Origin of the sequence: Streptomyces sp. NPDC048392 (assembly GCF_043200575.1) — a bacterium.
Lineage (GTDB): Bacteria > Actinomycetota > Actinomycetes > Streptomycetales > Streptomycetaceae > Streptomyces.
On sequence record NZ_JBICYB010000009.1, the window covers coordinates 169,859 to 226,054 of the forward strand.

49 protein-coding genes and 1 pseudogene (2 of these 50 only partly in view) are annotated in these 56,196 nt (G+C 72.3%); 20 read left to right on the forward strand and 30 right to left on the reverse strand.

The window, feature by feature from the left end; all coding sequences use genetic code 11:
* From ACGFYH_RS15765 to ACGFYH_RS15775, 3 genes are all read left to right on the forward strand, one after another.
* Positions 1–308: the end of a VWA domain-containing protein gene (locus ACGFYH_RS15765; protein WP_393803684.1), read on the forward strand. Its footprint begins 1,279 nt before the window's first position; only the last 308 of its 1,587 coding nucleotides appear in the window; its start codon lies off the left edge, out of view; the stop codon is at positions 306–308.
* Between the two features lie 130 nt (positions 309–438).
* On the forward strand, positions 439–2,163 hold the full coding sequence (gene metG / locus ACGFYH_RS15770; protein WP_393803685.1) for a methionine--tRNA ligase: 1,725 nt from the start codon (positions 439–441) through the stop codon (positions 2,161–2,163).
* 349 nt (positions 2,164–2,512) lie between these two features.
* Entirely contained in the window at positions 2,513–2,878 is a 366-nt protein-coding gene (locus ACGFYH_RS15775; protein ID WP_393803686.1) for a PH domain-containing protein, read from the forward strand.
* 374 nt (positions 2,879–3,252) lie between these two features.
* Here ACGFYH_RS15775 and aspS read toward each other — a convergent pair whose 3' ends face one another.
* A complete protein-coding gene (gene aspS, locus ACGFYH_RS15780; RefSeq protein WP_393803687.1) occupies positions 3,253–5,016 on the reverse strand; it encodes an aspartate--tRNA ligase in 1,764 nt (587 codons plus the stop codon).
* A gap of 163 nt (positions 5,017–5,179) precedes the next feature.
* Between aspS and ACGFYH_RS15785 the strand changes: the two genes are divergently transcribed.
* Positions 5,180–7,339 carry a SpoIIE family protein phosphatase gene (locus ACGFYH_RS15785; protein WP_393803688.1) on the forward strand — a complete coding sequence of 720 codons (2,160 nt, stop codon included), beginning with the start codon at positions 5,180–5,182 and terminating at the stop codon, positions 7,337–7,339.
* Here ACGFYH_RS15785 and ACGFYH_RS15790 read toward each other — a convergent pair.
* The gene (locus tag ACGFYH_RS15790) at positions 7,276–8,355 is read right to left on the reverse strand and encodes an AI-2E family transporter (protein ID WP_393803689.1); all 1,080 of its coding nucleotides are present in this window, start codon (positions 8,353–8,355) and stop codon (positions 7,276–7,278) included. The genes ACGFYH_RS15785 and ACGFYH_RS15790 overlap by 64 nt on opposite strands.
* A gap of 135 nt (positions 8,356–8,490) precedes the next feature.
* Here ACGFYH_RS15790 and ACGFYH_RS15795 point away from each other — a divergent pair, with 135 nt between their 5' ends.
* Positions 8,491–8,925 (forward strand): ankyrin repeat domain-containing protein, encoded by a 435-nt coding sequence (locus ACGFYH_RS15795; protein ID WP_393803690.1) that lies wholly within the window; start codon positions 8,491–8,493, stop codon positions 8,923–8,925.
* A gap of 39 nt (positions 8,926–8,964) precedes the next feature.
* Here the strand turns inward: ACGFYH_RS15795 and ACGFYH_RS15800 are convergent, their stop codons facing one another.
* Positions 8,965–9,936, reverse strand: a complete 972-nt coding sequence (locus tag ACGFYH_RS15800; protein ID WP_393803691.1) for a pirin family protein — start codon at positions 9,934–9,936, stop codon at positions 8,965–8,967.
* 127 nt (positions 9,937–10,063) lie between these two features.
* Positions 10,064–10,531, reverse strand: coding sequence for an SseB family protein (locus tag ACGFYH_RS15805; protein ID WP_107477858.1), 468 nt, complete (start codon positions 10,529–10,531; stop codon positions 10,064–10,066).
* A 162-nt stretch (positions 10,532–10,693) separates the two neighbouring features.
* Between ACGFYH_RS15805 and ACGFYH_RS15810 the strand changes: the two genes are divergently transcribed.
* The 4 genes from ACGFYH_RS15810 to ACGFYH_RS15825 all read left to right on the forward strand — a co-directional run bounded on the left by ACGFYH_RS15810 (position 10,694) and on the right by ACGFYH_RS15825 (position 15,118).
* Positions 10,694–12,520 (forward strand): acyl-CoA dehydrogenase, encoded by a 1,827-nt coding sequence (locus tag ACGFYH_RS15810; RefSeq protein ID WP_393803692.1) that lies wholly within the window; start codon positions 10,694–10,696, stop codon positions 12,518–12,520.
* A gap of 333 nt (positions 12,521–12,853) precedes the next feature.
* Complete coding sequence (locus tag ACGFYH_RS15815) at positions 12,854–14,155, forward strand: M18 family aminopeptidase (RefSeq protein ID WP_393803693.1); 1,302 nt, start codon at positions 12,854–12,856, stop codon at positions 14,153–14,155.
* Between the two features lie 114 nt (positions 14,156–14,269).
* Entirely contained in the window at positions 14,270–14,518 is a 249-nt protein-coding gene (locus ACGFYH_RS15820; protein ID WP_393803694.1) for a DUF6458 family protein, read from the forward strand.
* 105 nt (positions 14,519–14,623) lie between these two features.
* Positions 14,624–15,118, forward strand: coding sequence for an LURP-one-related/scramblase family protein (locus ACGFYH_RS15825; RefSeq protein WP_393803695.1), 495 nt, complete (start codon positions 14,624–14,626; stop codon positions 15,116–15,118).
* A gap of 36 nt (positions 15,119–15,154) precedes the next feature.
* Here the strand turns inward: ACGFYH_RS15825 and ACGFYH_RS15830 are convergent, their stop codons facing one another.
* Together ACGFYH_RS15830 and ACGFYH_RS15835 are read right to left on the reverse strand one after the other, a co-directional pair.
* Positions 15,155–15,613 carry a DUF2867 domain-containing protein gene (locus tag ACGFYH_RS15830; protein WP_393803696.1) on the reverse strand — a complete coding sequence of 153 codons (459 nt, stop codon included), beginning with the start codon at positions 15,611–15,613 and terminating at the stop codon, positions 15,155–15,157.
* 54 nt (positions 15,614–15,667) lie between these two features.
* On the reverse strand, positions 15,668–16,465 hold the full coding sequence (locus ACGFYH_RS15835; protein WP_393803697.1) for a carbon-nitrogen family hydrolase: 798 nt from the start codon (positions 16,463–16,465) through the stop codon (positions 15,668–15,670).
* A gap of 181 nt (positions 16,466–16,646) precedes the next feature.
* Between ACGFYH_RS15835 and ACGFYH_RS15840 the strand changes: the two genes are divergently transcribed.
* The gene (locus ACGFYH_RS15840) at positions 16,647–17,471 is read left to right on the forward strand and encodes a maleylpyruvate isomerase family mycothiol-dependent enzyme (protein WP_393803698.1); all 825 of its coding nucleotides are present in this window, start codon (positions 16,647–16,649) and stop codon (positions 17,469–17,471) included.
* 186 nt (positions 17,472–17,657) lie between these two features.
* On the opposite strand, the gene ACGFYH_RS15845 is transcribed toward ACGFYH_RS15840, so the two are convergent.
* The gene (locus ACGFYH_RS15845) at positions 17,658–18,968 is read right to left on the reverse strand and encodes a nitrate/nitrite transporter (RefSeq protein ID WP_393803699.1); all 1,311 of its coding nucleotides are present in this window, start codon (positions 18,966–18,968) and stop codon (positions 17,658–17,660) included.
* Positions 18,965–19,615 carry a GntR family transcriptional regulator gene (locus ACGFYH_RS15850; protein ID WP_393803700.1) on the reverse strand — a complete coding sequence of 217 codons (651 nt, stop codon included), beginning with the start codon at positions 19,613–19,615 and terminating at the stop codon, positions 18,965–18,967. The genes ACGFYH_RS15845 and ACGFYH_RS15850 overlap by 4 nt, the downstream gene beginning before the upstream one ends.
* A 211-nt stretch (positions 19,616–19,826) precedes the next feature.
* On the opposite strand from ACGFYH_RS15850, the gene ACGFYH_RS15855 reads away from it, so the two are divergent.
* The gene (locus ACGFYH_RS15855) at positions 19,827–20,762 is read left to right on the forward strand and encodes a D-alanyl-D-alanine carboxypeptidase family protein (RefSeq protein WP_393803701.1); all 936 of its coding nucleotides are present in this window, start codon (positions 19,827–19,829) and stop codon (positions 20,760–20,762) included.
* 211 nt (positions 20,763–20,973) lie between these two features.
* Positions 20,974–21,930 (forward strand): Bro-N domain-containing protein, encoded by a 957-nt coding sequence (locus ACGFYH_RS15860; RefSeq protein ID WP_393803702.1) that lies wholly within the window; start codon positions 20,974–20,976, stop codon positions 21,928–21,930.
* Positions 21,931–22,008: 78 nt separating this feature from the next.
* On the opposite strand, the gene ACGFYH_RS15865 is transcribed toward ACGFYH_RS15860, so the two are convergent.
* From ACGFYH_RS15865 to pdhA (ACGFYH_RS15875), 3 genes are read right to left on the reverse strand one after another with little or no spacing between them, the layout of a single operon-like run.
* Positions 22,009–23,418 (reverse strand): dihydrolipoamide acetyltransferase family protein, encoded by a 1,410-nt coding sequence (locus ACGFYH_RS15865; protein WP_393803752.1) that lies wholly within the window; start codon positions 23,416–23,418, stop codon positions 22,009–22,011.
* A 19-nt stretch (positions 23,419–23,437) separates the two neighbouring features.
* A complete protein-coding gene (locus ACGFYH_RS15870; RefSeq protein ID WP_393803753.1) occupies positions 23,438–24,403 on the reverse strand; it encodes an alpha-ketoacid dehydrogenase subunit beta in 966 nt (321 codons plus the stop codon).
* 16 nt (positions 24,404–24,419) lie between these two features.
* Positions 24,420–25,667, reverse strand: a complete 1,248-nt coding sequence (pdhA, locus tag ACGFYH_RS15875; protein ID WP_393803703.1) for a pyruvate dehydrogenase (acetyl-transferring) E1 component subunit alpha — start codon at positions 25,665–25,667, stop codon at positions 24,420–24,422.
* A gap of 323 nt (positions 25,668–25,990) precedes the next feature.
* Between pdhA (ACGFYH_RS15875) and ACGFYH_RS15880 the strand changes: the two genes are divergently transcribed.
* Positions 25,991–26,647, forward strand: a complete 657-nt coding sequence (locus tag ACGFYH_RS15880; protein ID WP_393803704.1) for a response regulator — start codon at positions 25,991–25,993, stop codon at positions 26,645–26,647.
* Positions 26,648–26,965: 318 nt separating this feature from the next.
* Positions 26,966–27,373 carry a pyridoxamine 5'-phosphate oxidase family protein gene (locus tag ACGFYH_RS15885; protein WP_393803705.1) on the forward strand — a complete coding sequence of 136 codons (408 nt, stop codon included), beginning with the start codon at positions 26,966–26,968 and terminating at the stop codon, positions 27,371–27,373.
* 72 nt (positions 27,374–27,445) lie between these two features.
* On the opposite strand, the gene ACGFYH_RS15890 is transcribed toward ACGFYH_RS15885, so the two are convergent.
* On the reverse strand, positions 27,446–29,044 hold the full coding sequence (locus ACGFYH_RS15890; RefSeq protein ID WP_393803706.1) for a protein kinase: 1,599 nt from the start codon (positions 29,042–29,044) through the stop codon (positions 27,446–27,448).
* Between the two features lie 347 nt (positions 29,045–29,391).
* On the opposite strand from ACGFYH_RS15890, the gene ACGFYH_RS15895 reads away from it, so the two are divergent.
* On the forward strand, positions 29,392–31,050 hold the full coding sequence (locus ACGFYH_RS15895) for a protein kinase (RefSeq protein WP_393803707.1): 1,659 nt from the start codon (positions 29,392–29,394) through the stop codon (positions 31,048–31,050).
* Between the two features lie 104 nt (positions 31,051–31,154).
* Here ACGFYH_RS15895 and ACGFYH_RS15900 read toward each other — a convergent pair whose 3' ends face one another.
* Positions 31,155–31,691, reverse strand: a complete 537-nt coding sequence (locus ACGFYH_RS15900) for a bacterial proteasome activator family protein (protein WP_393803708.1) — start codon at positions 31,689–31,691, stop codon at positions 31,155–31,157.
* A gap of 209 nt (positions 31,692–31,900) precedes the next feature.
* Here ACGFYH_RS15900 and ACGFYH_RS15905 point away from each other — a divergent pair, with 209 nt between their 5' ends.
* Positions 31,901–32,791, forward strand: coding sequence for a hypothetical protein (locus tag ACGFYH_RS15905; RefSeq protein WP_393803709.1), 891 nt, complete (start codon positions 31,901–31,903; stop codon positions 32,789–32,791).
* A gap of 192 nt (positions 32,792–32,983) precedes the next feature.
* Here ACGFYH_RS15905 and ACGFYH_RS15910 read toward each other — a convergent pair whose 3' ends face one another.
* Positions 32,984–33,964 (reverse strand): NAD(P)H-quinone oxidoreductase, encoded by a 981-nt coding sequence (locus ACGFYH_RS15910; protein WP_393803710.1) that lies wholly within the window; start codon positions 33,962–33,964, stop codon positions 32,984–32,986.
* 186 nt (positions 33,965–34,150) lie between these two features.
* Here ACGFYH_RS15910 and ACGFYH_RS15915 point away from each other — a divergent pair.
* A pseudogene (locus ACGFYH_RS15915) lies at positions 34,151–34,303 on the forward strand (ATP-binding cassette domain-containing protein); the annotation flags it as partial.
* 160 nt (positions 34,304–34,463) lie between these two features.
* On the opposite strand, the gene ACGFYH_RS15920 reads toward ACGFYH_RS15915, so the two are convergent.
* From ACGFYH_RS15920 to pdhA (ACGFYH_RS15945), 6 genes are all read right to left on the reverse strand, one after another.
* A complete protein-coding gene (locus tag ACGFYH_RS15920; RefSeq protein ID WP_393803711.1) occupies positions 34,464–35,561 on the reverse strand; it encodes a potassium channel family protein in 1,098 nt (365 codons plus the stop codon).
* Positions 35,558–36,931, reverse strand: a complete 1,374-nt coding sequence (locus tag ACGFYH_RS15925) for a molybdopterin molybdotransferase MoeA (RefSeq protein ID WP_393803712.1) — start codon at positions 36,929–36,931, stop codon at positions 35,558–35,560. Before ACGFYH_RS15925 ends, ACGFYH_RS15920 begins: the two co-directional genes overlap by 4 nt.
* Entirely contained in the window at positions 36,931–38,061 is a 1,131-nt protein-coding gene (locus ACGFYH_RS15930) for an NTP transferase domain-containing protein (RefSeq protein WP_393803713.1), read from the reverse strand. Before ACGFYH_RS15930 ends, ACGFYH_RS15925 begins: the two co-directional genes overlap by 1 nt.
* 102 nt (positions 38,062–38,163) lie before the next feature.
* Complete coding sequence (locus ACGFYH_RS15935) at positions 38,164–39,549, reverse strand: dihydrolipoamide acetyltransferase family protein (protein WP_393803714.1); 1,386 nt, start codon at positions 39,547–39,549, stop codon at positions 38,164–38,166.
* Positions 39,549–40,553 (reverse strand): alpha-ketoacid dehydrogenase subunit beta, encoded by a 1,005-nt coding sequence (locus ACGFYH_RS15940; protein WP_393803715.1) that lies wholly within the window; start codon positions 40,551–40,553, stop codon positions 39,549–39,551. Before ACGFYH_RS15940 ends, ACGFYH_RS15935 begins: the two co-directional genes overlap by 1 nt.
* Positions 40,550–41,701: a pyruvate dehydrogenase (acetyl-transferring) E1 component subunit alpha gene (gene pdhA / locus ACGFYH_RS15945; RefSeq protein WP_393803716.1), complete on the reverse strand. Its 1,152-nt coding sequence runs from the start codon at positions 41,699–41,701 to the stop codon at positions 40,550–40,552. Before pdhA (ACGFYH_RS15945) ends, ACGFYH_RS15940 begins: the two co-directional genes overlap by 4 nt.
* 189 nt (positions 41,702–41,890) lie before the next feature.
* Between pdhA (ACGFYH_RS15945) and ACGFYH_RS15950 the strand changes: the two genes are divergently transcribed.
* The gene (locus ACGFYH_RS15950; RefSeq protein WP_393803754.1) at positions 41,891–42,391 is read left to right on the forward strand and encodes an Lrp/AsnC family transcriptional regulator; all 501 of its coding nucleotides are present in this window, start codon (positions 41,891–41,893) and stop codon (positions 42,389–42,391) included.
* Positions 42,392–42,467: 76 nt separating this feature from the next.
* Here ACGFYH_RS15950 and ACGFYH_RS15955 read toward each other — a convergent pair whose 3' ends face one another.
* Complete coding sequence (locus ACGFYH_RS15955) at positions 42,468–43,070, reverse strand: TetR/AcrR family transcriptional regulator (protein ID WP_393803717.1); 603 nt, start codon at positions 43,068–43,070, stop codon at positions 42,468–42,470.
* Positions 43,067–44,584 carry a 3-hydroxyacyl-CoA dehydrogenase gene (locus ACGFYH_RS15960; protein WP_393803718.1) on the reverse strand — a complete coding sequence of 506 codons (1,518 nt, stop codon included), beginning with the start codon at positions 44,582–44,584 and terminating at the stop codon, positions 43,067–43,069. Before ACGFYH_RS15960 ends, ACGFYH_RS15955 begins: the two co-directional genes overlap by 4 nt.
* A gap of 224 nt (positions 44,585–44,808) precedes the next feature.
* Between ACGFYH_RS15960 and paaN the strand changes: the two genes are divergently transcribed.
* The gene (gene paaN, locus ACGFYH_RS15965) at positions 44,809–46,500 is read left to right on the forward strand and encodes a phenylacetic acid degradation protein PaaN (protein WP_393803719.1); all 1,692 of its coding nucleotides are present in this window, start codon (positions 44,809–44,811) and stop codon (positions 46,498–46,500) included.
* Between the two features lie 45 nt (positions 46,501–46,545).
* On the opposite strand, the gene ACGFYH_RS15970 is transcribed toward paaN, so the two are convergent.
* The 8 genes from ACGFYH_RS15970 to ACGFYH_RS16005 all read right to left on the reverse strand — a co-directional run bounded on the left by ACGFYH_RS15970 (position 46,546) and on the right by ACGFYH_RS16005 (position 55,062).
* Entirely contained in the window at positions 46,546–47,343 is a 798-nt protein-coding gene (locus ACGFYH_RS15970; protein ID WP_393803720.1) for a TrmH family RNA methyltransferase, read from the reverse strand.
* Positions 47,340–48,620, reverse strand: a complete 1,281-nt coding sequence (locus ACGFYH_RS15975; protein ID WP_393803721.1) for an HTTM domain-containing protein — start codon at positions 48,618–48,620, stop codon at positions 47,340–47,342. The genes ACGFYH_RS15970 and ACGFYH_RS15975 overlap by 4 nt, the downstream gene beginning before the upstream one ends.
* Positions 48,617–49,339, reverse strand: coding sequence for a DUF5819 family protein (locus ACGFYH_RS15980; RefSeq protein ID WP_393803722.1), 723 nt, complete (start codon positions 49,337–49,339; stop codon positions 48,617–48,619). Before ACGFYH_RS15980 ends, ACGFYH_RS15975 begins: the two co-directional genes overlap by 4 nt.
* Positions 49,340–50,025: 686 nt before the next feature.
* Positions 50,026–50,373 (reverse strand): rhodanese-like domain-containing protein, encoded by a 348-nt coding sequence (locus ACGFYH_RS15985; RefSeq protein ID WP_393803723.1) that lies wholly within the window; start codon positions 50,371–50,373, stop codon positions 50,026–50,028.
* Positions 50,374–50,404: 31 nt separating this feature from the next.
* Positions 50,405–51,220, reverse strand: a complete 816-nt coding sequence (locus ACGFYH_RS15990) for a hypothetical protein (protein ID WP_393803724.1) — start codon at positions 51,218–51,220, stop codon at positions 50,405–50,407.
* A gap of 67 nt (positions 51,221–51,287) precedes the next feature.
* Positions 51,288–52,817 carry a DUF2252 domain-containing protein gene (locus ACGFYH_RS15995; protein ID WP_393803725.1) on the reverse strand — a complete coding sequence of 510 codons (1,530 nt, stop codon included), beginning with the start codon at positions 52,815–52,817 and terminating at the stop codon, positions 51,288–51,290.
* Positions 52,818–53,144: 327 nt separating this feature from the next.
* Complete coding sequence (locus ACGFYH_RS16000) at positions 53,145–54,077, reverse strand: NAD-dependent epimerase/dehydratase family protein (RefSeq protein WP_393803726.1); 933 nt, start codon at positions 54,075–54,077, stop codon at positions 53,145–53,147.
* Positions 54,078–54,105: 28 nt separating this feature from the next.
* Complete coding sequence (locus tag ACGFYH_RS16005) at positions 54,106–55,062, reverse strand: ScbA/BarX family gamma-butyrolactone biosynthesis protein (RefSeq protein WP_393803727.1); 957 nt, start codon at positions 55,060–55,062, stop codon at positions 54,106–54,108.
* Positions 55,063–55,528: 466 nt separating this feature from the next.
* Between ACGFYH_RS16005 and ACGFYH_RS16010 the strand changes: the two genes are divergently transcribed.
* Positions 55,529–56,196 carry the 5' portion of a response regulator transcription factor gene (locus ACGFYH_RS16010; protein WP_393803728.1) on the forward strand. Its footprint extends 130 nt past the window's final position, so only the first 668 of its 798 coding nucleotides appear in the window; its start codon is at positions 55,529–55,531; its stop codon lies beyond the right edge, outside the window.

Consider the following 56,196-nt stretch of genomic DNA (forward strand, 5'->3'; position numbering starts at 1 on the left):
CCGCCGTCGAGGCCGTCCTCGCCCACCACGGGAAGGAAGCCCCCGGCACCCCCGCCCTGGTGGTCTTCCAGACCGACGGCGCCCCCGACGCCAAGACCCCCGCCACCCAGTCCCTCACGGACGCCGCGGCGAACCACCCGAACGTCCACTTCTCCTTCGTCGCCTTCGGCGACCCGGAGAACAAGGCCTTCGACTACCTCCGCAAGCTCAAGACGGGCAACGCCTCCCACTTCCTCGCGGGCGAGACTCCCAAGGAACTCACCGACAAGGAGTTGTACGAGGGCATTCTGGCCGCCTGGCGCCCGTAGCCCCCCGTCCCGCCCCGCCGCAGACACCCGCGCCGCCCGCTTCTCACCCCGTAGAACGGGAAGCGGGCGGCGCACCCGTGTCGGCTACGATTTCAAGGTTCCGTACATATCAACCTGGGAGCAGCCTCCGATGGCTCGACACCTCATCACCAGCGCCCTTCCGTACATCAACGGGATCAAGCACCTGGGCAACATGGTGGGGTCCATGCTCCCGGCGGACGTCTACGCCCGCTACCTGCGCCAGCGCGGTCACGACGTCCTCTACATCTGCGCCACGGACGAGCACGGCACCCCCGCCGAGCTCGCAGCCAAGGAGCAGGGACTGCCGGTCGACGCGTTCTGTGCGCAGGCGCACGACGCGCAGAAGGCGGTCTACGACGGCTTCGCCCTCGCGTTCGACTACTTCGGCCGCAGCTCCTCGCAGCAGAACGTGGAGATCACCCAGCACTTCGCCCGCAGGCTCAACGAGAACGGGTTCATCGAAGAGCGCGCCATCCGCCAGGTGTACAGCCCCGCCGACGGCCGCTTCCTCCCGGACCGCTACGTGGAGGGCACCTGCCCCCACTGCGGCTACGACAAGGCCCGCGGCGACCAGTGCGAGAACTGCACCCGCGTCCTGGACCCGACCGACCTGATCGGCCCGCGCTCGGCGATCTCCGGCTCCACGGACCTGGAGGTCCGCGAGACCAAGCACCTCTTCCTCCTCCAGTCGAAGCTGCAGCACGAGGTCGAGGAGTGGGTGGCCCGGCACGAGGAGGAGTGGCCGCAGCTGGCCGCGTCCATCGCCCGCAAGTGGCTGACCGAGGGCCTGCACGACCGGGCGATCACCCGTGACCTGGACTGGGGCGTCCCGGTCCCGGCCGACACCTGGCCGGAGCTGGCGGCCGAGGGCAAGGTCTTCTACGTCTGGTTCGACGCCCCGATCGAGTACATCGGCGCGACCAAGGAGTGGGCGGATCAGGACCCGGACCACCGGGACTGGAAGTCCTGGTGGTACGAGGCCGACACCGGCGAGAACCCGGTCCGCTACACCGAGTTCATGGCCAAGGACAACGTCCCCTTCCACACCGTGATGTTCCCGGCCACGCAGCTGGGCGTCCGTGAGCCCTGGAAGAAGGTCGACTACGTCAAGGCGTTCAACTGGCTGACGTACTACGGCGGCAAGTTCTCCACGTCCCAGAAGCGCGGTGTCTTCACCGACCAGGCCCTGGACATCCTGCCGGCCGACTACTGGCGGTACTTCCTGATCGCCAACGCCCCGGAGTCGGACGACTCGTCCTTCACCTGGGAGCACTTCACCGCCACGGTGAACAAGGACCTGGCCGACACCCTCGGCAACTTCGTCAACCGCGTGCTGTCCTTCTCGAAGAAGCGCTTCGGCGAAGAGGTCCCGGCGGGCGGCGAGCCCGGCGAGGCGGAGTCCCGGCTCGGCGAGGAGACCGCGTCGCTCCTCGCGGAGTACGAGAACCAGATGGAGGCCCTCCAGTTCCGCAAGGCCGCCGCGGCGCTGCGCGCCCTGTGGTCGGCGGGCAACTCCTACCTGGAGGAGAAGGCCCCCTGGCTGGAGATCAAGACCGACAAGGACGCCGCCGCCCTCACCCTGCGCACGGCGATGAACCTGATCCACCTCTACGCGGTGGTCTCGGAACCGTTCATCCCGGCGTCCTCGGCCGCCATGCGCCAGGCGTTCTCCCTCGCGGACGACACGGCGAGCTGGGTCACCCCCGAGGAGGCCCGCGCCCTGACCACGGTCACGGCCGGCATCCCCTTCACCGTTCCGCCGGTCCTGTTCGCCAAGCTGACGGACGAGGACCTGGAGACGTACAAGGAACGTTTCGGCGGCGAGCCGCGGTAGCGCCGGACGGGCCCCGAACCCGCCCCCGCCGTGAAGGTAGCTCCCGGCGCGAGTCGGGGGAGCTTTCGCGTAGGCGTCGGCACCGCGCCGACTCGCGGTTGTCTTCGCAGAATCGTCGGCCGGAGTCGGCGATGGTGAGGATCCGCCCGCGAGCACGGCCGCGCGGCCATGCTGCGGGCCCGGGCCCGGTCGTGCTCCGTTGACATCGCCAAACGTTGCCGGAGGACGGCGGCTCCCGGACAGCGGTGACACGACCGGTACGTGATCCGGACGTTCGAACCGATGCGAACGAGCCACCCGGCGGGTAGTTTTCCCATAGATCACCACCACGTGGGGGGGGACCACTGTCATGGCACTGTTCGGCAACGCGCACAGCATCGACCCGGCCCAGGCGCAGCAGGAGTACGCGCGCCTGCTCGGCCACGGCGAGCAGATCCACGCGGCCTACCTGCTGATCCGCGACACCATCCTGTTCACCGACCGACGGCTGATCCTGATCGACAAGCAGGGCATCACCGGCAAGAAGACCGAGTACCACTCGGTCCCGTACCGCAGCATCACGCACTTCGCGGTGGAGACGGCCGGCCACTTCGACCTCGACGCCGAACTGAAGATCTGGCTCTCGGGCTCCCAGGCGCCCATCCAGAAGACCTTCACCAAGGGTGTCGACATCTACGAGGTCCAGGCGATCCTGACCCAGTTCGTGGCGCGGTAGCGCTACGGCGAATCGTCAGCTCCCGGACGCGTACGCCACGAAGCCCGCCCACGTCTTGGGCACCGACGCGAAACGCGGGCTTGCGTCGCGGTAGGCGTGATCGTGGACGTGGACCGTGCCAGAGGCGGTCGCCACCTCGGCGCAGGACCCGCCGTCGGTGCCCCTGCCACTGCTGCGGCTGCTCCCGGACCACCACCGGGGAGCAGGGCCTCCGACACCACCCGACGACTGGATCCGTCGGACCGGTGACCGTGGAGCGGGCGAACGAGTCGTCGACGAGGGCGACGCCCGTCGGCCGACGGCCACGAGAAGGGCAGGGGCCCGGCACCGGAGATCACTCCCGGCGCCGGGCCCCTGTGCGTACCGTCGGCGGACTACTTCGGCTGCGGTTTGCGCACCGTCAGGTGCAGCTCCCTCAGCCGGGTCTCGTCCAGCTCGGTGGGGGCGCCCATCATCAGGTCCTGGGCGTTGCCGTTGAGCGGGAAGGCGATCGTCTCGCGGATGTTGGGCTCGTCGGCCAGCAGCATGACGATGCGGTCGACGCCGGGGGCGATGCCGCCGTGCGGCGGGGCGCCGAAACGGAACGCGCGCAGCATGCCGGCGAACTCGCGCTCGACGGTCTCCGCGTCGTACCCCGCGATCTCGAAGGCCTTGAGCATGATCTCCGGCTCATGGTTCCGGATCGCGCCGGAGGACAGCTCGACGCCGTTGCAGACGATGTCGTACTGCCAGGCCAGAACGTCCAGCGGGTCCTGGTTCTCCAGGGCGTCCATACCGCCCTGCGGCATGGAGAAGGGGTTGTGGGAGAAGTCGATCTTCCCCGTCTCCTCGTCCTTCTCGTACATCGGGAAGTCGACGATCCAGCAGAACCGGAAGACGTCCTCCTCGAAGTGCCCGGCGCGCTTGGCGGCCTCGACCCGCACCGCGCCCATGATCTTCGAGACCTCGTCGGACTCGCCCGCACCGAAGAACACCGCGTGGCCGGGGGCCAGGGCGAGCCGCTTGGTCAGCTCCGCGACGTTCTCCTCGGTGAGGAACTTCGCGATCGGGCCGGTCAGCGCACCGTCCTCGCCGACGCGCACCCAGGCCAAACCCTTGGCGCCCTGCGAGACGGCGTAGTCGCCGAGCTGGTCGAAGAACTTGCGGGGCTGGCCCGAGACGTCCGGGACGGGCAGCGCGCGCACGTGCTTGCCGGCGAAGGCCTTGAACTCCGAGCCCTCGAAGATGTCGGTGATGTCGACGAGCTCCAGCTTGGCGCGCAGGTCCGGCTTGTCCGAGCCGTACTTCAGCATCGCCTCGCGGAACGGGATGCGCGGGAACGGCGACGTCACGTGCCGACCGTTGCCGAACTCCTCGAACAGCTCCGTCATCAGCCGCTCGACCGGCTGGAAGACGTCCTCCTGCTCGACGAAGCTCATCTCGACGTCGAGCTGGTAGAACTCGCCCGGCGAGCGGTCGGCGCGGGCGTCCTCGTCCCGGAAGCAGGGCGCGATCTGGAAGTACCGGTCGAAGCCGGAGATCATCAGCAGCTGCTTGAACTGCTGCGGCGCCTGGGGGAGCGCGTAGAAGCGGCCCGCGTGCAGGCGGGAGGGGACCACGAAGTCCCGTGCGCCCTCGGGGGAGGTGGCGGTGAGGATGGGCGTCGCCATCTCGTTGAAGCCGAGGGCGACCATCTTGCTGCGGATCGAGGAGATGACCGACGTACGCAGCATGATGTTGCGGTGCATCCGCTCGCGGCGCAGGTCCAGGAAGCGGTACTCCAGACGCCGCTCCTCGTTGACCCCGTCCTCGGTGTTGATGGTGAAGGGCAGCGGCTGGGCGGCGCCGAGCAGCTCGACCTCGCCGACCTCGACCTCGATCTCGCCGGTGGGCAGGTCGGGGTTGATGTTCTCGGTTCCCCGGGAGACGACCTCGCCGTCGACCCGGACGGTCGACTCCTTGGTCAGTCTGTCCAGTGCCTCGTAGGCCTCGGTGCCCGGACGGGCGACGAGCTGCGTGATGCCGTGGTGATCGCGCAGATCGATGAAGAGGATGCCGCCCAGGTCGCGCCGATTGTGCAGCCAGCCACTCAGTCGGACGTCGGTGCCGACGTCAGAGGAGCGGAGCTCGCCGCAGGTGTGGGACCTGTACCGATGCATCGTCGTTCATCCAGCCTTCGTGGATCGGGGATGGCGTTTCGCGTTTCACGTGAAACAACCCCAGCGTACCGGGCGCCCACAGCCGGCTTCCTCCCCGTTGACTCGCCGTGACCGCCGCGGCGACCGGTGGCCGCGTCCGATCACCTCTTCTTACAGTGGGGAGATGCGCACTGGTGAGCCCCTGCCCGAGGTGGGGGACGTCCTCGCCGCTCTCGCGACCGGACTGTGGCACTGGGACACCGCCGCGGGAGAGGTCACGGTGGACGCGGAGGCCGCCCGCCTGCTCGGGCTGCCCGCGGAACGGGTACGCCTCACGGAGGCGCAGGTACGGGCCCGGCTGCATCCGGTGGACTGGAACGAGATCACCGGGGTGGTCCAGCTCGCCGTCGCCGAGGGCACCCTCGCCGAGGTCCGGATCCGCATCATGGACGAGCAGGGCGGCATCGTCCGGGTGGTGCGCAGCCGTTCCAAGCCCTCGTTCGACCCCGTGCGCAAGGCGTACGAGCTGATCGGCACCCTCCAGGAGGTCACCGAGCCGAGGCCGGGCACGCCCGCCGGACGCAGCGCGGTCACCGGCGACTGGCGACGCTCGCGGGAGGCCTTCCTGCTGGACGCGGGCCGGGCCCTGGCCGAGGCGCGGTCCACCGAGGAGGTGCTGCGGGTCGCGGCGGGGCTGTCGATGCCGGGCTTCTCCCCGGACGGGCTCGCGGTGTTCGGGGTCTCGGGCGACCGGATCACCGTCATCGGTCACCATGGGCAGCCCCAGAACGACATGAACCCGTTCGTCGACATGCCGCTGGAGACGGACTATCCGGCGGCCGAGGTGGTGCGCACCGGCAGGGCCGTCTACCTCTCCTCCCGCGGGCAGTACCGGTCCCGCTACCCCCTCGCCTGGCCCCTCGCCGAGCGCTTCGGCCGCCAGTCCTGGGCGTTCCTGCCCCTGACCGTGGCGGGTCGCACCATGGGCGCCTGGATGGCGGCCTTCACCTACCCGGTCGCCTTCACGCCCGACGAGCGGTCCGTGCTCACCACCGTGGCGCGGATGCTGGCCCAGGCCCTGTCCCGGGCGGGCGCCGCCGAGACCCAGCGGGAGCTGACCGAGGGGCTGCAACGCTCCATGATGCCCGTACTCGGCCCGGAGATCCCGGGCATGGGCATCGCCGCCCGTTACGTCCCCACCGGCGGCGGCCTCCAGGTCGGCGGCGACTGGTACGACATGATCCCGCTGCCCGGGGACCGGTTCGCCCTGGTCATCGGTGACGTGCAGGGGCATGACGTGCGGGCGGCCGGACTGATGGGCCAGTTGCGCATCGCCCTGCGCGCCTACGCCTCGGAGGGTCACCGTCCCGACGCGGTGCTCTCCCGCGCCTCCCACTTCTTCCACGGCCTCACCCAGTCGAAGGACGACCCCGGCGACTTTCGCTTCGCGACCTGCTACTACGCCGAGGTCGACCCCGCCACCGGCACCGTGGAAAGCGCCCGCGCCGGGCATCTCGACCCGGTCGTGCGCATGGCGGACGGAACGGCGCTGATCCTCGCCACGGCGGGCGGGCTGCCGCTGGGCATCGACCCGGACTCCGACTACCCGACCACGCGGCTCGCCCTGGAGCCGGGGGACACCCTGATGCTGTGCACGGACGGCCTGGTCGAGACCGGCGGTCACGACCTGCAGACCGGCTGGCACCGCCTGCGCGTGATCCTGGAGGAGCACGAAGGCGGCCTGGAGGAGCTGGCCGACGCACTGGTCCAGGCCGTGCACGGGCCCTCCTCGCACCACACCACCGGACCACTCGCCGACCGGCGGGAGGACGACATCGCCCTGTTGCTGCTGTGCCGGCAGGGCGAGGGCTGCGGCTGCGGCGACAGCACCGCGGCCCGGGCGCCGGTGCGCCGCACGATGCTGACGGTCGCCCAGGCCGAGCCCGCGCGGATCGCCACCGCCCGGCAGCATCTGCGCGGCCTGCTGCACGACTGGCCGGGCGAGGAGCAGCGGGACGCGGCGGTGCTCCTGCTCTCCGAGATGCTGACGAACGTCCTGGTCCACACCGACACCGACGCGCTGCTCGTCGCCGAGGTCGCCGGGGAGCCGGGTCAGCGGCGGATCCGGGTGGAGGTCACCGACCACGGCGACGACCTGCCGCACAAGCGCCGGCCGGGGGAGATGGCGTCCTCCGGACGCGGGCTGATGCTGATCGAGCTGCTCGCGGACGCGTGGGGCGTCTCGCCGCGCGGCGAGGGCAAGAGCATCTGGTACGAGCTCTACGAGTCCGCGGCCCCGGAGCCGGACGACTCCGGCCCCCCGGACGCCTCCACTTCCGCGTAACGCCGCTGGAGTTCGTGCACGATGCCGAACGCGGCGGCCGTCAGGGGAACGGCGAGGAGCATCCCCAGGATGCCCGCCACCGACGCCCCCGCGGTGAGCGCCAGCAGCACGAGAGCCGGGTGCATCTGCACGGTCCGGCTCTGGATCATCGGCTGGAGCACGTGCCCCTCCAGCACCTGCACGAGCAGCACCACGCCGAGGGCCCACAGCGCGACGGCGAACCCCCGGTCGGCCAGCGCCACCAGCACGGCCACGGCACCGGAGATGAACGCGCCGAGGTACGGGATGTAGGCGCCGACGAAGACCAGGGCCCCGAGCCCGACCGCGCCGGGAACGCGCAGGACGAGCAGCCCGACGGTGATGCAGACCGCGTCGATGAGGGCGATCAGGGTGGTGCCCCGCATGAAGCCCTCGACGGCCCCGAACGCCCGCCGGGCCATGGCCTCGACCATGTCGGCGCCACCGGGCGGGGCGACGGCCCGCACCGTGCCGACGGCCCGGTCGGAGTCGCGCAGGAAGAAGAAGACGAGCAGCAGGGCGAGCACGGCCATGGCCAGCATCTCGCCGACGACGCTGATCCCGGTCACCACGCCCGAGGCAGCCGTACCGCCGAACTTGCCCAGCAGCTCGCGCGCGTTGGAGGCCAGGTCGTCCAGCGAGGTCCCGGCCGCGCCGAAGTGCTCGGTGATGCCCTTCGCCGCGTGCTGGAGCGAGGCGATGATCTGGTCGCCGGTCTCGATGAGGGCCGAGACCACGATGTACACCGCCCCGCCGACCACGGCCAGCACGGCGACGCAGGTCAGCCCGGCGGCCAGCGACCGCTGCACATGGGCCTTCACCAGCCGCCGGTGCAGCGGTCTGAGCAGGGCGGTGCCGAGCAGCGCGAGCAGCGCCGGCGTCACCGCGGTGCGCAACTCGACGCAGAGCCGGATCGCGACGTAGACGACACCGCTGGCGAGCAGGATGACGACACACCAGGCGGCGAACCGGCGCACCGGACCGGGAAGCAGCTGCACGCCCCCAGCCGATCACGCCCCGGGCGGCCTGTCCTGCGCGGTCGCCCGCCCGGGTGACCCGGTGCCAGGCCCGGCCGCGCGCGGCGGAGCACTCCCCCGGCGCGCACCGCTTCCCGTCCGTTAGCCTCCGCGTCCATGAAGCAACGGCAGCGGAAGAAGCTCTCCCGCCACCTCTTCGAGGGGATTCTGCGGGGCGACGCCATGCGTGTGCGGACGGTGCTGCGGTCCGGTGCCGACCCCGAGCGGTCCGACAGCGAGGGCACTCTCCCCCTGTACGAGGCATCCGTGAACGGAAGGACCGAGATCGTGCGTCTGCTGCTGGACGCGGGCGCCTCGCCCGACGCCGAGAGCAGCGGGATCGGAGCGGAGGGCACTCCCCTGTGCGCGGCGGCGTGCTGGGGGCACACGGAGACCGTGCGGGAGCTGTTGGCGCACGGTGCCGATCCGGGACTCCGGGAGGATCACGGCGCCGGCCGCTCCCCCCTGGAATGGGCGAGCGGCGGCCCCCACCCGGAGACCGCCGCCCTCCTGATCGCGGCGGGGGCGGCACCGCGGACGGCAGCCGGGTGACCACCGCCACGCGCCGACCGCCGTCGACGCCCGGAAGACCTACAGACCGCCCTCGGTCATCCCGTGCACCGCAGGGACCGTCCCCAACCGGCCCTTCTGGAAGTCCTCGAACGCCTGCTGCAGCTCGTCGCGGGTGTTCATGACGAACGGACCGTAGTGCGCCATGGGCTCACGGATCGGCCGGCCGCCCAGGAGCACGATCTCCAGGTCGGGCGTGTTGGAGTCCTGCCTCTCGTCGGCGCGGAAGGTGACGGACGAGCCCGCCCCGAACACGGCCGTCTGGCCGAGCCGGACCGGACGCCGGTCCACCCCGACGGCGCCGCGCCCGGCGAGCACGTACGCCAGGCCGTTGAAGTCCTCCCGCCAGGGCAGGGTGACCTCGGCGCCCGGCGCGAGCGTCGCGTGGACCATCGTGATCGGCGTGTGCGTGATGCCGGGACCCTCGTGACCGTCCAGCTCACCGGCGATGACGCGCAGCAGCGCACCACCGTCGGGGGAGGTGAGCAGCTGGACGCTGCCACTGCGGATGTCCTGGTAGCGCGGCGCCATCATCTTGTCCTTGGCCGGCAGGTTCACCCACAGCTGCAGACCGTGGAAGAGCCCGCCGGACATGACCAGCTGCTCCGGCGGCGCCTCGATGTGCAGCAGGCCCGAGCCCGCCGTCATCCACTGGGTGTCGCCGTTGGTGATGGTGCCGCCACCGCCGTTGGAGTCCTGGTGGTCGAAGATCCCGTCGACGATGTAGGTGACCGTCTCGAAGCCGCGGTGCGGGTGCCAGGGCGTGCCCTTGGGCTCGCCTGGTGCGTACTCCACCTCACCCATCTGGTCCATCATGATGAACGGGTCGAGATGGCGGTAGTTGATCCCGGCGAACGCGCGGCGCACCGGGAAGCCCTCGCCCTCGAAACCGCTGGGCGCGGTCGTGACGGTGAGCACGGGACGTGCGACGGCGTCGGCGGGCGCGGATACGCGGGGCAGCGTCAACGGGTTCTCGACGGTCACGGCAGGCATGTCGACCTCCTCGGGCGGCGTGCGCCCCACTTTAGTTGAGAATTGAACTTCTTGTCACCTCAAACCGGGAAAGCCCGGAGGGCATTCCCTCCGGGCTCGCGGTGACGACTGCGGACGGGCCGCACGTTCAGCCGTACATGCGGCGCATGGCGAAATCGACCATCTGTTCGACTGCCTTCGCGTCGAACACCATCCGGTGTTCGCCCTCCATGTCCAGGACGAAGCCGTAGCCGGTGGGCAGCAGGTCGATCACCTCCGCGCCGGTGATCACGAAGTACTTCGACTCCTTGCCCGCGTACCGGCGCAACTCCTTCAGGCCGGTGAACATCGGGATCACCGGCTGCTGGGTGTTGTGCAGCGCGAGGAAGCCGGGGTTGTCGCCGCGCGGGCAGTAGACCTTCGAGGTCGCGAAGATCTGCTGGAAGTCCTCGGCGGACATCTGGCCGGTGGTGAAGGCGCGTACCGCGTCCGCGAGCGAGGGCGGGGACGGCTCGGGGTACAGCGGCGGCTGCTGGCCGTACCCGCCGGACATCGGCTGCTGCGGCGGGGCGTACTGCTGCTGCTGTTGGCCCGCGGTCTGGTCGTAGCCGTACATGCGGCAAAGAGTAGCGAGTGACGGGTCACAGATGACCGGCTCGGGCTTGCTTCTTATTACCGACGGGTAGCATCATCGTAGTCACTGCTTGGTACGCGCAGTCGGTATGTGTACAGATGCGAGGATTCAGTGCCTCGCCCATCTCTCAACGGAGCCGTCGCCATGGGGCACTACAAGCCGAATCTCCGGGACATCGAGTTCAACCTCTTCGAGGTGCTCGGCCGTGACAAGGTGTACGGCACGGGCCCGTTCGCGGAGATGGACACGGACACCGCCAGGAGCGTGCTGGAGGAGCTGACCCGCCTCTCGGAGAACGAGCTGGCCGAGTCCTTCGTCGACGCCGACCGCAACCCGCCCGTCTTCGACCCGGAGACCAACACCGCGCCGGTCCCCGCGTCCTTCAAGAAGAGCTACCAGGCCTTCATGGACTCCGAGTACTGGCGGCTCGGCCTGCCCGAGGAGATCGGCGGCACCACCTCGCCGCGCTCCCTCATCTGGGCGTACGCGGAGCTGATCCTCGGCGCCAACCCGGCCGTGTGGATGTACTCCTCCGGCCCGGCGTTCGCGGGCATCCTCTTCGAGGAGGGCAACGAGGTCCAGAAGCACATCGCCTCGATCGCCGTCGAGAAGCAGTGGGGCTCCACCATGGTCCTCACCGAGCCGGACGCCGGCTCGGACGTCGGCGCCGGCCGCACCAGGGCCGTGCAGCAGGAGGACGGCTCCTGGCACATCGAGGGCGTGAAGCGCTTCATCACGTCCGGCGAGCACGACATGTCGGAGAACATCCTCCACTACGTCCTCGCCCGCCCCGAGGGCGCCGGACCCGGCACCAAGGGCCTGTCCCTGTTCCTCGTCCCGAAGTACGAGTTCGACTTCGAGACCGGCGAGCTGGGCGAGCGCAACGGCGTCTACGCCACCAACGTCGAGCACAAGATGGGCCTGAAGGCCTCCAACACCTGCGAGATGACCTTCGGCGACCGCCACCCCGCCAAGGGCTGGCTGATCGGCGACAAGCACGACGGCATCCGCCAGATGTTCCGCATCATCGAGTTCGCCCGCATGATGGTCGGCACGAAGGCGATCTCCACCCTCTCCACGGGCTACCTCAACGCCCTGGAGTACGCCAAGGAGCGCGTCCAGGGCCCCGACCTGGCGAACTTCATGGACAAGAGCGCGCCCAAGGTCACCATCACCCACCACCCCGACGTGCGCCGCGCGCTGATGACGCAGAAGGCGTACGCCGAGGGCATGCGCGCGCTGGTGATGTACACCGCCTCCGTCCAGGACGAGATCCAGGTCAAGGAGGCGAACGGCGAGGACGCCTCGACCGAGCACGCCCTCAACGACCTGCTCCTGCCGATCGTCAAGGGCTACGGCTCGGAGAAGGCCTACGAGCAGCTCGCCCAGTCCCTGCAGACCTTCGGCGGCTCCGGCTTCCTGCAGGAGTACCCGATCGAGCAGTACATCCGCGACGCCAAGATCGACACCCTGTACGAGGGCACCACGGCGATCCAGGGCCAGGACTACTTCTTCCGGAAGATCGTCCGCAACCAGGGCGCCGCGCTGAACTCGCTCGCCGAGGACATCAAGGAGTTCCTGGCGCTCGCCACCGGGGGCGAGGAGCTGTCCGGCGCCCGTGAGCACCTGGCCAAGGCCGCCGTCGAGCTGGAGGCCATCGTCGGCCTGATGCTCACCGACCTCGCGGCCACCGAGCAGGACGTCAAGAACATCTACAAGGTGGGCCTCAACACCACCCGCCTGCTGCTCGCCTCCGGCGACGTCATCGTCGGCTACCTGCTCCTCAAGGGCGCCGCGATCGCCGCCGAGAAGCTGCCGACGGCGTCCGCCAAGGACAAGGCGTTCTACACCGGCAAGATCGCGGCGGCGAAGTTCTTCGCGGCGGGCGTCCTGCCGGGCGTCACCCTGGCCCGCAAGGTCGCCCAGGGCGTCGAGCTGGACCTGATGGAGCTGGACGAGGCCGCGTTCTGATCCGGCCGGTCTCCGGTCCGCCCCGGCGGCGGCCCGTTCCCCCTCGTGGGGAGCGGGCCGCCGCCGTTCGCGCACCGGGGCCGGGGTGACCGCGCCGTCCCCGGCCGGTCTCCGCCCGGCGTGGCGCGCCGCCCGCGTCCAGCCCGCGCGAGCGCGGCGCCGCTGACGGGCGTCGTCCCGTCCCGAAACTGCCCCGGACCGTCCCGGGACGGCCCCACCCGGGCACCCCACGACGCCGGACCGCCGGGTCCGGCCGGGTCCGCGTCCGCGGTGCCGCGGTCCTTCACCGCACCGCGATCCGTCACGGACGCGAGGCCCCTTATGGTGGCTGCCATGAGCAGCAGCCCCTCCCGCCTCGACCGCGGGCACACCGACGATCTGATGTCCTTCCTGTCCACGAGCCCCACGCCGTACCACGCCGTGGCGAACGCCGCCGGGCGGCTGGAGAAGGCCGGCTTCCGGCAGGTCGCGGAGACGGACGCCTGGGAGGGCACGGCGGGCGGCAAGTACGTGCTGCGCGGCGGTGCGATCGTGGCCTGGTACGTCCCCGAGGGCGCCGCGGCCCACACCCCCTTCCGTATCGTCGGGGCGCACACCGACTCCCCCAACCTGCGCGTCAAGCCCCGCCCGGACACCGGGGCGCACGGCTGGCGCCAGGTCGCCGTGGAGGTCTACGGCGGCCCGCTGATGAACTCCTGGCTGGACCGCGACCTGGGCCTGGCCGGCCGCCTCACCCTGCGCGACGGCTCGACCCGCCTGGTCGACGTCGGCCGCCCGCTGCTGCGCGTCCCGCAACTCGCCATCCACATGGACCGCAACGTGTCCACTGAGGGCCTCAAGCTCGACAAGCAGCGCCACCTCCAGCCCGTGTGGGGCCTCGGCGACACCGTGCGCGACGGCGACCTGATCGCCTTCCTGGAGGAGGAGGCGGGTCTCGAGGCCGGCGAGGTCACCGGCTGGGACCTGATGACGCACTCCGTGGAGCCCCCGGCGTACCTGGGCCGCGACCGCGAGCTGGTGGCCGGACCGCGCATGGACAACCTCCTGTCCGTGCACGCCGGAACGGCCGCCCTGGCCGCCGTCGCGGCATCCGGCACGGACCTCCCGTACATTCCCGTCCTCGCCGCCTTCGACCACGAGGAGACCGGCTCCCAGTCGGACACCGGCGCCGACGGCCCGCTGCTCGGCAGCGTGCTGGAGCGCTCGGTCTTCGCCCGCGGCGGTTCCTACGAGGACCGGGCGCGCGCCTTCGCCGGCACGGTCTGCCTGTCCTCCGACACGGGCCACGCCGTCCACCCCAACTACGCGGAACGGCACGACCCCACGCACCACCCGCGCGTCAACGGCGGCCCCCTCCTCAAGGTCAACGTCAACAACCGCTACGCCACGGACGGTTCGGGCCGCGCGGTGTTCGCCGCCGCCTGCGACAAGGCGAACGTCCCGTTCCAGACGTTCGTCTCCAACAACTCCATGCCGTGCGGCACCACCATCGGCCCGATCACCGCGGCCCGGCACGGCATCAGCACCGTCGACATCGGCGTGGCCATCCTTTCGATGCACAGCGCCCGGGAGTTGTGCGGCGCCGACGACCCGCACCTGCTGGCCAACGCCCTGGTGGCGTTCCTCCAGCCGTAGGCCGGACCGCGGAACGCCGCCCCACGGCATGAGGGTTGAGGCCCGGGGTACCCGCACGGAACCGGATCGACCGGAATCCCGGAACCGACCGGATCTGACAGGGAGGCAACACTCATGGGCCTCGGCGGGTGCATCATCCTCATCGCCGCGGGAGCCATCCTCACGTTCGCGACCGACTGGGACATGCAGGGCGTCAACCTCGACCTGGTCGGTGTGATCTTGATGATCGTCGGTCTGATCGGTGTCGCGACGTTCAGCAGCATCGCCCGGCGCCGCCGCGTCGTGATGCCGCCGTCGACTCCGGTCATCGAGGAACGGCCCCACCACACGCAGGACGGGTACCACAACGGCTACGGCTCCTGAGCCCCGCCGCCCGGGCCAGGTGTCCGGCCCCGGGCGGGCGTGCCGCACTCGGCCTGTCGGCCTACCGGCCGCGTTCCGGGGCGCCCGGCGGGGAAGCGGTCAGGCATGAGATTCCTCGTGTACGACCGGCTCCTCGGTATCGGTGACGACTACTGGATCGAGGACGACAACGGCAACAAGGTCTTCCTCGTCGACGGCAAGGCGATGCGGCTGCGGGACACCTGGGAGCTGAAGGACACCCAGGGACATGTGCTCATCGACATCCACCAGAAGATGTTCGCCCTGCGCGACACGATGGTGATCGAGCGGGCAGGCGAGCCGCTGGCACGGATCAAGCGGAAACGTCTCTCCCTGCTGCGCAACCACTACCGGGTCACCCTGGCCGACGGCACCGAGCTGGATGTCAGCGGCAAGATCCTCGACCGGGAGTTCGCCGTCGAGTACGACGGCGAACTGCTGGCCGTCGTCTCCCGGCGGTGGCTGACCCTCCGGGACACCTACGGCGTGGACGTCGTACGGGACGACGCGGACCCGGCGCTGCTCATCGCGCTGACGGTGTGTGTGATCCACCTGGCGGAGAAGGAGCGGGAGGACGAGTGAGGAGCGGCGGCCCGGCGCCGCCGCGCGCCGTCCGCCTCACGCCGTGCGGCGGACGGCGCGGCCCAGGAGCAGCGGCACGGCCAGGTGGTGCACCGGCGCGGCCAGGGACCACAGCACCCGGCCGGACCGGCCGGTGTAGCGCACGTACGTCGCCCAGAGCAGCCGTGAGCCGTCGACGGTCACGACGTTGCGGACGGTCAGCGACGGGGCCCGGGCCTCCAGCGCGATCCTGCCGGGCCCGGTCTCGGTCATCCGCCACCCCGCCACGTGCCGCGCCGAGGACCGCGGTCCCAGCCGCAGACCGAGCACGCCGGTCCAGCCCGTCCTGATCAGCTCGCGCAGGACCGCCGGGACGTCCTCGTAGCTGGCCCGCACCCATTCCTCGGGTGTCAGCCGGGGCAGTCCGGCGGCCGGGAGCACGAACGCCGACGCGAAGTGGGTGCCGGCGGGATCCACCCGGACACGGCGGATGGCAGGGATACCGGTCGGTGCCATGCGCGGGATTCTAGGGCGCGGGACCGGCCGTCCTCCGTACGTGCGGCGCGGCCGCTAGCGCCGCGGCGTCTCCAGTCCCAGCACCCGGTCCTTGAGCGCCGGGAACTGCTCCCGGGTCCGCGCCACCTGCGCCGGGTCGAACTCCACCGTGAGGATCTCCTCGTCCGCGCCGGCCTCCGCGAGCACCTCGCCCCAGGGATCGACCACGATCGAGTGACCCGCCTGCGGAACTCCGGAGTGTGTCCCGGCCGTTCCGCAGGCGAGGACGAACGCCTGGTTCTCCACCGCCCGCGCCCGGGCCAGGAGCGTCCAGTGGGACCGGCGGCGCTCCGGCCAGCCCGCCGGGACGACGAGGATCTCGGCACCGCCGCCGACGAGAGAGCGGAAGAGTTCCGGGAAGCGGAGGTCGTAGCAGGTCGCCACGCCGAGGACGGTCTCCGGCAGACGGACCGTCACCGGCTCGCGCCCCGCGCCCATCAGCACGGCCTCGCCCTTGTCGAAGCCGAAGCGGTGGATCTTGCGGTAGGAGGCGGCCAGGCCGCCGGACGGGGAGAAGACGAGCGAGGTGTTGTACAGCTGTCCGTCCGGGGCGCGCTCGGGGACCGACCCCGCGTGCAGCCACACGCCCGCGTCGCTCGCCGCCTTGGCCATCGCCTCGTACGTCGGGCCCTCCAGCGGCTCGGCCTCCGCGCCGAACCGCTCGAAGGCGAACGCACCCGTGGTCCACAGCTCCGGCAGGACGACGAGGTCGGCGGCGCCACCCTGGTCCCGTACCGAAGATGCCACCCGCCGACGGCGCGCTTGAACCGATTCGTCCTCGTTCACGGCGATTTGGAGCAGAGAGGCGCGCACACTACCACCGTCCTGGCATTCGAGCCGTCCACACGGGCCTACGATCGTCACACGAAAGCACTGCCGGGGTGCCGCACAGCAGCGTAACTTAGCGTCTCAGACGCCCGCCGACCGCAGCCACCTCCCACTGGCACCGCCGCCAGAACCTGCCCGTGTACCGACCGCCGAGGGGTCCCGTTCCGTGAGTCTGCATCCCACTCTCCAGCCCTACGCCGACGCCTGGACTCACTCCATCGAGGCGATATCCGAGCTGGTCCAGCCGCTTGTGGAGGCAGAGTGGAACCGGCGCACCCCCTGCCCGGGCTGGTCGGTGCGCGACATCGTGTCGCACGTCATGGGCCTGGACTCCGAGATGCTCGGCGACCCGCGCCCCATCCACACCCTCCCGCGTGACCTCTTCCACGTCACCAACGACCACCAGCGGTACATGGAGATGCAGGTCGACGTCCGCCGCCACCACACGGCGCCGGAGATGACGTCCGAGCTGGAGTACATGATCATCCGGCGCAACCGCCAGCTGCGGAACGACTCGCGGGACCCCGGCACGAAGGTGCGCGGCCCGCTCGGCACCGAGCTGACCCTGGCCGACTCCATGCGCCGGCACGCCTTCGACGTGTGGGCGCACGAACAGGACCTGCGCACGGCCCTCGGCCGCCCCGGCAACCTCGACTCCCCCGGCGCGTACGTCGCGCGTGACGTGCTGCTCGACGAGCTGCCCGCCGTCGTCGCCGAGCGGGCTGACGCGCCGCGCAGCTCGGCCGTCGTCTTCGACGTCCACGGCCCGGTCGAGTTCCTGCGCACCATCCGCGTCGACATCCAGGGCCGCGGCACCCTGGAGTCGTCCCCCGCCCTCGGCCCCGCCGCCACCCTCACCCTCGACTGGGAGACGTACGTCCGCCTGGCCTGCGGACGCGTGACCCCGCAAGCGGCGGCGGACCGCATCAAGACGGAGGGCGACCAGGATCTGACGGAGGCGATCCTGCGGCACTTCACGGTCACCCCCTAGCTGCGGGCGGTCGTGCCTCCCCCAGTGCCTGAGCGGCCCTGGAGGCACCCCTCACAGGGCGACGACGGGGCTCCCGCTCGGGTGAAGCGGAGCGTGGGGGAGGGAGGGCGCGGGGAGCACGCCCATCCCGGGAGGCACCCCGCCACGCCGGGCGGGGCACCCCGCCCCGCCCGGTGCGCCGGGCGTCTACACCGGCACGTGCACCGTCTCCACCCGGCTCGCGACCAGCCGCTCCCGCTCCTTGCGAGCCGCCCGCTTCCGCAAGCGCAGGATCTGCGTCACCCCGAGCGCCTGGAGCACGAACACCGACGAGAAGGCGACCCCGTAGTCGTCCCCCGTCGCGTCCAGCAGCACCCCCACCGCGAACAACGTGGTCATCGATGCCACGAAGCCCCCCATGTTCGTGATCCCGGACGCCGTCCCCTGCCGCTCCGGCGGATTCGCCGGCCGCGCGAAGTCGAAGCCGATCATCGAAGCCGGCCCGCAGGCGCCGAGCACCGCGCACAGCACGACCAGCAGCCACATCGGCGCGTGCTCGGCCGGGTAGGCCAGCGTCGCCGCCCACAGGGCCGCCGTCGCGCCCACGGTGCCGAGCGCCAGCGGCAGCCGCGCCGCGTGGTGCCGGGCGATGATCTGGCCGTACACCAGGCCGACCGTCATGTTGGACAGCACGACGAGGGTGAGCAGCGTGCCGGCCGTGGCCCGGGACAGCCCCTGCGCCTCGACCAGGAACGGCATCCCCCACAGCAGCAGGAACACCATCGCCGGGAACTGGGTGGTGAAGTGCACCCACAGCCCGAGCCGCGTCCCCGGCTCCCGCCAGGACATGGCGATCTGCCGCCGTACGTACGCGGCCCCCTGGTGCGGCGACGGCGCCGGCTCGTGTCCCTCGGGGTGATCCTCCAGGAAGAGCAGCAGCAGGACGAATACGACCGCACCCGCCAGCGCGCTGCCCGCGAACGCCGCCGTCCAGCCGACGCCGTGCAGCAGCCGGGCCAGGACGAGGGTGGAGACCAGGTTGCCCGCCATGCCGACCAGGCCGGCGAGCTGGGCGACCATCGGCCCGCGCCGGGCCGGGAACCACCGGGTGCCCAGCCGCAGCACGCTGATGAACGTCATCGCGTCGCCGCAGCCCAGCAGCGCCCGCGAGGCCAGCGCCATGCCGTACGACGGGGAGAGGGCGAAGCCCAGCTGCCCCGCCGTGAACAGCACGACGCCGATGCCCAGCACCCGCTTGGTGCCCAGCCGGTCGACCAGCAGGCCCACGGGTATCTGCATACCGGCGTAGACCAGCAGCTGGAGGATGGAGAAGGTGGACAGGGCGGAGGCGTTGACGTGGAAGCGGTCGGCGGCGTCGAGGCCGGCGACCCCCAGGGACGTACGGAAGATGACGGCGACGAAGTAGACGGACACGCCGATGCCCCACACGGCGATCGCGCGCCGGCCGCCCGGCGGATCACCGGGCAGGGCGCGGCCGGCCGAGGTGGCCGTACTCATCGGACCTCCCCCCGGGCCAGGTGCGAGAACCAGCCCACGTGCCGGCCCACCACGCCGACGGCCGCCTCCGCGTCGCCGGAGCGCAGCGCGTCCAGCATCTCCTCGTGCTCGGCGAGGGTCTTGGCGATCCGGTCGGGGTGGGAGTGCATGACCGCGACGCCCATGCGCAGCTGGCGGTCGCGGAGCTGGTCGTAGAGGCGGGAGAGGATCTCGTTGCCGCCGCTGCGCACGATCTCGGCGTGGAAGCAGCGGTCGGTGACGGAGGCGGCGGCGAAGTCCCCGGCGGCTGCCTGCTCCTTCTGCCGGGCGAGCAGCGCGGTGAGCCGGTCCACGAGCCCGGGCGGGGCGGGTACGGCCTTGCGCGCGGCGTGCTCCTCGACCAGCAGCCGGGTCTCCACCACGTCCGCGATCTCCTGCGCGGAGACGGGCAGCACCAGCGCGCCCTTCTTCGGGTAGAGGCGGATCAGCCCCTCGGCCTCCAGCCGCAGCAGCGCCTCGCGCACCGGCGTGCGGGAGACGCCCACGGCCTCGGCCAGCTCGCCCTCGGTGAGCAGCGTCCCGCCTTCGTAACGGCGCTCGAGGACGCCTTGCTTGACATGGGTGTAGACGCGGTCCGCCGCGGGGCGCCGCTTCACTGCCGTGGTCATGCGGACAGGATAGATACAACAGGAACGCAAGAAGGGCCCGGTCCAGCATCCGGACGTCCGGTCACTCGTCAGGGGGATCCTTCGGTCTTCTTCCGCCCCGCCGCGCAACCATCCGCACCCTTCGGGTGTCGCACTGACGCGGACGGAGCTCTGCCGACCACAAGCCGACCGCATTCCAGGGGAATTGACCATAATCGGGGTAACAGTCTCAATGAACACCATCACGGGCGTCCGCCTTCGCCGAGCCCTCTCCGCCGCCGTGACCGGCGGCGCGGTACTCGCCACCGGAGCCCTCGCCGCCGCGCCCGCGCGGGCCGCCGCACCCGAGCGCGCCGTCACCGCCCCCGTGCGGGCCGCCGCCGCGCCCTCGATCGCCGCCAAGGGCGGCTTCGTGATGAACGACGCGAACGGCAGGTCGCTCTACACCAAGGCCGCGGACACCAAGCGCTCCACCGGCTCCACCACCAAGATCATGACCGCCAGGGTCGTCCTCTCGCAGCCGAAGCTGAACCTGGACGCCAAGGTCACGATCCAGATGGCGTACAGCGACTACATCGTCTCCAGGAACGCCTCCTCCGCCCGCCTGATCGTCGGCGACAAGGTGACGGTCCGGCAGCTGCTGTACGGGCTGATGCTGCCGTCCGGCTGCGACGCCGCGTACGCGCTGGCCGACACGTTCGGATCGGGCAGGACGCGGGCGGCGCGGGTGACGTCGTTCATCGGCAGGATGAACTCCACCGCCAGGAGCCTCGGCCTGAAGAACACGCACTTCGACTCGTTCGACGGCATCGGCAAGGGCAAGAACTACTCCACGCCGCGCGATCTGACGAAACTCGCGAGCAGCGCGATGAGGAACTCCACCTTCCGCACGATCGTCAAGACCAGGAAGTACACGGCCAGGACGAAGACCAAGAAGGGCGGCACCCGCACGATGGCGCCCTGGACCAACACCAACACGCTGCTCGGCAGTTACGCCGGTGCGACCGGGGTGAAGACCGGATCGGGGCCGGAGGCCAAGTACTGCCTGGTCTTCGCCGCGACCCGCAAGGGGAAGACCGTCATCGGCACCGTGCTGGCCTCCTCGTCGTCGACGCAGCGCGCCAAGGACGCCACGAAGCTCATGAACTACGGCTTCGGAAGGATCTGACCCACCCGCACGCACGCGAAGGGGCTCACCGTTGACGGTGGGCCCCTTCGCGCGGACCCCGGGGAATCCGCCCGCTTCCGTCCGCCATACACGCAATCCGTCGGTAGGCGCAGCGGTTCCCGATCATCTTCGCTCACGCTCGTGAACATCGCCGAACCGGCTGGCATATGCCCTGGTCCTAGCCCTACGTTCCGCGGCGGAGGTGGTTCACATGCACGAACCCAGCAAACGGCAGAACTCCGCCGAACGCCACGAGGCGATCGACGTCAACGACTTCGTCTACGCGGCCACCGGCGCCCGGGTACGGAGGCTGACCATGCCGGACGGAAGCCACTGGTTCCCGGCGGTGGATGTCTGCAGGGAACTCGGACACACCAACTCTCGGCAGGCGCTCTCGGATCATCTTCCCGACGAGCACCGAGAGACTCTCGAGACCGTAAGTGGAGCTTACGGTCTCAGCATTCCCGCAGGTAGGCAGTGGCGTCGAGACCTGAATGTCATCTCTCTGCAAGGTCTGATCCTGCTCGTCAACGCCTGCACCAAACCGGCCTGCGCCCCCTTCAAGCAGTGGGTCGCCGAAGTCATCGAGACCGTGCAGCGCGAGGGCTCCTACTCTCTCGACGAGGCCGAGGTACAGCCCTCGGAGCCTGGCGCTCCCATCGCCTACGCCATGCCGGAGCAGGTCGCCGAGGCGATCGTCCGGCTCGAAGCGCACAACCTCCGGCTGGACGAGGAGCTGGCGGACGGGCAGCGCACGTCGATCGCGTTGCAAAGGGAGATGCTGGCCACGCAGCAGGCCACCCTGGCCACGCAACAGGCCATGGTGCGGGCGATGGAGCGCATCGCCGACCGGTTCGACACTCTCGTCCTCCACCGTCGGACGTCCGCCGGCCACCTCGTCCCGACGACCACCACGGAGTCGGTGCTGGCCGACTGGCGGCAGCGGTTGTCCGTGACGGAGGACGTGTGGGCGGTGGCCCTGGTCATCGCCCCGGTGCTCGTCGAGAGGGGGGAGCTGCGGGAGCCGTTGGAGTCGATCGCCGCCCGTACGGGGCTTTCCGTGCGCCGGGTCAACGAATGCCTTCGGCTGCTGCGCAAGCACGCCTGCATTCGCTCGCGGGGCGGGGCCGGGGACGGGGCTCCGGTGTACGTGCTCCACCAGCTCTGAGCCCGACGCGGCAGGAGGGGCGTCGCGTCTCGGACTCGCGGCGCCCCTCCCTGCACGAACCTGCTCGGTTCGCGGCCCTCACGCCCAGCTGATCAACCGCTTCGGCTGTTCCAGGACCGCCGCCACGTCGGCGAGGACCCTGGAGCCCAGCTCGCCGTCGACCAGGCGGTGATCGAAGCTCAGGGCCAGGGTGGTCACCTGACGCGGCTTCACCTTGCCCTTGTGGACCCACGGCTGGAGCTTGATCGCACCGACCGCGAGGATCGCGGACTCGCCCGGGTTGAGGATCGGCGTACCGGTGTCGACGCCGAAGACGCCGACGTTGGTGATGGTCACCGTGCCGCCCTGCATGGCGGCCGGGGAGGTCCTGCCCTCCCGCGCCGTCGAGACCAGCTCGCCCAGGGACCCCGCCAGCTGCGGCAGCGTCTTGGCGTGGGCGTCCTTGATGTTCGGGACGATCAGGCCCCGCGGGGTCGCGGCGGCGATGCCCAGGTTGACGTAGTGCTTGACCACGATCTCCTGAGCGGCCTCGTCCCAGGACGCGTTGACGTCCGGGTTGCGCTTGATCGCGACCAGCAGGGCCTTGGCGATCAGCAGAAGCGGGTTCACCCGCAGGCCCGTGAACTCCTTGTCCTGCTTCAGCTCCTCGACCAGCTTCATCGTGCGTGTCACGTCGACCGTCACGAACTCGGTCACGTGCGGCGCCGTGAACGCCGAGCCGACCATCGCCGCCGCCGTCGCCTTGCGGACGCCCTTGACCGGGACGCGGGTCTCGCGTGCCGTGTCGTACGCCGCCGGGGACGGGGTGGGCGCGACGGCCGCGGGGGCCGCCTCCGGCTCCGCCGCCGGACTCCGGACCGGCGCCACCGCGGCGTGCACGTCCTCGCGCGTGATGATGCCCTCCGGGCCGGACGGGGTGACCGCGGCCAGGTCGACGCCGAGGTCCTTGGCGAGCTTGCGCACCGGGGGCTTGGCCAGCGGGCGGCCGGCGGCGGCCGGTGTCTCCGGTCCCTGGCCGTTCATCTCGGCCTGGATCGCGGCGGCGGCCGCCGAGGCCTCCTGGGCTCCGGTCTCCGCGCCCTTGCGGGGACGGCGGCGGGTCGCGGAGGTGGACACCCCGTAGCCGACCAGGACCGGCTGGCGGCCCTCCGGCTTCTTCTCCTCCGCCTCGGTCGCGGCCGGCGTGTCCCCCACCGGGGCCCGGGCCGGCTCCTGGGCGGGCGCCTCGGCCGCCGCGTCCCCGACGGCAACCGCGATGATCGACGTACCCACGTCGACCGTGGTGCCCTCGGGGAAGTGCAGCGCGCGGACCACGCCGTCGTAGGGGATGGGCAGTTCGACGGCGGCCTTCGCCGTCTCGACCTCGCACACCACCTGTCCGTCGGTGACGGTGTCACCGGGCTGGACATACCACTTGAGGATCTCGGCCTCGGTGAGTCCCTCGCCCACGTCGGGCATCTTGAACTCACGCACGGAGCTGTCCGTCATCGTCGTCACGCTCCCCTCCTCAGTACGCCAGCGAGCGGTCGACGGCATCCAGCACCCGGTCCAGGTCGGGCAGGTACTCCTCCTCCAGGCGGGCCGGCGGGTACGGGGCGTGGTAGCCGCCGACCCGGAGCACCGGGGCCTCCAGGTGGTAGAAGCAGCGCTCCGTGATCCGGGCCGCGATCTCCGCGCCCGAGCCCAGGAACACCGGCGCCTCGTGGACCACGATCAGGCGGCGGGTCTTCTCCACCGACGTCTGGACCGTGTCGAAGTCGACGGGCGAGATCGACCGCAGGTCGACGACCTCCAGGGACCGCCCCTCCTCGGCCGCCGCGTCGGCGACCTCCTGGCAGAGCTTCACCATCGGGCCGTACGCCGCCAGCGTGAGGTCGGTGCCCTCACGCACCACCCGCGCGGTGTGCAGCGGGCCGGGGATGGCCTCCTTGTCGACCTCGGCCTTGTCCCAGTACCGGCGCTTGGGCTCGAAGTAGATCACCGGGTCGTCGCTCTGGATGGCCTGCTGCATCATCCAGTACGCGTCCGCCGAGTTCGACGGCGAGACCACCTTGAGGCCCGCCACGTGCGCGAACAGGGCCTCGGGGGACTCGGAGTGGTGCTCGACCGCGCCGATGCCGCCGCCGTAGGGGATGCGGATGACGACCGGCATCCTGACCTTGCCCAGCGAGCGGGCGTGCATCTTCGCCAGCTGGGTGACGATCTGGTCGTAGGCCGGGAAGACGAAACCGTCGAACTGGATCTCCACCACCGGGCGGTAGCCGCGCAGGGCCAGGCCGATGGCGGTGCCGACGATGCCGGACTCGGCCAGCGGGGTGTCGACGACCCGGTCCTCGCCGAAGTCCTTCTGCAGACCGTCGGTGACCCGGAAGACGCCGCCGAGCTTGCCGACGTCCTCGCCCATGATCAGGACCTTGGGGTCCGAGTCCAGCGCGAGGCGCAGCGACTCGTTGATCGCCTTGGCCAGCGCCATCTTTTCGGTAGCCATGTCAGACCCCCTCTGCGTCTGCGAACGAAGCCTGGTAGGCGGCGAACTGGGCCCGCTCCTCGTCGACGAGTGCGTGTCCGTCCGCGTACACGTTCTCGAAGATGGCGAAACGGTCCGGGTCCGGCATGGCACGGACCACTTCGCGCACTCGTTTGCCCAACGCCTCGCTCTCCGCCTCCAGTTCCCCGAAGAATCCGTCGTCCGCGTGGTTTGAGGACTCCAGGAAGCGGCGAAGGCGCAGGATCGGGTCCTTCGCCTCCCAGGCGGCCCGCTCGTCGTCGTGCCGATAGCGGGAGGGGTCGTCCGAGGTGGTGTGGGCGCCCATGCGGTACGTGTAGGCCTCGATCAGCGCCGGGCCCTCACCGCGCCGCGCCCGCTCCAGTGCCCAGCGGGTGACCGCGAGGCAGGCCAGCGCGTCGTTGCCGTCCACGCGGACGCCCGGGAAGCCGAAGCCCTGGGCGCGCTGGTAGAGCGGCACCCGGGTCTGCTTCTCGTTGGACTCGGAGATCGCCCACTGGTTGTTCTGGCAGAAGAACACCACCGGGGCGTTGTAGACGGCGGCGAAGTTGAACGCCTCGCTGACGTCGCCCTGGCTGGAGGCGCCGTCGCCGAAGTAGGCGATCACGGCGGAGTCCGCGCCGTCCTTGGTGATGCCCATCGCGTAGCCAGTGGCGTGCAGCGCCTGCGAGCCGATGACGATGGTGTACAGGTGGAAGTTGTTGCCGTTGGGGTCCCAGCCGCCGTTGTTCACGCCGCGGAACATGCCGAGGAGGTTGGTCGGGTCCACCCCACGGCACCAGGCGACGCCGTGCTCGCGGTAGGTCGGGAAGACGTAGTCGTCCTCGCGGGTGGCCCGGCCGGAGCCGATCTGGGCGGCCTCCTGGCCAAGGAGGGAGGCCCACAGGCCCAGCTCGCCCTGGCGCTGCAGGGCGGTGGCCTCGGCGTCGAAGCGCCGGGTGAGCACCATGTCGCGGTACAGGCCGCGCAGCTCGTCGGGGGTGATGTCGGCGACGTACCCGGCGTACTCGGCGTGGGCCGCGTCCTGGACACGCTCGCCCTCGGGCGTCAGCAGCTGCACCAGCTCCGTATCGGAGCCCCTCTCGGCAGCGGTACGGGTGGTGCGAGTGGTGCGCTTGGCGCCGGTGCCGGCCTTGCTGCCGGTGGTCCCGGCCGCCTTGGTGCCGGTGGTCCCGGCCGCCTTGCTTCCGGCGCTGCGTCGCGGCTTGCGCGCGGCAGTGCTCTCGGTCACGTGTGCTCCTCCGTCGGTCCGGCCCCCGGGTTCGCCGGAAGCCAGTGCGGCTCACCTGCTGCCCGGCGGACGCACAAGGGTGGGTGCGGCCCGGTCGGGAACAGGCGTGACAGGTGCCCCGGCGAGCGCCCTGCGAACAGCACGTTACCCAGTGCTCCACATTTCTGTGAAACCCCTCCTGACCTGCGTTTTTACTCGGATTTCCAAGTAAATCGGCGAACGGCGGAAGTTTTGCTGGTCACAGCCTTGCAGGGGGCCGGAACAACGGCACGTTATCCCGGCCACCCCGGGCACGGGAAGAGTCGGTGTGTGACACTGACCGCGTGCGCGAAGACGGAAAAATCAGGGTATTCCTCCTCGACGACCATGAGGTGGTCCGCCGCGGGGTGCACGATCTGCTCTCCGGCGAGGCCGACATCGAGGTGGTGGGCGAGGCCGGCACGGCCGCCGAGGCGCAGGCCCGGGTCCCGGCCGCCCGTCCGGACGTCGCGGTACTGGACGTCCGGCTGCCGGACGGCAGCGGTGTGGAGGTCTGCCGCGACATCCGCTCCCGGGACGAGTCCGTCCGCTGCCTGATGCTGACCTCCTTCGCCGACGACGAGGCCCTCTTCGACGCGATCATGGCGGGTGCCGCCGGGTACGTCCTCAAGGACATCCGCGGCGTCGAGCTGCTGAGCGCCGTGCGGGAGGTGGCGGCCGGGAAGTCGCTGCTCGATCCCGCGGCCACCGCGCGCGTGCTGGAGCGCCTGCGCGACGGCGGGGCGAAGGCCGACGACCGGCTGGCCCGCCTCACCGAGCAGGAGCGCCGCATCCTGGAGCTGATCGGCGAGGGTCTGACCAACCGCGCGATCGGCGAGCGGCTGCACCTGGCCGAGAAGACGATCAAGAACTACGTGTCCAGCCTGCTGGGCAAGCTCGGTATGCAGCGGCGTTCACAGGCGGCCGCCTTCGTGGCCCGGCTGGAGGCCGGGAACCGCTGACGCGTCCCTCGGCACCAGGACCTGCTCCAGCCCGCTCCGGACCTGCCCTCATCTCCGGGCTTGCCCCCGGTCTCCGGGCTTGCTCCGCCACTCCGGGCTTGCCCCCGGTCTCCGGGCTTGCTCCGCCACTCCGGGCTTGCTCCGGTCTCCGGACCTGTCCCCGGCTCGCGCGCGGGGGCCTGTCCTCATCTCCGGGCTTGCCCCGGCCTCCGGACCTGCCCCCGGCTCGCGCGCGGGGGCCTGTCCGGGACTTACGTCCTCTCCTGCCGGGGCGGGCGACTCTGTCCCCCGTCACCCGCGCTCCCGCACAGTGAGTCCATGCCCTCCGACGAACAGCTCGCCGTCGGCCTGCTCGGCCGTACCGCCTACGGCCGGGCCGCCACCACCATGCGCGCCCTGCCCTTCCTCGCCCTCGCGCGGCACATCGTGACCGACGGCCGGATCCTGCTGCGCATGCCCAGGAGCTGGGGGTACCACCAGGTGTGCGCCGGGAGCGTCGTCGCGTACGGAGCGGACAACCTGGCCACCGCGCGGCCCGGCGAGAGCCTGTGGACCGTGCAGGTCGTGGGCCGGTGCGAGGCCCACGAACCGGACGCCGCCGAGCTGGAGCGGTTCGGTCCGGCGCCGAACCGGGTGGACGGCGAGCCGTACGAGCCCGCCTATCTGCGCGTCGACCCGCAGTTCGGCACCGTGCACTTCACGGACGGCGCGGCCGGCCCGGCGTAGACAGACGCAACGCGCGCGTGGAGCCCGTTTTCCGGGCCGCACGCGCGCGTGGGGAGGGGTCGGCGGGATCGGTTACTCGCCCGCCGGGCCTTCGGGATCGTCGGTTTCGCCTCCGCCGGTGCCGCCCGTCGGGTCACCCGTCGGATCATGCGTCGGCGTTGTCGGATCCGTCGTCGGGTCGCCCGTCGGATCGCCCGTCGAGTCACCCGTCGGGTCACCCGTCGGGTCACCGGTCGGGTCGTCCGTCGCGGTATGCGACGGCGTGTACGACGGGGTGTCCGGCTGCTCCCAGCCGCCGCCGTTGCCTGCCCCGCCCGTACCCTGCTCCGTGCCCGGGTCGGTGGTCTTCTCCGTCGCCTTGTCGCTGGGCGAGGGACTGGGCGACTCCTCGCCCGTGCTCTGCGAGGTGGACGCCGTCGGGCTCTTGTCCGTCTCGGTGCCGCCCTTGCCGCCGTCGCCGTTGTTCAGGGCCAGCGCGACGCCCGCCGCGATGGCGATCACCGCGAGGACGGCCAGTATCCAGAGCTTGCCGCGGCCGCTGCCCTTGTTGCCGTTGCCCTCGAAGCCGCCCTCGTCACTCGCCCCGTAACCGTTCGGCAGGATCGGCTGGGGGATCTGCGTGGTGCCCGAGCCGTGGTCGGGGTGCGGGATGACCGAGGTGCCCGCGAGGCCGGCCGCAGGAGTGTGCCGGCCGTCGTGCGCGGCGACCGGGCCGGTGTTCCAGGTGCCGGTGTGGCCGCCCTGCTCGTACAGCATCTGCAGCCCGTACTGGACCAGGCCGCGCATCTCCTCGGCGGTCTGGAAACGGTCGTCGGGCTCCTTGGCCAGCGAGCGCATCACCAGTCCGTCCAGCTCCGGCGGGGTGGCGTCGGAGACCTCGGACGGGGGCGTCGGGATGTCCTGGACGTGCTGGTAGACCACCGACAGCGGGGTCTCGCCGGTGAACGGCGGGCGCAGCGCGAGGAGTTCGTAGAGAAGGCAGCCCGTCGCGTACAGGTCGGAGCGGTGGTCGACGGCCTTGCCGAGGGCCTGCTCGGGGGAGAGGTACTGGGGGGTGCCCATGACCATGCCGGTCTGCGTCATCGTCGACTGGGCGCCGTGCAGGGCGCGCGCGATGCCGAAGTCCATCACCTTCACCGCACCGGTGTTGGTGATGATCACGTTGGCCGGCTTGATGTCGCGGTGCACGATGCCGTGCTGGTGCGAGTAGGCGAGCGCCTCCAGGACACCCGAGACGATGATCAGCGCCTGCTCGGGGCCGGGCGCCTCGGCGTTGAGGAGGAGGTCGCGGATGGTGCGCCCCTCGACGATCTCCATCACGATGTACGGCACGGACTGGCCGCCGACGAAGTCCTCGCCGGAGTCGTACACGGCCACGATGGCATGGTGGTTGAGCCCGGCCACCGACTGCGCCTCGCGCGTGAAGCGCGCCTTGGACACCGGGTCCTCGGCGAGGTCCGCGCGCAGCAGCTTGACCGCCACGGTGCGCCCGAGGCGGACGTCCTCGGCGGCGAACACCTCGGCCATGCCGCCCCGCCCGAGCCTGCGGGTCAGCCGGTACCGGCCGTCGCCGACCAAGCCGCCGTTGCCCCAGGTCTCCGGCGCGTCAGACATACCGCCGCCAGTAGCCTCGGGTTCGGACGGGCCCTGGGCGCGCTGCTGCTGTGCCATCAGTCCTCGCCGTCGTTTCTGCCCGCGGTGCGCGCGGTGTAGTTACGGTCTCCGTCGGCCACGCTACAGCCTCAGCGGGGGCCCGCGGTCCGGGATGGGCGCCGGGACCGGACATGAGACGGACCGGTCATGAAACCCTGGTTCCGTGCTCTCGTGCAAATTCCGCGCACCGGCCGTACGCCGGCTGTAACGCTTCCGCGACGCTTCTTTCCCGTACGGTCACGGAACGGGCACCGCGCTTGACGTGTCAGTGCCCTGGGGCAGACTTGGCCGGGAATAGCACTTTCGATCACAAGCGCGCGTGCCGCTGCCACCGGCGTTGCGGCGCCCATGGGGGACGCAGAGACATGAGCCAGGACGCCGGACAGGGACGGTATGCGGGGCGGGCGCTCGCCGGTGGCCGTTACCAGCTGCGCGACTTGCTCGGCGAGGGCGGCATGGCCTCCGTGCACCTGGCGTACGACTCGGTCCTCGACCGTCAGGTCGCGGTCAAGACGCTGCACACCGAGCTGGGCCGCGAACAGGCCTTCCGCGAGCGTTTCCGCCGCGAGGCCCAGGCCGTGGCCAAGCTCACGCACACCAACATCGTCTCGGTCTTCGACACCGGCGAGGACGATCTGAACGGCATGACGACGCCGTACATCGTCATGGAGTACGTCGAGGGCCGCCCACTCGGCTCCGTACTCGACGAGGACGTCCGGCAGCAGGGTGCGATGCCCGCCGACAAGGCGCTGAAAATCACCGCGGACGTGCTGGCGGCCCTGGAGATCAGCCACGAGATGGGCCTGGTCCACCGGGACATCAAGCCGGGCAACGTGATGATGACCAAGCGCGGCGTGGTCAAGGTGATGGACTTCGGCATCGCCCGCGCCATGCAGTCCGGCGTCACCTCGATGACACAGACCGGCATGGTCGTCGGCACCCCCCAGTACCTCTCGCCGGAACAGGCCCTCGGCCGCGGCGTGGACGCCCGCTCCGATTTGTACTCGGTCGGCATCATGCTGTTCCAGCTGGTCACCGGGCGCCTGCCGTTCGACGCCGACTCGCCGCTGGCGATCGCGTACGCGCACGTGCAGGAGGAGCCGGTGGCTCCGTCCTCGGTCAACCGGGCGCTGCCCCCGGCGATGGACGCGCTGGTGGCGCGTGCGCTGAAGAAGAACCCGAACGAGCGCTTCCCCAGCGCGGAGGCCATGCGGGACGAGTGCCTGCGCGTGGCGGCCTCCTTGCGGGCGGCCCCGCCGAGCATCGTGCCCGGCACGCCCGCGTCGAGCGGCGCGGGCGTCGGCTCCGCGGTGTTCCCGCCGGTCGACCAGGGCACCCCGGCGCCCACGGGTCCCGTCCAGACGCCGTACCAGCCGGCGCCGGCTCCCGGCCCGAACCCGTACGGCACCCCGGCCCCGGCGACCCACCCGCCCGCGTACGGCTATCCGCAGCAGGCCGGCTACCAGACGCCGGCCCCGTCGCCGTACGCGCAGCAGGGGGCGTCCACGCCGCCGCCGTACAACCTGACGCCGTCGGCCCCGGCCCCCGGTTCCCCGCGCGGCGGCAGGAACAACAAGCCGGTGATCATCGGCTCGATCGTCGTCGCCCTCGTGGCCGTGGGCGGACTGATCGCCGCGCTGCTGATGAACGGCGGCGGGGACGAGGACCCCGAGGCCGGCGGCGGAGGCTCCGCGAGTGTGTCCGCGTCGCCGTCGAAGGCGGCCGGTTACCGCGGGCCGGACAAGACGAAGACGATCGAGAAGGACAAGTGCACCGAGCCGGAGGAGTCGTACAACGACCCCGACAAGATCAAGGTGCCGGACTTCACCTTCAAGTACATCGGCTCGGTCAAGGAGTGCTTCAACGCCGCCGGCTGGTCGATGAAGGTCGTCGACGTCGACGAGAACACGTACGGCGAGGGGTCGGTCCGGGACCAGTTCCCCACGGCCGGTACGGACGTCGACCCGGAGAACATGCCGGAGATCCAGCTCAAGGTCTCGACCGGCAATCCGGCGACCGGGTGACCGGGTGACCGAGTGATCCGACGGACGGCGAAGGGCCCGGCAGCAGGCGGCAGGCGCTGCCGGGCCCTTCCCCATTTCGGGGCTCCCCCCGCCGGCGGTCGGGTCTACAGGTAGGGGCCACCGGAGCGGCCGCCCGGGTGCGGGAGCTCCTCACCCTCCGGCACGGCGCCCGGCGGGAGGGCGCGGCGCATCTGCTCCAGCTGGGCGCGCGCGGCCATCTGCTGGGCGAACAGCGTGGTCTGGATGCCGTGGAACAGGCCCTCCAGCCAGCCGACGAGCTGCGCCTGCGCGATCCGCAGTTCCGCGTCGGTCGGGGTTCCGTCGTCCGTGAAGGGCAGCGAGAGCCGCTCCAGCTCCTCCACCAGCTCCGGAGCCAGGCCGTCCTCCAGCTCCTTCACCGAGCTGGCGTGGATCTCCTTGAGCCGCACCCGGCTCGCCTCGTCCAGGGGCGCGACCCGCACCTCCTCAAGCAGCTGCTTGATCATGCTCCCGATCCGCATGACCTTGGCAGGCTGTTCCACCTGCTCGGTCACCGGGATCTCGCGGGAGTCGTCGTCCCCGCCGCTGAGCGCCATTCCGTCCTGGCCGACGACCAGGATCTGGGGGTTCTCCGGCGACCTGTCGTTCCTCGGCATTTCCATGCCGCCATTGTCTCGCACCCGTGCGCCGCGACCGGCCGGTGCCCCCTCGGAAACGGGCCCCGCCGCGTTCGGCGGCGTCCGGAATGCCGGTGCCGCCGACTGGTGTGAGGCTTGTCGCGTCGATTTCCACGACGCTTTCCACGACTGGATATCACCGGGAGGGGGTCACGGACGTGACTCCATGGCTGCGCACACTGCGAGCGACGGGAATGGCGGGAGCCCTGGGGGTCGGCACCCTGGTGTCGCCGTACGGGGCGGGGCCGGCGCACGGCGCCGTGGCCGGGGCCGGGCTCGCGGTGTCGGCTTACGGCGACACGGTCGCCGCCTCGTCCGCCGGTGCGGGGTTGGCGGCGCCGGCACCCGGCAGCGGGCCCGCGGCCTCGCCCGCCCGCGCGAGGCTCGCGGCCTCACGTGTCGGCGGCGGGCCCGCTGCCCCGTCCGTCGGCGTCGGACCGGTGGCGATGGCGGCGCCGTCCCCGGCGCCACCGGTGCCGGGCCACGCCTCGGCGCCGGGGGCGGGGGCGGGGGCGGCCACCGGCCCGGACAGCTCCGGCTCCGGCTCCGGCTCCCACGACGGGCGGGGCGGCCACGAAGGTCCCCGGCACCCCGACGGCCACGACCGCCCCGAGCACCCGGAGCGCCCGGACGCGGGGTCCGTCTCCCGGCCGGCCGCGGAACCCGGCCCGGCGGCCAGTGCGGGGCACGGTTCCGCCACACCCTCGCGCTCGCCTTCGGCGTCCGGCACCACGGCCGACCCCGGGCCCTCCCGGGCCGGAAGCCTGCCGGGCGAGGGAAGGCAGCGACCCGGCCGCGCCGATGAGCGGGCGCCGGAGCAGGCCGGCACGGAAGAGAACACCGGCCGACGCCCGGACCGCGACGGCGACGAAGGCGAGGGCCTCCCCGAGGACCCGGCCACCGCCCAGCCTCCCGGCGAGGCCGCCCTGGTGCCCTCGGTCTCACCGTCCCGGTCCCGGCAGCCCGGCACACACACCGGGGCCACCGAGCCGGTACTGCGAGTGCTTCCCCTGGGCAGCGGGCTCGTCCTCGTCGGCCTCGGCCTGGCCCTGGGCCTCGTGGGGCTGCGCCTGCGCCGGGGATAGAGGCCGCACCCGCGTCCGCGCCGGGCAGAGGCCGATCCGGACCGGAGCAGAAACCGACCCAAACCCGGGGCAGAAACCGATCCGGACCTGGGACAGAAGCCGATCCGGACCGGAGCAGAAACCGATCCGGACCCGGGGCAGAAACCGATCCAGACCGGAGTGCGGGTCGGGTCGGCGCCGACCGTGCGCTGCCTACGAGGTGACCAGCAGCACCTTGCCGATGTGCCCGCTCTCCTCCACCACCCGATGGCCGTCCGCCGCCTCGCTCATCGGCAGTTCGCGGTCGACGACCGGGCTGACACGGCCTCCGGCGAACAGCGGCCAGACGTGCTCCCGTACGGCCGCCACGATGGCCGCCTTCTCCTCCAGGGGGCGGGCGCGCAGCGAGGTCGCGCTGACCGCGGCGCGCTTGGCGAGGAGCGTGCCGATGTTCAGCTCGCCCTTCCGCCCGCCCTGCATACCGATGATCGCCAGGCGGCCGTTCACGGCGAGGGCCTGGACATTGCGGTCCAGGTACTTCGCACCCATGTTGTCGAGGATGACGTCGGCACCCGCACCGCCCGTCGCCTCCTTCACCTCGGCGACGAAGTCCTGCTCCCGGTAGTTGACCAGGATGTCCGCGCCCAGCTCGGCACAGCGCTCCAGCTTCTCCTTGGAGCCCGCCGTCACCGCGACCTTGGCGCCGACGGCCTTGGCGAGCTGGATCGCCATGGTCCCGATGCCGCTGGAGCCGCCGTGCACGAGCAGCGTCTCGCCGGGGCGGAGGTGGGCGACCATGAAGACGTTCGACCAGACGGTGCAGACCACCTCGGGCAGCGCCGCCGCCCGCTTCAGGTCGACGCCCTGCGGCACCGGCAGCAGCTGACCGGCCGGTACGACGACCTTCTCGGCGTAGCCGCCGCCCGAGAGCAGCGCGCACACCTCGTCGCCGACGGCCCAGCCGGACACACCGGAACCGAGCGCGGCGACCCGCCCGGAGCATTCCAGGCCGGGGTAGGGAGAGCCGCCGGGCGGCGGATCGTAGAAGCCCTGGCGCTGCATGATGTCGGCGCGGTTGACGGCGCTGGCCGTCACCTCGACCAGGACCTCGCCCTCGCCGGGCTGCGGGTCGGGGACCTCGGCCCACACCAGCGCCTCGGGGCCTCCGGGTTCGGAAATCTTGATCGCATGCATGAGGACGACGCTACTCCTGTGTCCTCCCGTGTCCTCCCGCCGGGAAACTCCGTGCGTCGCCGATGAATTCGCGCGCCGGTGAAGGTCTCCCCATGCGTAGCCCATGGACGCGCGGCCCAAGCACGCGCAACCCAAGCACGCGCAGCCGAAGAACGCGCAGCCGAAGAGCGCGGAAGGACCACCAGCATGAGCACGCACACGTCCGGACTCGCGGTCGAGACCGCGGGACTGGTGAAGACGTTCGGCGAGACCCGGGCCGTGGACGGGGTGGACCTCGCGGTGCCCGCGGGCACGGTCTACGGCGTCCTCGGCCCGAACGGCGCCGGCAAGACCACCACGGCGCCGAGATCGCCTGGACGCTGGGCTGGGCGGGTCTGTTGCTGCTGGTCTTCGGCCCGGTCACGATGCGGCTCTACAACCGCAAGTAGCGAAGCCGGGCAGCGCAGCCGGGCAGGAACCGCGAGAACGACGCCAGGCAGCCACCCCGGGGCTCGCGGCGTCAGTCGCGCGGGAGCGGACGGGCGTCGGGCGCCACATGGGTGGCCGGCGTCGCCCGCACGATCGTGATCAGACGGTCCGCCAACTCCAGCCCGCCCACGGACGGATCGTCGTAGCCCAGGACCCGGTGCCCGCGCAGCACGCTCACCACCAGGTCGTCCGTCTCCCGCGGGTTCTTGCCCACCTCGGCCTTTATGACCGGCCGCTCGACGAGGTCGAGTCCGCTGCCCTGGCTGATGAGGTCCTCCATGACCATGCCGGCGGCGGGGCTGAGTACCGAGAGCCCGAGCAGCCGGCCCGCGGCGCTGGCGCTGGTGATCACGGCGTCGGCGCCGGACTGCTTCAGCAGCGGCGCGTTCTCCTCCTCGCGTACCGCGACCACGATCTTCGCGCCGCGGTTGAGCTGCCGGGCCGTCAGTGTCACGAGCACGGCCGTGTCGTCGCGCTGGGTGGCGATGATGATCTGCTTGGCCCGGAACAGCTCCGCGCGGTTCAGCACGTCACTGCGGGTGGCATCACCGATCACGCCCGCGTAGCCGTGGGCGGTCGCGGCCTCGATCGCCTGGACGCTGGGGTCGACCACGACCACCTGCTCCTTGCGCAGCCCGGTCGCGCAGACGGTCTGGATCGCCGACCGCCCCTTGGTACCGAAGCCGACGACGACGGTGTGATCGCGCAAGGCGGACCTCCAGCGGTTCAGGCGCCACTCCTCCCGAGTGCGCTCGGTGAGGGCTTCCAGCGTGGTGCCGACCAGGATGATCAGGAACAGCACGCGCAGGGGCGTGATGACGAAGATGTTGGTCAGCCGGGCGGCGTCACTGACGGGGGTGATGTCGCCGTAGCCGGTGGTGGAGAGGGTGACGGTGGCGTAGTAGAAGGCGTCGAGCAGGTCGACGGAGCCGTCGGAGTTGTCGGTGTAGCCGTCGTGGTCGGAGTAGACGACGAAGGCGGTTGCCAGGAGCACCACCAGGGCCAGGGACAGCCGTTTGGCGACCTGACGGATCGGGTGCTCCACCAGTCTCCTGGGGAGTTTCACCTTGTGGGTCACGAGGTGCTCGTCCGCCTGGCGGGCGATCGCGTCCTGGCCCGGAAGTTTCACGTGAAACACACTCCGATTCCGCCGGTCGTCCAAGGCAGGTCGAGCAGCTCGGCCTCCTGTCCGGACCGCGCACCGCCCGGGGGTACGACGGCCAGGGCGTCGGCGGCCGCGATACCGCGCAGCATCGCCGGACCGTTGTAGTGGAGCGGCACGGCGCCCTCGTCGCGCAGCACGACGGGGACGAGCCGGGTGTCGTGCGGGTGCCCGTGCACCGCGTCCCGCAGCGGCACCGTGTACGGCTCGGGCGCCGGGCGGGCGGCGAGGGTGCGCAGCAGCGGCTCGGCGAGGGTGAGCAGTCCGGAGACGGCGGCGAGCGGGTTGCCGGGCAGCCCGACGAGGTGCTGGTCGTCCTTGAGGCGGGCCAGCAGCATGGGGTGACCGGGGCGGACCTCGACGCCGTCCACCAGGAGCTCGGCGCCGATCCGGCGCAGGGTCGGATGGACGTGGTCGACGGGGCCCGCGGCGGTGCCGCCGGTCGTGACGATCAGGTCGGCGTCGGAGGCCGTGACGGCGCGGTGCAGGGCCTCGGCGTCGTCGCCGATCCTGCGGACGGCGCGGACCTCGGCGCCCAGGGCCCTCAGCCAGGGCGGCAGCATCGGGCCGAGCGCGTCCCGGATGAGGCCGTCGTGCGGGAGGCCCGCGGTGAGCAGTTCGTCGCCGAGGACGAGGACGTCGACGCGGGGGCGGGGGACCGCCGTCAGGGTGTCGTATCCGGCGGCCGCCGCGAGTCCCAGTACGGCCGGGGTCGCGAGGGTGCCCACGGACAGCAGCTGGTCGCCGCGGCGGCACTCCTGTCCGCGGGGGCGGATGTCCTGGCCGTGGACGACCTCGCGGGCGGGGTGCAGGCGGCTGTGTTCGTCGGTGCGGCCGTGCTCGGTGCGCAGTACGGCGGTGGCGTCGAGCGGGACGCGGGCGCCGGTGGCGATACGGACGGCCTCGCCGTCGGTGAGGGACGCCGGTTCCGCGTGCCCGGCCAGGACGCCCTCGTCGCGCACCGCCCAGGGGCCCGGGCCGGCGACCACCCAGCCGTCCATCGCGGAGGTGTCGAAGGAGGGCAGGTCGGTGAGGGCGGCCAGGGGCGCGGCCAGGGTGAGGCCGAGGGCCGCGTCGAGGGGCACGGAGACGGGCGTGCGGCACACGGCACGGGCAGCGGCGCGGGCCGCACGCTCGGCGGCCGTCCGGGCCTCGGGCCAGGGAGTCGCACGCTGGTGCGGGGCGCCGTGGCGGCCGTCGTGCGGTGCGGGGGCGGGCGTCGCACCGTGGCCGGTCCTGCCGTGGGGAGGGCCGGGGTTCTCCTGCACTAGGGCGAGTGCCTCCTCGACGTCGAGGTCTTCCGCATCCTCGTCGGCCCGGGTGCCGGGGGAGGTCATCACGCGTCCGGGCGGGTGTCGGGGGTGGCGCCGGGCCCGCCCTTCGCGCGGTCGGCGTCGGCTGCCTCCTGCGCCCAGCGCAGGGCGAGGGCCGTCGCCTTGCGGGCGGTCTCGGCGACGGCCTCGGGACCTCCCCCGGCCCGCCCGGCCGCGTAGCCCACGAGGAAGGTGGTCAGCGGGGCCGCCGGCCTGGCCACCCCGTGGGCGGCGTCGCGCGCGAGATCGAGCAGAACGCCGGTGTCGACGTCCAGATCGATGCCCAACTCGTCCTTGGCTGCGGAAATCCATTCATCCAACACGTGACCATGCTCCCTGATGCGTGCCCTTGCGGTGGCGATGTCGTCCCAGGTGTCGCAGTCGAAGGAGGCGACGGCGTCGGGGACGCGAGTGAGACGGAGGGCTCGGGTCAGACGGCGCAGCGGCAGCCCGGCGAGGCCCGCACGGTCTCCCCGCCCGCCCTGTTCTCCCCGCCTGCCGTGCCCGGCCCGCTCTCCGCGGCCTGACTGCTCTCCGCGGCCTGACTGCTCCCTGCCGCCTGTCTGTTTCCTGCCGCCTGTCCGCTCCTCCTGGTCCGCCCGCGCTCCCCGGTCCTCGGCGAGCGCGGCCAGTTCGCGGCGCAGGGCGGGCGCGCGGTAGGCGGCGACGAGGGGCTGGTCGCGGCCGTCGGCGTCGGTGAGCAGCACCCCGTCGGCGTCGCCCGCGGCCAGAGCCGACAGCAGCCGCCGGACGGCCGGTCCGGCCAGGAACGGGAGGTCGGCGGAGAGCACCACGACGTGCTCCGCCGTGGTGTGCCGCAGTCCGGCGGCGAGGGCGGCGAGCGGTCCACCTCCGGGCGGGTCCTCGCGCGCCCAGGTCACCGGGCGCGCGGTGGGCCGGGGACCGGCGACGACGACGGTGGTCCGCGCTCCGGCGCAGGCGGCGAGCACCCGGTCGAGGAGCGCGCGCCCGCCCACCCGCAACCCGGGTTTGTCCGCGCCCCCGAGCCGCCGGGCGGCGCCCCCGGCGAGTACGACGGCGTCGTACCCGGCGGCGTCGGAACCCGGCGCGGGCCCCCGGTCCGGCCCGGCGTCGGAACCCGGCGCGGGATCGGTGCCGGCGCCTGGGTCGCCGAGGGGCTCGTACGCGGTCACCCCCCGAGTATGGGGCCCTGCCCGATCACAGGGAACGCGGGGGACCCGCGCGATCCTGGCGGACGCGGACAGACCGTCACCCCGTGCGCGCCGTCACGCCTGTCACAGGGTCCTCAACAGCACCGCCGGCTGCTCCACGCAGTCCGCCACGTACCGCAGGAAACCGCCCGCCGTACCGCCGTCGCACACCCGGTGGTCGAAGGTGAGCGACAGCTGCACGACCTGACGCACCGCCAGCTCGCCCTCGTGCACCCACGGCTTGGGAACGACGCGGCCGACGCCGAGCATGGCCGCCTCGGGGTGGTTGATGATCGGCGTGGAGCCGTCGACGCCGAACACGCCGTAGTTGTTCAGCGTGAAGGTGCCGCCGGTCAGCTCGCCCGGGGTGAGCCGCCCGGCGCGGCCCGCCTCGGTCAGCCGGGCGAACTCGGCGGTGAGCGACTCGGCGTCGCGCGTGTGCGCGTCCCGGACGACCGGCACGACCAGGCCCCGGTCCGTCTGGGCGGCGAAGCCGAGGTGGACCTGTTCGAGCCGGACGATCTCCCGGGCCTCCGTGTCGACCGTCGAGTTCAGGTCCGGGAAGCGGGCCAGGGCGGCCGTGCAGATCCGGGCCAGCAGGGCGACCAGGGAGATCCTGGGCCCGCCGGAGGCGTTCATCGCGGTGCGCGCCCGCATCAGCTCGGTCGCGTCGGCGTCCACCCAGCAGGTCGCGTCCGGGATCTCGCGCCGGCTGCGGGAGAGCTTGTCGGCGACGGCGCCCCGGACGCCCTTGAGGGGCGTGCGGATGCCGTCGGAGCGTGCGGCGGGGGACGCGGCCGCCGGTACCCGGCCGGCCCCGGCCTCCTGGTCCGCCGTACGGCCGCCCCGCGCGGCGGCGGCACGCAGCGCGTACTCCACGTCCGCCCGCAGAATCAGCCCGTCCGGGCCGGAGCCGGTCAGCTCGCGCAGGTCCAGGTCGTTCTGCCGGGCCAGCCTGCGCACCAGCGGGGAGATGACGGGGACCGGGCCGTCCACCGGCCCTGCGGCGCGGACCCGGCCGTCCACCGGCCCGGACGCGCCGACGGCCTCCTGCCGGCCGGGCCGCACCCTGCGTCGCCGCGCCGGTGCCTCGGAGGTGCCGTAACCGACCAGGACGTTGCCGGAACCCTCCGCCTTCACGTCCGCGGCGGGCATGTCGGCGCCACCGCCGCCCGGGTCCCGTGCCGGGTCCTCGGCGGCTGCCTCCGCCTCACCCACCGCCACGGTCACCAGCGGCGCCCCGACTGGCAGCTCCGTGCCCTCCTCGCCGAAGCGGGCGGTGACCACACCGCCGTAGGGGCAGGGCACCTCGACCATCGCCTTGGCCGTCTCGACCTCGACGACCGGCTGGTCGACGGCGACCACGTCACCGACCTCGACCAGCCAGCGCACGATCTCCGCCTCGGTGAGCCCCTCACCGAGGTCGGGGAGCTTGAACTCCAGGCTGTGCCCGTCCAAAGCGTGTGCCATCAGCTTTCGGCCTCCCACTGCAGGCGCCCCACGGCGTCCAGAATCCGGTCCACACCGGGCAGGTGGTGACGCTCCAGCATCGGCGGCGGGTACGGGATGTCGAACCCGGCCACGCGCAGCACCGGCGCCTCCAGGTGGTGGAAGCAGCGCTCCGTGACCCTGGCGGCGATCTCCCCGCCCGGGCCCCCGAAGGAGCCCGACTCGTGGACGACGACCGCGCGTCCCGTCCGCCGTACCGAAGCGCACACCGTCTCGTCGTCGAACGGCACCAGGGAGCGCAGATCGACGACTTCGAGGTCCCAGCCCTCGGCCCGGGCCGCCTCGGCCGCCTCCATGCAGACGGCCAGCGACGGCCCGTACGTGATGAGCGTGGCGCTCCGGCCGGAGCGCCGCACCACCGCGCGGCCCACCGGGTCAACGGGTGCCGGCTCCTCCGGGTTCCAGGTGTCCTTCGACCAGTACAGCCGCTTGGGTTCGAGGAAGACCACCGGGTCGTCGGAGGCGATGGACGCGCGCAGCAGCCCGTAGGCGTCGGCGACCGTCGCGGGCGTGACGACATGGAGCCCCGGAGTCGCCATGTAGTACGCCTCGGACGAGTCGCTGTGGTGCTCGACGCCGCCGATGCCGCCGCCGTAGGGAATACGGATGGTCAGGGGCAGGGGCATCTTGCCGCGCGTGCGGTTGCGCATCTTGGTGACATGGCTGACGACCTGCTCGAACGCCGGGTACGCGAAGGCGTCGAACTGCATCTCGACGACCGGCCGCAGCCCGTACATCGCCATGCCCACGGCCGTGCCGAGGATGCCGGCCTCGGCGAGCGGGGTGTCCGTGCACCGGTCCTCGCCGAACTCCCTCGCGAGCCCGTCGGTGACCCGGAAGACGCCGCCGAGAGTGCCCACGTCCTCGCCGAGGACGTGCACGCCCGGGTCGGCGGCCATGGCGTCGCGCAGCGCGCGGGTGAGGGCCTGCGCCATGGTGGCCGGCTTGACGGCGACGGTGGTCATCGGTGTCCGCCTTCCTGTGGTGCGGACTCGGCCTCGGCCGCCAGCTCCGCGCGCAGCCGGTCCCGCTGCTCGCGCAGTTGCGGCGTGGGCTCGGCGTAGACGTGGGCGAACAGCTCCAGGGGGTCCGACTCCGGGTCCTCGTTCATGCGTGCGCGCAGGTCGGCGGCCATGGTCTCGGCGTCCTCGCGGGCGGCGCGGATGCCGTTCTCGTCGAGCAGGCCGCGCTCGGTCAGCTCCCGCTCCAGCAGCTCGACCGGGTCGTGCCGGCGCCAGGCCTCCACCTCGGCGTCGCCGCGGTAGCGGGTCGCGTCGTCGGCGTTGGTGTGCGCGTCGACGCGGTACGTCACCGCCTCCACCAGCGTGGGACCGCCGCCCGCGCGCGCGTGCCGCACGGCGTCGGACAGGACCTCGTGCACCGCGGCGGCGTCGTTGCCGTCGACCAGGCGGCCGGGCATCCCGTAGCCGACGGCCTTGTGGGCCAGCGACGGGGCGGCGGTCTGCTTGGCGAGCGGGACGGAGATCGCGAAGCCGTTGTTCTGGACGAGGAAGACGACCGGGGCCTGCCAGACGGCGGCGAAGTTCAGCGCCTCGTGGAAGTCGCCCTCGCTGGTGCCGCCGTCGCCGACCATGGCCAGCGCGACCACGTCGTCGCCCTTGAGGCGGGCGGCGTGGGCGAGACCGACCGCGTGCGGCAGCTGGGTGGCGAGCGGCGTGGACAGCGGGGCGACCCGGTGCTCGTAGGGGTCGTAACCGGTGTGCCAGTCGCCCCGCAGCAGGGTGAGGGCCTCGACGGGGTCGACGCCGCGCGAGACGACGGCGAGGGTGTCGCGGTAGCTGGGGAAGAGCCAGTCCCGCTCCTCGATGGCCAGCGCGGCGGCGATCTCGCACGCCTCCTGGCCGGTGCTGGACGGGTAGACGGCCAGCCGGCCCTGCTTGGTCAGTGCCGTGGCCTGCGCGTTGTAGCGGCGGCCGCGCACCAGCCGGTCGTACAGCGTGCGCAGCAGCTCGGCGTCGGCGCGGTCCGCGGCCTTCGTGCCGAGGACGCGGTACGGCTCCGCGTCGGGCAGCAGCGGCGCGGGGTCGGTACGGGGCTGCCAGGCGGGCGGCGGTGTGGGCCGGTACGCGCCCCGCTGCTCCATGACCGTCATGACGGCACCTCCTCGTGGGAGCGGCTTCGGGCTCGCCACGGGTGTGACGGGCCTCACCTACCGATTGTTCGGTCGTCGGCACATTTTGGCTACAGGCGGCCCCAGGCTGTGGACAAACGGTTCTCCACAGCCTGAGATGGACGCAGTACGTCCATGAGGGGAAGGCGGGGGCACGTGGCATCTGAACAAATGGCCGATCGCCCCGAGCCGGGCGGCACGGACGAGGCCGGCGCCCCGCCGTCCCCGCGCCCGCTGGACGCCATCGATCAGGACATCCTGCGCATGCTCCAGGCGGACGGCCGCGCCTCCATAAGGTCGGTCGCGGAGCGGGTGCACGTCTCGCGCGCGAACGCCTACGCGCGCATCAACCGGCTCGTCGAGGACGGCGTCATCCGCGGTTTCGGCGCCCGCGTCGACCATGAACGCGCCGGACACGGCACCTCGGCGTACATCACCCTGAAGATCGTCCAGAACTCCTGGCGCACGGTCCGCGCCCAGCTGCGGCAGCTGCCCGGGGCCTCGCACATCGCCCTGGTGGGCGGCGACTTCGATGTCCTGCTGCTGGTCCACACCCCGGACAACCGGGCCCTGCGCGAGCTGGTGCTCAGCCGCCTCCAGGCCATCCCGGAGGTGCTCAGCACCCGCACCCTGCTGGTCTTCGAGACGGAGGACCTCGAACCCCAGAGCTGACCGGCGGGGCCGGCCGCCCGGCCCGCGGCCGTCCCCGTACGCGCCCGCGCCCGTGCCCGTGCCCGCCGCGAGCGGCTCAGGACGCCTTGCGCAGCCCGCCGAACACCAGCCGCGCCACCGCCTCGGCCACCTCGCGCTCGCCCGTGCCGCCCCGGCCGTCGGGACCGTCCGGGCGGTACCACTCGACGATCGAGTTGATCATGCCGAAGACCAGGCGCGTCGCGAGCCGCACCTCCACGTCCGCGCGCACGTCCCCCTCGGCCGCCGCGTCCTTGAGCAGGGCGGCGACCCGGTGGTCGAACTCGCGCCGCCGCTCCAGCGCCCACCGCTCGGTGCCGGTGTTGCCGCGCACCCGCAGCAGCAGGGTCACGTAGGGCAGTTCGGCCATGAGCACCTCGACCATGCGCCGCACGACGTACTCCAGCCGCTCGGCGGCGGACCCCACGCGCGCGTGCTCCTCGTCGAGGATCCCGAACAGCTCGTCCAGGGCCCGGCTCACGGCCCGGCGCAGCAGCTCCTCCTTGCCGGTGACGTGGTGGTAGATGGAGGACTTGGAGATTCCCGCCGCCTTGGACAGGTGCTCCATGGAGGTGCCGTCGTAGCCGCGCTCGATGAAGACCTGCACGGCGACGGACAGCAGCGTCTCGGGCGTGTACGTGTCGCGCTTGGGGGTGGTCATGAGGGGAAGTCCTCCCAGCCCTCGGAAGCACAGGCGTGGCGGTGGAGCGCGAGGGACGGAGCGTAGCGCCCGGACGGGTCCCCCTCGTCCACTGCGGCGAGCAGGGAGCGGGCCCAGGCGCCACCGAGCCGACGGCTCCATTCGAAGGGCCCGAGAGGGTAGTTCACGCCCAGGCGCATCGCCGTGTCGATGTCCTCCCGCGTGGCCACGCCCTTGGCGACGGCGTCGAAGGCCAGATCGATCATCCGCGCGACCGTCCGGGCCACGATCATGCCGGGGACGTCACCGATCACACTCACCTTCTTGCCGAGTGCCTGGAACAGACCGGTGGCCTCGGCGAGAACCCCCGGGGAGACGCCCTCCGACGCGGCCAGGGCGACACGGGTGGCCCTGCGGTAGTCCAGGGCGAGGTCGAACCGGACGACGTTCCGGAACGGCGCGGACGTCCGCCCGTCGGCGAGGCACAGCGTTCCGCCGCCCGGCAGGACGAGCCTCGCCTCGTCGGAGCGGCCCTCCGCGCGGACCTCGATGCCCGCCTCGCGGATCAGCGCGAGCAGTTCACCCGCCGGGCCCAGGTCCCCCTCGGCCACGACGTACGCGGGCGCCTCGGCCGGCTCGGCGGTCTGCGGCTCGGGCCGCACGGCGCCCGGCCGGTAGTCGTACCAGCCCTGTCCGCTCTTGCGGCCGAGCCGGCCGGACTCGACCAGGCGGCGCTGGGCCAGGGACGGCGTGAAGCGCGCGTCCTGGAAGAACGCCTGCCACACGGAGTGCGTGACGGACTCGTTGACGTCCTGCCCGATGAGGTCGGTCAGCTCGAAGGCGCCCATCTTGAAGCCGCCCGACTCGCGCAGCACGGCGTCGATGGTGGCCGGGTCGGCACCCTGGTCCTCGAAGACCGCGAAGGCCTCGGCGTAGAAGGGCCGGGCGACGCGGTTGACGATGAAGCCGGGCGTGTCGGCGCAGGCGACCGGGGTCTTGCCCCAGGCGCGGGCTATCCCGGACGCGCGCGTGGCCGACGCGGCGTCGGTGGCGAACCCGGAGACCACCTCCACCAGCGGCAGCAGCGGCGCGGGGTTGAAGAAGTGCAGGCCGACGAGGCGGCCGGGGTCGCGCAGCGCGCCGCCGACAGCGGTGACGGACAGGGAGGAGGTGTTGGTGGCGAGGAGGCAGTCGTCGCCGACGACGTCCTCCAGGGCGCGGAACAGCTCCCGCTTGACGTCCAGCCGCTCCACGACCGCCTCGACGACGACCGCGCAGCCGGCCAGGCCGGCGAGGCTCTCGGCGGGCGTGAGCCGGGCGCGGGCGGCGTCCCGTTCGGCGCCGGTGAGGCGTTCCTTCTCGACGAGCCGGTCGAGCCGGGCACCGATCGCGTCGGCCGCTTCCCGGGCCCGTCCGGCGACGGCGTCGTACAGCCGTACGGGGTGGCCCGCGACCAGCGCCACCTGGGCGATGCCCTGGCCCATGGTGCCGGTGCCGACGACGGCCACGGGGCTGCTGAGGTCGAGTGCTGTCATGTGCGCGATCCTCCCGCACGGGGTTTTCCACAGATGCGACGGTCCCCCTTGTACCGACCGATCGTTCGGTTACTCTAGCCGTGTCCGCCCATCCGTCGCCCACCACATCCGGAACGAGGCGCTTCGCGCCCCACTTTCGTATCTTTCTGCCCAGGTTTCCCCCAGGTCCACGGATTCGACGCGGAGTCGACGGCGAGTCCGTGGGAGACGAGGAGTTGGTCCCCATGGCCGCCGAACTCACCGCACACCAGCTGATCGCCCAGCACCGGCCGACCCTGGACCTGGCGCTGGAGACGATCCGCACGCGCGCGTACTGGTCCCCCCACCCCGAGCACCCCAAGGCCTACGGGGAGAACGGCAGCCTGGACATGGCGGCGGGCAAGGCCGCCTTCGACGCCCTGCTCGGCACCCGTCTCGACCTCGGCCAGCCCGGCACCGACGCCTGGGTGGGCGGCGAGGTCTCCCCGTACGGCGTCGAGCTGGGCGTGGAATACCCGCACGCGGACCTCGACGCGCTGCTGCCCGCCATGAAGAGGGGCCAGAAGGCGTGGCGGGACGCGGGCGCGGAGCTGCGCGCGATGGTCTGCCTGGAGATCCTCGGGCGGATCGCCGACCGGACGATGGAGTTCGCGCAGGCGGTCATGCACACCTCCGGCCAGGCCTTCATGATGGCCTTCCAGGCCGGCGGCCCGCACGCCCAGGACCGCGGCATGGAGGCCGTGGCCTACGCGTACGTGGAGCAGTCCCGCACCCCCGACACGGCGGAGTGGACCAAGCCGCAGGGCAAGCGCGACCCGCTCGCGCTCACCAAGCGGTTCACCCCGGTCCCCAGGGGCATCGGCCTGGTCATCGGCTGCAACACCTTCCCGACGTGGAACGGCTACCCGGGTCTCTTCGCCTCCCTCGCCACCGGCAACGCCGTCCTGGTCAAGCCCCACCCGCGCGCGGTGCTGCCGCTCGCGCTGACCGTCCGGGTCGCCCGCGAAGTCCTCGCCGAGGCCGGCTTCGACGCGAACCTGGTCGCGCTGGCCGCCGAGCGCCCCGGCGAGGGCATCGCCAAGACCCTGGCGACCCGCCCCGAGATCCGGATCATCGACTACACCGGCTCCACCTCGTTCGGCGACTGGCTGGAGGCCAACGCCCGCCAGGCCCAGGTCTTCACCGAGAAGGCCGGCGTCAACTCGGTGATCGTGGAGTCGACCGACGACTACCAGGGCATGCTCGCCAACCTGGCCTTCTCCCTGTCCCTGTACAGCGGCCAGATGTGCACCACCCCGCAGAACCTGCTGATCCCCCGCGACGGCATCCGCACCGACCAGGGCGACAGGACCTACGACGAGGTGACCGCCGACCTGGCCCGTGCCGTCGACGGCCTCCTCGGGGACGACGCACGTGCGGTCGCCCTGCTCGGAGCGATCGTCAACCCGGACGTCAAGGCCCGCCTGGAGGCCGCCGCCGGGCTCGGCGAGGTCGCCCTCGCCTCCCGCGAGGTGACCAACCCGGACTTCCCGGACGCGGTCGTGCGGACCCCGGTGATCGTCAAGCTGGACGGCGCCAAGCCCGGGGACGAGGCCGCCTACACCAGCGAGTGCTTCGGCCCCGTCTCCTTCGCCGTCGCCGTCGACTCCGCCGCCCACGCGGTGGAGCTGCTGCGCCACAGCATCCGCGAGAAGGGCGCGATGACGGTGGGCGCCCACACGACCGACGCGGAGGTCGAGGAGGCCGTGCGGGAGGTCTGTCTGGAAGAGGCGGCCCAGCTCTCCCTCAACCTCACCGGCGGGGTGTACGTCAACCAGACGGCCGCCTTCTCCGACTTCCACGGCTCGGGCGGCAACCCCGCGGCCAACGCGGCCCTGTGCGACGGCGCGTTCGTCGCGAACCGCTTCCGGGTGGTCGAGGTGCGTCGGCCCGCCTAGGTCCTGTCGTCGAAGTCCCGTCTGCCCCGCGACGACAGGATCTAGCTAGGGCCCGCCCAGGGGCACGTGCGGTGCGCCCCCGGTGGCGCTCCAGTGGTACAGCGTCATGGCCACACTGGTCGCGAGGTTGTAGCTGGAGACCTGGGGCCGCATCGGCAGGGCCACCAAGTGGTCGGCCCGCGCGCGCAGCTCCCGCGACAGTCCGCTGCGCTCGGATCCGAACGCGAGCAGCGCGTCGTCCGGCAGCTTCGCCCCGCGGATGTCCTCGCCCTCCGGATCCAGCGCGAACACCGGCCCCGGCGGCAGCTGGGCGACCTCCAGCCGCTCCACCACGGTCGCGAAGTGCAGCCCCGCCCCGCCGCGCACCACCGTGGGGTGCCAGGGGTCGAGCGTGCCGGTGGTGACCACGCCGGTCGCCCCGAAGCCGGCGGCCAGCCGGATCACCGCCCCGGCGTTGCCGAGGTTGCGCGGCTGGTCGAGGACGACGACGGGGGCGCTGCGGGGCATGCGCGCCAGCGCCTCGAGACCGGCCGCCCGGCGTGGCCGTACGGCCAGGGCGGCCACCGCGGTGGGGTGCGGCCGCGCGACGAGCGACGCGTACGCCTCGTGCGACACCTCGGTCAGCAGACCCGCCAGCGTCTCGCGCACGTCGGGCGCCAGCTCGTCGGCGAGAGCCAGGGCGCCCTCCCGGTCACCGGTGACGGCCACCGGCACCTCGGCGCCGAAGCGCAGCGCGTGCTTGAGGGCGTGGAAGCCGTCCAGCAGCACGCACCGGCCGGCGTGCCGGTGCCAGGCGGCCGGCGGAGTGGCGGCGGGGCCGGGTTCGGGGCCGGGATCGGTCATGCCCGGAAGCCTACGGGCGGGTGCTCGGTGTCCCTCTCGCCCGCCGCGCCCGCCCGGGTCCCGTCGCCCTTCCGCGCCCGGGGCCCCGGCACCACCGTCGCACGTCCCTCCCCGGACCCGGCCGGCGCCACCGTCGGCCACCGGCCGGACGGCCGGCCGCGCACGCGTGCCGCCCAGCCGCCCAGCCGGCCAAGGAACGAGGTCGGCAGGAAGACCGCGTCGGCGGCGATCATCGCCAGCGAGAAGAACGGCAGCCCGAGCGTCACGGCGATCACCGCGTGCTCGGTCATCATCACGGCCAGCAGTACGTTCTTGACCCGCCGGTTGAACAGCGTGAACGGGAAGGCGACCTGCACGGCGACCGTCCCGTAGGTGATCAGCATGACCATCGTGCCGTTGCCTGCCAGCGCGTCGGAGAGCGCGGGCCAGGGCGAGAAGTAGTCCAGGTGCAGCGGGTAGTAGACGGCCGTGCCGTCCTGCCAGCGCGAACCCTGGATCTTGTACCAGCCGGCGGTCGCGTAGATCAGACAGGCCTCGGCCATGATCACGACCAGCGCGCCGTTGTGCACGATGTTGGTGACCACGTCCAGCAGGATCCGCGGCTGACCGCCCTCCGCGCCCCGCCCGACGGCCCACCACAGGCCGAGCGAGACCCACACCGCCCACAGCAGCGCCGGAACGAACCGGTCGCCGCCGAGACCGCCCGCCAGCGTCACCGTGAGCAGCGCGAACCCGGACGCGCACCACAGCACCGGACCGACCCGGTCCACGACACGCTCACCACGCGCGCGTGCCGCCGCCGTGCGCCGGGCGCGCCGCGCGTCCAGCGACCACACCCGGCCGCACCGTGTGAGGACCAGGTAGATGCTCATCAGGTGCAGGACGTTGTCGCCGCCGTCCCCCATGAAGACGCTGCGGTTCTGCAGCGAGAGCACGCCGACCATGAACAGCACGGACACGGTCCGGGTGCGCCAGCCCAGCAGGAGCAGCACGCTGCCCAGGACGGCCAGCGCGTAGACGATCTCGAACCAGGTCCGCCCGTCCGACCACATCAGCGCCGTGAAGGCGCCGTTGTCCGCGATCAGCTGCTCGGCGAGGTCGTGGCCCCAGGGCCCGTCCGGGCCGTACAGCTCGTTCCGGTGGGGCAGTTCACGCAGCAGGAAGAGCAGCCAGGTGGCGCTGAAGCCGATGCGGACCACGGCGGTCTGATACGGGCCGAGCGCGGTACCGGTGACGCGGACGATCCCGCGGGAGACCGAGAGGGCGATGCCGTTCACGCGGCGCTCCCTTCCTTCCCGGCCTTCTCGTCCTCGCCGCCCGCGGACACGGGCCACCAGGGCAGCTCGCGAAGGGTCGGCCGGTCGGAGACCTGCTCACCGCTCCACGGGGGCGGCTCCACGTTGGTGGTCCGGGAACGGTACTGGACACGCTCGACGACACCGCCGGGTCCGGCGGCGTCGTCGCGGTCCAGACGCAGGACCGCGATGCGCCGCAGATACGTCTCGGAGAGGGTGCCCCTCAGACCCACCGGGCGGTCGTCGGAGTCATGGGTGGCGACGAAGAAGTCCCAGGCCCGGCGCAGTTCGTTCTGCTGGGTGTGGCTCGGCAGCGGATTGCCGTCGATGGCCCGGCCGTCCTCGGCGGACAGGTCGTACCAGCCGGTCGTCCGTATGGAGCCGTCCGCCGTGCTCACCTCCGCGCGGACCTGGACGGAGATGTTCTGCTGGAGCGGGTTGGGCGCGAAGAGCTTCCAGTTCTGTTCGAACTCCGGGAAGACCCACTCGTCCACCGCGGAGCCGTGCTGCTTGGTGAGGGTGTTGGACGGGGCCACGTGCAGGAACACCAGGCCTATGTGGGCGCAGACGGCGATCGCGACCACCGCGAGGGCGACCACGGCACCGACCTGGTAGCGCGGGGAGAGCGCGGCGACACCGATACGGGGCTCGCGCTCGGGGGGCGCGGCGACACCGATACGGGGCTCGGGCTCGGGGGGCACGGCGAGATGTACGGCACCGGAGGCCCCGGTGGCCCCAGTTTCCCCGGTGGCCCCGGTGGCCCCCGAAGCAGCGGCCACAGCGCACTCGGACGCCCCGACCGCTCCCGACGACCCAACCGCCCCAGACGACCCAACCGCTCCGGACGATCCGACCGCCCCAGACGACCCAACCGCTCCGGACGATCCGACCGCCCCAGACGACCCAACCGCTCGGGACGATCCGACCGCCCCAGACGACCCCACCGCCCCAGACGACCCAACCGCTCCGGACGACCCGACCGCCCCAGACGACCCAACCGCTCGGGACGATCCGACCGCCCCAGACGACCCCACCGCCCCAGACGACCCGACCGCTCCGGACGACCCAACCGCCGCCTCCGATGCCGTGGCCGGCTGCGCGGTCCCCGCCGATCCGGCCGTTTCCCCCGGGTCCGCTTCGCCGTCCGGCCTGTCCGGCCCGTCCGGTCCGTCCGGCCCCCGCCGGGCGTCCAAGCCCTTGTCGTACGCGTCCATTCCGCCCCGTTCGGTCCCGATCCGTCCATCCGCCCGCCCCGCCACGGGCGCTCACGCGCCACCCGCGCGGCTGCTCGGCAGCGTTCGAACGGGAACGGTACTCAGGACCGGCCGCCCGCACAGCCCCCGGCGGACCGGCCGCACCGTGGCCGTCACCACATCGGGGGGACAGCCTAGAGAACGTGTCCCGGCTCGCCCTTCTCGTCCACCACGGGACGCCCGGCCGCGGCCCACTCCTGCATGCCGCCGTCGACGTTCACGGCGTCGACGCCCTGCTGGACCAGGTACATCGTGACCTGGGCCGAGCGCCCGCCGACGCGGCAGAGCACGTGGACACGGCCGTCCTGCGGCGCGGCCTCGGTCAGCTCGCCGTAGCGGGCCACGAACTCGCTGAGGGGAATGTGCAGCGCCCCGGCGGCATGACCCGCCTGCCACTCGTCGTCCTCGCGGACATCCAGCAGGAAGTCGCCGTCCTTGAGGTCCTCGACCCCGACCGTGGGTACACCAGCTCCGAAACTCATGCCCCAGACGCTACCCGAGCCGCCACCCGGCTCAGTCCTGCCCGAGCACCCCCGCCAGCTCCGCCTCCCGCTCGCGCACCTGGGCCGCCAGCTGCTCGGCGATCTCCTCCAGCAGCCGGTCGGGGTCGTCCGGGGCCAGCCGGAGCATGGCGCCGATCGCGCTCTCCTCCAGCTCCTTGGCGAGCAGGGTGAGCATCTCCTTGCGCCGGTCGAGCCATTCGAGCCGGACGTACAGCTCCTCGCCGCGGCTCGGACGCCGCTCCGGCACCGGCCCGGCGGCCCACTCCTCGGCCAGCTCGCGCAGTTCCGCCTCGTCACCGCGGGCGTAGGCGGCGTTGACGCGGGTGATGAACTCCTCACGCCGGACCCGCTCGTCCTCCTCCTGCGCCAGGTCGGGGTGGGCCTTGCGGGCCAGCTCGCGGTAGAGCTTGCGGGCCTCCTCGCTCGGCCGGACCCGCTGCGGGGGCCGTACCGCCTGGTCCGTGAGCATGGCCGTGGCCTCCGGGAACAGGCCGTCCCCGTCCATCCAGCCGTTCAGCAGCTCCTCGACCCCGGGGATCGGCATCAGCCGGGCCCGCGCCTCGTCGGCCCGCCGCAGGTCCTCGGCCTCGCCCGTGCGGGCCGCCCTGGCCTCCAGGATCTGCGCCTCGAGCTCTTCCAGCCGGGCGTACACCGGGCCGAGCCGTTGTTCGTGCAGCCGCGAGAAGTTCTCGACCTCCACGCGGAAGGTCTCCAACGCGATCTCGTACTCGATGAGTGCCTGCTCGGCGGCCCGTACGGCCTGTTCCAGCCGTTCCTCGGGACGCGGCGCACCCCCCTGCTCGGGCTCAGCTTCCGGCGTCGTCACCCGACCAGCCTAGGGCCTGTCCGGCGGACCGTGCCGCAGACGGTCACCGGCACGGCCCGCACTCCCCTCATACCCCGAGTTCGGCCGCGACCCGCCCCGTGCGCACGGCGCCCACCAGCTCCGCGTGGTCCGCTTCCGTGCGGTCGGCGTAGGCGACGGCGAAGGCGGCCACCGCCTCGTCCAGTTCGTCGTTCTTCCCGCAGTAGCCCGCGACGGTCCGCGGGTCGGCGCTGTGCGCGTGCGCCCGGGCCAGCAGGGCGCCGGTCATGCGGCCGTAATCGTCCAGCTGGTCGGCGGCCAGGGCGGTGGCGTCGACGCTGCCCTTGCGGTTGCGGAACTGCCGCACCTGGAAGGGCCGTCCGCCGACCGACGTCCAGCCCAGCAGGATGTCGCTGACCACCTGCATCCGCTTCTGCCCCATGACGACCCGGCGGCCCTCGTGCGCGGCCTCGGGGGCGTCGAATCCGGCGGTCGCCAGGTGGGGCAGCAGCGCGGAGGGCCGGGCCTCCTTGACCTGGAGCACGAGCGGCTCGCCCCGGTGGTCCAGGAGCAGCACGACGTACGACCGGGTGCCCACGCTGCCCGTGCCGACCACCCGGAAGGCCACGTCGTGCACCGCGTACCGGGCCAGCAGTGGCAGCCGGTCCTCGGAGAGCGTGCCCAGGTACGCCTCCAGGGCGCCCGAGACCGCCGCCGCCTCGGCGTCCGCCACCCGGCGCAGCACGGGCTCCGCGGCCACGAACCGCCGCCCGCCGTCCTCGGTGGGCTCGGTGGACTTCGCCGCGAAGCGCCCGCTGGTGTTGGCCCGCGCCTTCCCGGACACCCGCTCAAGGGTGCCGAGCAGGTCGTGGGCGTCGGCGTGGGAGACCAGTTCCTCGTCCGCGATGGCGTTCCAGGCGTCCAGCACGGGGAGCTTCGCCAGCAGCCGCATGGTGCGCCGGTAGGCCCCCGCCGCGTCGTGCGCGGCCTCGCGGCAGGTGTCCTCGTCGGCGCCCGCCTCCCGGCCCGCGAGGACGAGCGAGGCGGCGAGCCTCTTGAGGTCCCACTCCCAGGGGCCGTGGACGGTCTCGTCGAAGTCGTTCAGGTCGATGACCAGACCGCCGCGGGCGTCGCCGTAGAGGCCGAAGTTGGCGGCGTGCGCGTCACCGCAGAGTTGGGCGCCGATCCCGGTCACCGGCGTGCGCGCCAGGTCGTACGCCATCAGGCCGGCCGACCCGCGCAGAAAGGCGAACGGCGTGGCCGCCATCCGCCCGGCCCGGATCGGGGCGAGCCCCGGTATCCGGCCGCGGTTGGACTGCTCGACGGCGCTCACCGCGTCCGGCCGGGCGGCGCCGAGGTCGAGTGCGGCGTGCGCGGACCGCGGAACGCGCCTGCGCAGCGCCTTGCCCTCCGCCTTGGGCGAGCCGCCGGCGGGCCACGACGCGAACCCAGGAACGACCGGCATCCGCCCGCCCCCGGCCGCGCCCTCCGCGCCTTCCGCGCCCTCCGCGCCCTCCGCGCCCTCCGCGCCCTCCGAGGACGCACGCACGCCCCCACGGACCGTCGGCACCACCCCGGTCGTCCTCTCCGTGCCCGCCCCCGCCGTCGCTCCGGTCATCCCGGCCGCCTCCCGTACTCGTCCGTACCCGTACCCGTACCCGCGCGCCTGTCCGCACGCCGTACCGTGCCTCGCGGCACCCCTGTCCACGCCGCGCCGGTCACGTCACCGCCACGCCGGCCACTGCCGCGTTGATCACTGCTCCGGGCGCCGGCGCGCCACGACCGTACCCCCGGCCGGACCGCCCCTGCACGGGCCCGCCCGCCGCCCGCACAACGGCGGGCAGAGGGCGGAGCACCAGGCACCACGGCCCCCGAAGCGCGGGGTCCGGGCAGGCGCTTCGTGGTTCCGGGCCCCCGCCGGTCACGGGACCGCCGGGGGCGCCGGTCACGAACGTCCGGCGGGCGGCAGCGTCGAGCGGTACCAGGGCACGGCGCGCCGGAAACCGGTGGCGAAGGGATGGCCCGGGGCCTCCCGCAGGTCCGACCATAGGGTGCCGGACTCGAAGAGGTGATCGGTCGTCAGCAGGTCGACGATGCCCGACAGGACGTCGTTCCCGGCCAGCAGTCCCCGTGCCCGCCGTACCGTGAGATCCCGCCGCGGCCAGGGAATCCCGGCGCAGGCGGCGACCGCGCGCAGGGCGCCGTGCGCGGTGACCGGCTCCGGATGCGCCGCATGGTAGACGGACGCGGACAGCGCCGGGTCGGGCGCGAACGCGGCGCCCACCAGCGCCCGGGCGAGGTCCGTGACGGCGATCATCGACATCCGCGCGGACCAGCCCGCCACCGTGCCCGGCAGCTCGCGCAGCACCCGGGCCAGACCGGGCCCGACCCAGACGTCGCCCTCCCCGTACACCAGGTGGGGACGCAGGACCACCCCGCCGGCCGAGAGCACGGCGTCCTCGGCGGCGGCGCGGGTGCGGGAGGTGCAGGAACCCGGATTCCGGACGAGCTCCTCGGGCCGTTGGCCGCGGTAGGTACCGCGGCCGTAGACCGAGGCGGTGCTGAGCTGCACGATGCGCCGGACCCCGGCGCGCCGGGCCTCCGCGACCAGCGCCGCGGTGCCGCCCGCGTTGACGGCCTGGTTGGCCGCGCTCGTACCTCCTATCTGCGCCGCGCAGTGAATCAGCACGTCGACGCCGTCGCACACCCCGCGCAGGGTCCGGGGCTCGGCCAGGTCGCCCCGCACACAGTGCGACTCCGAGCGGGGGACGGGACGACGGTGCGACAGCAGCCTGATGTCGGCTCGCCGCCGTTCCGCCTCGCGGACGACGTGTCCTCCCACGAACCCGGACCCTCCGGTGATCAGTACGGTGAGCACAGAGCACGCTCCCTGGGGACGGGCCGGGTCAGCTGACGCGGGGACGCAGGACGAGGTCGGCGGTGAAGACGGTCTCGTCCTCCTGGCTGCCGCGCACCCGCACCAGCAGGTCGCCCCCTGTGCCGCGCTCCTCGACGGCTGCCGTGATCCAGCACGGGGCGTCGAACTCGGCGTAGCGCGCGAAGTCGGCCCGCACACCCGAGAGCAGGGCGCGGGGGAGCCCGGTCACGGCGTGGGCGGCCTGCCGGGCGGCCTCCAGCAGGACCATGCCGGGGATGTGGTCGGTCGGGTGGTCGAAGTAGGTCGGGTGTGCCGTGTCGACCCGCAGCTCCCAGCGGCCCGGCGTCGCCGGCGCCGGTTCGCCCAGCAGGACGTGCCGGGGGCTGCCGTGGCGTACGGCGGCGGGGTCGAGCGCCGGTGGAGGGGTGCGGTCGCAGACCGTGGGGCGTTCTCCGCGCAGCCGTCTGTACACGTCGGGGCTCATGCACCGGAAGGCCGCCGAGGCGGTCGCCCAGGCCCCGCTCCCGCGCCGGACGGTGACGTCGTAGCGCATCTCGCGCAGGCTGCGGCCGCGGCGCACGACGTCCCGGCACCGGGTCCGCATCTCGATGTCGGTGGGGACCGCGTCGGCTCTGAACAGCTCGGGGTCGGCGGTCACACTGAGGTCGGACATGAGGAACTGGTAGCCGAACGGCACGTCGAACTCGGCGTGCGCCAGCAGGGACCCGGTCTGGCGCACGGACTCGACCAGCAGCATCGGGTCCTGGTAGCCGTGGTCGGAGGCGAACAGGGAGTGGCAGCGCGGCCACTGGGCCCGGACCACGAAGCCGCCGCGGTCGCCGTCGTCGGCGGGACCTTCGTGCTCCCAGCCGGTGAGCAGGACCTCGGAGACGGCCGCGCGGTGGACGTACTCACGCGGAACCGTGGTGGTCAGCTCCCGGGACTGCGCCTTGAAGCCGGGTGCCTTCGAAGTGAGGAACGGCATGTGCAGGGCTCCCATCAGGTTCAGAACAGGGGGCAGCACGGCCGTACGTCGGCTGTTCCCCCCCGTGGCCGACGATCTGCAGGGCTTAAGATACAGACAGGTCGGTCCGGTTTTACAAGGGGCTGGACGCTTCCCTCGGTCATATGTGCGTCAAGTGCTGTACGTGCGTCGCCGACGTCCGCCCGCATCCGGTCGCATCCCTCTGGTCGATCAAACAGGCAGCGCTGCATGTTACGGAGCGAGCACACACATCTTTGGCCAAGCCTTTTCCTGGGCGCGCACGGCCACGAAGGCGGCACGACTCCCGATGTCCGGGAACAAAGACCAGCTCACGGCGGTGTGGCCGGACATCCAGGAGCTGGATCACGGACCGTGAGGAACCTTTGACAATCAGACAAGTCTGTTTGGTATTGTCTCTCCCGTGAACCTCAGTCCGTGTTGACGTGGTGTGTCTTCAGGGGGGCAGATGAACCGGCAGTACGCGGAGCTCGTCGGACCGTCACCGCAGCGCCACTTCCCGCACGACGGTCCGGGCGGGCCGGACGGACCGGGCCGGCTCGCGCCCCCGCCGCGCACCGCGGGCGGCGTGGCGGCCCGGAACGTACTGGTCGTCGAGAACGACCAGCGGGCCGCCGAAACGCTCCTGCGGGGGCTGATCCGGCAGGGGTATGCCGCCCGCGGCGTGGACACCGGCGCGCAGGCGCTGCGCGGTCACCGCGACGCCGACCTGATCCTGCTCGACCTGGACCTGCCCGACCTGGACGGCCTGGAGGTGTGCCGGGCCATTCGGGCGATCAGTGACACACCGATCATCACCGTCACCGCGCGGCGATCGGAACTCGACTGCGTGCTCGGCCTCCAGGCGGGATCGGACGACTACCTGGTCAAGCCGTACGGCTTCCGCGAGCTGCTGGCCCGCATGGAGGCGGTGATGCGCCGCTCGCACGGCCGGCCGGCCACTGCGGACACCGGCCGGGTCATCACGCACGCCGGACTGCGCATCGACGTGGCCGCCCGGGCCGCCACCCTCCACGGCGAGCCCCTGGACCTGACGCGCAAGGAGTTCGACCTGCTCCACCTGCTCGCCCTGCAGCCCGGCACCGTGCTCACCCGGCGCCAGATCATGGCCCAGGT

Coding starts and splice junctions, on each gene's coding strand:
- ACGFYH_RS15960 (WP_393803718.1), bottom strand. CDS start 44,584: ATGACAGCACTCGACCTCAGCAGCCCCGTGGCCGTCGTCGGCACCGGC.
- ACGFYH_RS15845 (WP_393803699.1), bottom strand. CDS start 18,968: ATGAGTACGGCCACCTCGGCCGGCCGCGCCCTGCCCGGTGATCCGCCG.
- ACGFYH_RS15895 (WP_393803707.1), top strand. CDS start 29,392: ATGAGCCAGGACGCCGGACAGGGACGGTATGCGGGGCGGGCGCTCGCC.
- ACGFYH_RS15865 (WP_393803752.1), bottom strand. CDS start 23,418: ATGACGGACAGCTCCGTGCGTGAGTTCAAGATGCCCGACGTGGGCGAG.
- ACGFYH_RS15815 (WP_393803693.1), top strand. CDS start 12,854: ATGAGCAGCAGCCCCTCCCGCCTCGACCGCGGGCACACCGACGATCTG.
- ACGFYH_RS15830 (WP_393803696.1), bottom strand. CDS start 15,613: ATGGCACCGACCGGTATCCCTGCCATCCGCCGTGTCCGGGTGGATCCC.
- ACGFYH_RS15805 (WP_107477858.1), bottom strand. CDS start 10,531: ATGTACGGCTACGACCAGACCGCGGGCCAACAGCAGCAGCAGTACGCC.
- ACGFYH_RS15955 (WP_393803717.1), bottom strand. CDS start 43,070: ATGACCACCCCCAAGCGCGACACGTACACGCCCGAGACGCTGCTGTCC.
- ACGFYH_RS15935 (WP_393803714.1), bottom strand. CDS start 39,549: ATGGCACACGCTTTGGACGGGCACAGCCTGGAGTTCAAGCTCCCCGAC.
- ACGFYH_RS15970 (WP_393803720.1), bottom strand. CDS start 47,343: ATGACCGATCCCGGCCCCGAACCCGGCCCCGCCGCCACTCCGCCGGCC.
- ACGFYH_RS15825 (WP_393803695.1), top strand. CDS start 14,624: ATGAGATTCCTCGTGTACGACCGGCTCCTCGGTATCGGTGACGACTAC.
- ACGFYH_RS15905 (WP_393803709.1), top strand. CDS start 31,901: ATGGCGGGAGCCCTGGGGGTCGGCACCCTGGTGTCGCCGTACGGGGCG.
- ACGFYH_RS15850 (WP_393803700.1), bottom strand. CDS start 19,615: ATGACCACGGCAGTGAAGCGGCGCCCCGCGGCGGACCGCGTCTACACC.
- ACGFYH_RS15910 (WP_393803710.1), bottom strand. CDS start 33,964: ATGCATGCGATCAAGATTTCCGAACCCGGAGGCCCCGAGGCGCTGGTG.
- paaN (WP_393803719.1), top strand. CDS start 44,809: ATGGCCGCCGAACTCACCGCACACCAGCTGATCGCCCAGCACCGGCCG.
- ACGFYH_RS15855 (WP_393803701.1), top strand. CDS start 19,827: ATGAACACCATCACGGGCGTCCGCCTTCGCCGAGCCCTCTCCGCCGCC.
- ACGFYH_RS15900 (WP_393803708.1), bottom strand. CDS start 31,691: ATGGAAATGCCGAGGAACGACAGGTCGCCGGAGAACCCCCAGATCCTG.
- ACGFYH_RS15810 (WP_393803692.1), top strand. CDS start 10,694: ATGGGGCACTACAAGCCGAATCTCCGGGACATCGAGTTCAACCTCTTC.
- ACGFYH_RS15950 (WP_393803754.1), top strand. CDS start 41,891: ATGGCCGATCGCCCCGAGCCGGGCGGCACGGACGAGGCCGGCGCCCCG.
- ACGFYH_RS15820 (WP_393803694.1), top strand. CDS start 14,270: ATGGGCCTCGGCGGGTGCATCATCCTCATCGCCGCGGGAGCCATCCTC.
- ACGFYH_RS15775 (WP_393803686.1), top strand. CDS start 2,513: ATGGCACTGTTCGGCAACGCGCACAGCATCGACCCGGCCCAGGCGCAG.
- ACGFYH_RS16005 (WP_393803727.1), bottom strand. CDS start 55,062: ATGCCGTTCCTCACTTCGAAGGCACCCGGCTTCAAGGCGCAGTCCCGG.
- ACGFYH_RS15890 (WP_393803706.1), bottom strand. CDS start 29,044: ATGGCACAGCAGCAGCGCGCCCAGGGCCCGTCCGAACCCGAGGCTACT.
- pdhA (WP_393803716.1), bottom strand. CDS start 41,701: ATGACGGTCATGGAGCAGCGGGGCGCGTACCGGCCCACACCGCCGCCC.
- ACGFYH_RS15885 (WP_393803705.1), top strand. CDS start 26,966: ATGCCCTCCGACGAACAGCTCGCCGTCGGCCTGCTCGGCCGTACCGCC.
- ACGFYH_RS15800 (WP_393803691.1), bottom strand. CDS start 9,936: ATGCCTGCCGTGACCGTCGAGAACCCGTTGACGCTGCCCCGCGTATCC.
- ACGFYH_RS15870 (WP_393803753.1), bottom strand. CDS start 24,403: ATGGCGCTGGCCAAGGCGATCAACGAGTCGCTGCGCCTCGCGCTGGAC.
- ACGFYH_RS15940 (WP_393803715.1), bottom strand. CDS start 40,553: ATGACCACCGTCGCCGTCAAGCCGGCCACCATGGCGCAGGCCCTCACC.
- ACGFYH_RS15795 (WP_393803690.1), top strand. CDS start 8,491: ATGAAGCAACGGCAGCGGAAGAAGCTCTCCCGCCACCTCTTCGAGGGG.
- ACGFYH_RS15925 (WP_393803712.1), bottom strand. CDS start 36,931: ATGACCTCCCCCGGCACCCGGGCCGACGAGGATGCGGAAGACCTCGAC.
- metG (WP_393803685.1), top strand. CDS start 439: ATGGCTCGACACCTCATCACCAGCGCCCTTCCGTACATCAACGGGATC.
- ACGFYH_RS15995 (WP_393803725.1), bottom strand. CDS start 52,817: ATGACCGGAGCGACGGCGGGGGCGGGCACGGAGAGGACGACCGGGGTG.
- aspS (WP_393803687.1), bottom strand. CDS start 5,016: ATGCATCGGTACAGGTCCCACACCTGCGGCGAGCTCCGCTCCTCTGAC.
- ACGFYH_RS15785 (WP_393803688.1), top strand. CDS start 5,180: ATGCGCACTGGTGAGCCCCTGCCCGAGGTGGGGGACGTCCTCGCCGCT.
- ACGFYH_RS15860 (WP_393803702.1), top strand. CDS start 20,974: ATGCACGAACCCAGCAAACGGCAGAACTCCGCCGAACGCCACGAGGCG.
- ACGFYH_RS15985 (WP_393803723.1), bottom strand. CDS start 50,373: ATGAGTTTCGGAGCTGGTGTACCCACGGTCGGGGTCGAGGACCTCAAG.